This is a genomic window from Paracoccus sigandri (assembly GCF_003709565.1).
Classification (GTDB): domain Bacteria; phylum Pseudomonadota; class Alphaproteobacteria; order Rhodobacterales; family Rhodobacteraceae; genus Paracoccus; species Paracoccus siganidrum.
The window spans coordinates 112,871-153,482 of record NZ_QNRC01000011.1; the positions used below are offsets into that span (position 1 = coordinate 112,871).

At 69.4% G+C, this 40,612-nt stretch carries 39 protein-coding genes and 1 riboswitch (1 of these 40 only partly in view); of the genes, 24 read left to right on the forward strand and 15 right to left on the reverse strand.

All coding sequences use genetic code 11. The features are described from left to right. On the reverse strand, positions 1 to 433 hold the 5' portion of the coding sequence (locus C9E82_RS12060; protein ID WP_119900212.1) for an invasion associated locus B family protein. It extends 89 nt beyond the left edge of the window; the window shows 433 of its 522 coding nt (coding positions 1-433); it begins with the start codon at positions 431 to 433; the stop codon falls past the left edge of the window. 152 nt (positions 434 to 585) lie between these two features. On the opposite strand from C9E82_RS12060, the gene C9E82_RS12065 reads away from it, so the two are divergent. Beyond that, positions 586 to 1,572: an asparaginase gene (locus C9E82_RS12065; protein ID WP_119900213.1), complete on the forward strand. Its 987-nt coding sequence runs from the start codon at positions 586 to 588 to the stop codon at positions 1,570 to 1,572. A gap of 159 nt (positions 1,573 to 1,731) precedes the next feature. Here the strand turns inward: C9E82_RS12065 and C9E82_RS12070 are convergent, their stop codons facing one another. Further along, on the reverse strand, positions 1,732 to 2,490 hold the full coding sequence (locus C9E82_RS12070) for a TSUP family transporter (protein ID WP_119900214.1): 759 nt from the start codon (positions 2,488 to 2,490) through the stop codon (positions 1,732 to 1,734). A gap of 156 nt (positions 2,491 to 2,646) precedes the next feature. Here C9E82_RS12070 and C9E82_RS12075 point away from each other — a divergent pair, with 156 nt between their 5' ends. From C9E82_RS12075 to C9E82_RS12090, 4 genes are all read left to right on the forward strand, one after another. Beyond that, on the forward strand, positions 2,647 to 3,351 hold the full coding sequence (locus tag C9E82_RS12075) for a fumarylacetoacetate hydrolase family protein (protein ID WP_119900215.1): 705 nt from the start codon (positions 2,647 to 2,649) through the stop codon (positions 3,349 to 3,351). Between the two features lie 103 nt (positions 3,352 to 3,454). Then, the gene (locus C9E82_RS12080; RefSeq protein WP_119900669.1) at positions 3,455 to 4,138 is read left to right on the forward strand and encodes a lysophospholipid acyltransferase family protein; all 684 of its coding nucleotides are present in this window, start codon (positions 3,455 to 3,457) and stop codon (positions 4,136 to 4,138) included. Further along, entirely contained in the window at positions 4,135 to 5,085 is a 951-nt protein-coding gene (locus C9E82_RS12085) for a phosphatidate cytidylyltransferase (RefSeq protein ID WP_119900670.1), read from the forward strand. The genes C9E82_RS12080 and C9E82_RS12085 overlap by 4 nt, the downstream gene beginning before the upstream one ends. Next, positions 5,082 to 5,723, forward strand: a complete 642-nt coding sequence (locus tag C9E82_RS12090; RefSeq protein ID WP_119900671.1) for a CDP-alcohol phosphatidyltransferase family protein — start codon at positions 5,082 to 5,084, stop codon at positions 5,721 to 5,723. Before C9E82_RS12085 ends, C9E82_RS12090 begins: the two co-directional genes overlap by 4 nt. Here the strand turns inward: C9E82_RS12090 and C9E82_RS12095 are convergent. Continuing rightward, complete coding sequence (locus C9E82_RS12095; protein WP_119900672.1) at positions 5,671 to 6,627, reverse strand: LysR family transcriptional regulator; 957 nt, start codon at positions 6,625 to 6,627, stop codon at positions 5,671 to 5,673. The two genes, C9E82_RS12090 and C9E82_RS12095, sit on opposite strands and share 53 nt — an antisense overlap. Before the next feature lie 196 nt (positions 6,628 to 6,823). Between C9E82_RS12095 and C9E82_RS12100 the strand changes: the two genes are divergently transcribed. The 6 genes from C9E82_RS12100 (at position 6,824) to C9E82_RS12125 (ending at position 13,099) form a co-directional block, all read left to right on the forward strand. Then, a complete protein-coding gene (locus C9E82_RS12100) occupies positions 6,824 to 8,026 on the forward strand; it encodes an ABC transporter substrate-binding protein (RefSeq protein WP_119900673.1) in 1,203 nt (400 codons plus the stop codon). Continuing rightward, positions 8,023 to 8,799 (forward strand): ABC transporter ATP-binding protein, encoded by a 777-nt coding sequence (locus C9E82_RS12105; protein ID WP_119900674.1) that lies wholly within the window; start codon positions 8,023 to 8,025, stop codon positions 8,797 to 8,799. Before C9E82_RS12100 ends, C9E82_RS12105 begins: the two co-directional genes overlap by 4 nt. Further along, positions 8,796 to 9,500, forward strand: coding sequence for an ABC transporter ATP-binding protein (locus C9E82_RS12110; protein ID WP_119900675.1), 705 nt, complete (start codon positions 8,796 to 8,798; stop codon positions 9,498 to 9,500). Before C9E82_RS12105 ends, C9E82_RS12110 begins: the two co-directional genes overlap by 4 nt. A 1-nt stretch (position 9,501) precedes the next feature. After that, positions 9,502 to 10,389: a branched-chain amino acid ABC transporter permease gene (locus C9E82_RS12115; protein WP_119900676.1), complete on the forward strand. Its 888-nt coding sequence runs from the start codon at positions 9,502 to 9,504 to the stop codon at positions 10,387 to 10,389. 1 nt (position 10,390) lies between these two features. After that, positions 10,391 to 11,389: a branched-chain amino acid ABC transporter permease gene (locus tag C9E82_RS12120; RefSeq protein ID WP_119900677.1), complete on the forward strand. Its 999-nt coding sequence runs from the start codon at positions 10,391 to 10,393 to the stop codon at positions 11,387 to 11,389. Between the two features lie 111 nt (positions 11,390 to 11,500). After that, positions 11,501 to 13,099 (forward strand): GMC family oxidoreductase, encoded by a 1,599-nt coding sequence (locus C9E82_RS12125; protein ID WP_119900678.1) that lies wholly within the window; start codon positions 11,501 to 11,503, stop codon positions 13,097 to 13,099. Positions 13,100 to 13,129: 30 nt separating this feature from the next. Here C9E82_RS12125 and C9E82_RS12130 read toward each other — a convergent pair whose 3' ends face one another. The 7 genes from C9E82_RS12130 to C9E82_RS24505 form a co-directional block, all read right to left on the reverse strand. After that, a complete protein-coding gene (locus C9E82_RS12130; RefSeq protein ID WP_170162167.1) occupies positions 13,130 to 14,527 on the reverse strand; it encodes a calcium-binding protein in 1,398 nt (465 codons plus the stop codon). Between the two features lie 531 nt (positions 14,528 to 15,058). Beyond that, positions 15,059 to 16,030: a class 1b ribonucleoside-diphosphate reductase subunit beta gene (nrdF, locus tag C9E82_RS12135; RefSeq protein ID WP_119900680.1), complete on the reverse strand. Its 972-nt coding sequence runs from the start codon at positions 16,028 to 16,030 to the stop codon at positions 15,059 to 15,061. A gap of 77 nt (positions 16,031 to 16,107) precedes the next feature. Next, entirely contained in the window at positions 16,108 to 18,183 is a 2,076-nt protein-coding gene (gene nrdE / locus C9E82_RS12140; RefSeq protein WP_244936022.1) for a class 1b ribonucleoside-diphosphate reductase subunit alpha, read from the reverse strand. A 92-nt stretch (positions 18,184 to 18,275) separates the two neighbouring features. Then, the gene (gene nrdI, locus C9E82_RS12145; protein ID WP_119899669.1) at positions 18,276 to 18,692 is read right to left on the reverse strand and encodes a class Ib ribonucleoside-diphosphate reductase assembly flavoprotein NrdI; all 417 of its coding nucleotides are present in this window, start codon (positions 18,690 to 18,692) and stop codon (positions 18,276 to 18,278) included. 21 nt (positions 18,693 to 18,713) lie between these two features. Next, positions 18,714 to 18,935 carry a glutaredoxin-like protein NrdH gene (gene nrdH, locus C9E82_RS12150; protein ID WP_119899667.1) on the reverse strand — a complete coding sequence of 74 codons (222 nt, stop codon included), beginning with the start codon at positions 18,933 to 18,935 and terminating at the stop codon, positions 18,714 to 18,716. A 96-nt stretch (positions 18,936 to 19,031) separates the two neighbouring features. Then, positions 19,032 to 19,216, reverse strand: a riboswitch (cobalamin riboswitch). Positions 19,217 to 19,414: 198 nt separating this feature from the next. Further along, on the reverse strand, positions 19,415 to 20,188 hold the full coding sequence (locus C9E82_RS12155) for a 2-dehydro-3-deoxygalactonokinase (protein WP_119899665.1): 774 nt from the start codon (positions 20,186 to 20,188) through the stop codon (positions 19,415 to 19,417). Next, positions 20,185 to 20,472: a DUF2218 domain-containing protein gene (locus C9E82_RS24505; protein ID WP_170162133.1), complete on the reverse strand. Its 288-nt coding sequence runs from the start codon at positions 20,470 to 20,472 to the stop codon at positions 20,185 to 20,187. The genes C9E82_RS12155 and C9E82_RS24505 overlap by 4 nt, the downstream gene beginning before the upstream one ends. 160 nt (positions 20,473 to 20,632) lie before the next feature. Here C9E82_RS24505 and C9E82_RS12165 point away from each other — a divergent pair, with 160 nt between their 5' ends. The 4 genes from C9E82_RS12165 to C9E82_RS12180 are packed head-to-tail and all read left to right on the forward strand — an operon-like array spanning position 20,633 to position 24,201. Beyond that, the gene (locus C9E82_RS12165; protein ID WP_119899659.1) at positions 20,633 to 21,520 is read left to right on the forward strand and encodes a siderophore ABC transporter substrate-binding protein; all 888 of its coding nucleotides are present in this window, start codon (positions 20,633 to 20,635) and stop codon (positions 21,518 to 21,520) included. After that, positions 21,520 to 22,497 carry an ABC transporter permease gene (locus C9E82_RS12170; RefSeq protein ID WP_119899657.1) on the forward strand — a complete coding sequence of 326 codons (978 nt, stop codon included), beginning with the start codon at positions 21,520 to 21,522 and terminating at the stop codon, positions 22,495 to 22,497. The genes C9E82_RS12165 and C9E82_RS12170 overlap by 1 nt, the downstream gene beginning before the upstream one ends. Next, the gene (locus C9E82_RS12175; RefSeq protein WP_119899655.1) at positions 22,490 to 23,446 is read left to right on the forward strand and encodes an iron chelate uptake ABC transporter family permease subunit; all 957 of its coding nucleotides are present in this window, start codon (positions 22,490 to 22,492) and stop codon (positions 23,444 to 23,446) included. Before C9E82_RS12170 ends, C9E82_RS12175 begins: the two co-directional genes overlap by 8 nt. After that, positions 23,443 to 24,201, forward strand: coding sequence for an iron ABC transporter ATP-binding protein (locus tag C9E82_RS12180; RefSeq protein ID WP_119899653.1), 759 nt, complete (start codon positions 23,443 to 23,445; stop codon positions 24,199 to 24,201). The genes C9E82_RS12175 and C9E82_RS12180 overlap by 4 nt, the downstream gene beginning before the upstream one ends. Before the next feature lie 17 nt (positions 24,202 to 24,218). Here C9E82_RS12180 and C9E82_RS24510 read toward each other — a convergent pair whose 3' ends face one another. The 4 genes from C9E82_RS24510 to C9E82_RS12195 form a co-directional block, all read right to left on the reverse strand. Continuing rightward, complete coding sequence (locus tag C9E82_RS24510) at positions 24,219 to 24,374, reverse strand: hypothetical protein (protein ID WP_170162132.1); 156 nt, start codon at positions 24,372 to 24,374, stop codon at positions 24,219 to 24,221. Between the two features lie 234 nt (positions 24,375 to 24,608). After that, complete coding sequence (locus C9E82_RS12185; protein WP_119899651.1) at positions 24,609 to 25,640, reverse strand: siderophore-interacting protein; 1,032 nt, start codon at positions 25,638 to 25,640, stop codon at positions 24,609 to 24,611. A gap of 15 nt (positions 25,641 to 25,655) precedes the next feature. After that, positions 25,656 to 26,870 carry an MFS transporter gene (locus C9E82_RS24100; RefSeq protein ID WP_147393120.1) on the reverse strand — a complete coding sequence of 405 codons (1,215 nt, stop codon included), beginning with the start codon at positions 26,868 to 26,870 and terminating at the stop codon, positions 25,656 to 25,658. A gap of 2 nt (positions 26,871 to 26,872) precedes the next feature. Then, on the reverse strand, positions 26,873 to 28,945 hold the full coding sequence (locus tag C9E82_RS12195; RefSeq protein ID WP_119899649.1) for a TonB-dependent siderophore receptor: 2,073 nt from the start codon (positions 28,943 to 28,945) through the stop codon (positions 26,873 to 26,875). A gap of 284 nt (positions 28,946 to 29,229) precedes the next feature. Between C9E82_RS12195 and C9E82_RS12200 the strand changes: the two genes are divergently transcribed. From C9E82_RS12200 to mobA, 5 genes are all read left to right on the forward strand, one after another. Then, entirely contained in the window at positions 29,230 to 30,264 is a 1,035-nt protein-coding gene (locus tag C9E82_RS12200) for a hemin-degrading factor (RefSeq protein WP_119899647.1), read from the forward strand. Further along, entirely contained in the window at positions 30,261 to 31,139 is an 879-nt protein-coding gene (locus tag C9E82_RS12205) for an ABC transporter substrate-binding protein (RefSeq protein ID WP_205962203.1), read from the forward strand. The genes C9E82_RS12200 and C9E82_RS12205 overlap by 4 nt, the downstream gene beginning before the upstream one ends. After that, on the forward strand, positions 31,139 to 32,224 hold the full coding sequence (locus tag C9E82_RS12210) for a FecCD family ABC transporter permease (protein WP_119899645.1): 1,086 nt from the start codon (positions 31,139 to 31,141) through the stop codon (positions 32,222 to 32,224). Before C9E82_RS12205 ends, C9E82_RS12210 begins: the two co-directional genes overlap by 1 nt. Continuing rightward, on the forward strand, positions 32,221 to 33,015 hold the full coding sequence (locus C9E82_RS12215) for a heme ABC transporter ATP-binding protein (protein WP_119899643.1): 795 nt from the start codon (positions 32,221 to 32,223) through the stop codon (positions 33,013 to 33,015). The genes C9E82_RS12210 and C9E82_RS12215 overlap by 4 nt, the downstream gene beginning before the upstream one ends. A gap of 121 nt (positions 33,016 to 33,136) precedes the next feature. Then, positions 33,137 to 33,784 carry a molybdenum cofactor guanylyltransferase MobA gene (gene mobA, locus C9E82_RS12220; RefSeq protein WP_240643618.1) on the forward strand — a complete coding sequence of 216 codons (648 nt, stop codon included), beginning with the start codon at positions 33,137 to 33,139 and terminating at the stop codon, positions 33,782 to 33,784. Between the two features lie 88 nt (positions 33,785 to 33,872). Here the strand turns inward: mobA and C9E82_RS12225 are convergent, their stop codons facing one another. After that, positions 33,873 to 34,934 carry a LacI family DNA-binding transcriptional regulator gene (locus C9E82_RS12225; protein ID WP_280524947.1) on the reverse strand — a complete coding sequence of 354 codons (1,062 nt, stop codon included), beginning with the start codon at positions 34,932 to 34,934 and terminating at the stop codon, positions 33,873 to 33,875. 158 nt (positions 34,935 to 35,092) lie between these two features. Between C9E82_RS12225 and C9E82_RS12230 the strand changes: the two genes are divergently transcribed. The 4 genes from C9E82_RS12230 (at position 35,093) to C9E82_RS25270 (ending at position 40,424) form a co-directional block, all read left to right on the forward strand. Further along, complete coding sequence (locus C9E82_RS12230) at positions 35,093 to 35,818, forward strand: TspO/MBR family protein (protein ID WP_119899637.1); 726 nt, start codon at positions 35,093 to 35,095, stop codon at positions 35,816 to 35,818. Beyond that, complete coding sequence (locus C9E82_RS12235; RefSeq protein ID WP_119899635.1) at positions 35,815 to 36,372, forward strand: glutathione peroxidase; 558 nt, start codon at positions 35,815 to 35,817, stop codon at positions 36,370 to 36,372. The genes C9E82_RS12230 and C9E82_RS12235 overlap by 4 nt, the downstream gene beginning before the upstream one ends. A 189-nt stretch (positions 36,373 to 36,561) precedes the next feature. Then, entirely contained in the window at positions 36,562 to 37,317 is a 756-nt protein-coding gene (cobA, locus tag C9E82_RS12240; protein ID WP_119899633.1) for a uroporphyrinogen-III C-methyltransferase, read from the forward strand. Positions 37,318 to 37,436: 119 nt separating this feature from the next. Continuing rightward, entirely contained in the window at positions 37,437 to 40,424 is a 2,988-nt protein-coding gene (locus tag C9E82_RS25270) for a M10 family metallopeptidase C-terminal domain-containing protein (protein WP_183154071.1), read from the forward strand. Positions 40,425 to 40,612: the final 188 nt, after the last annotated feature.

Here is a 40,612-nt window from a genome sequence, read left to right on the forward strand (position 1 = left end):
GCCCGGTGACGACCACGTTCGATCCCGCGCGCAGCGCCGTGATCAGCCGCTCGTCATCCGAGGGGCTGCCGGTCCAGGCGCTTTCGCCCTCGGTGAACAGGTTGAACTTCTGCCCGCCCACATCGACCTCGACCGTCGAATCGGGGGCGAAGGGATAGCCGCCGGTGAACGAGACCTCGCCGTTCTGGCCGGGGCGATAGGCGACATAGAGCCGGATATCGCCGCGGGTCACCTCGACCGTGTTGCCATCGCGGGTGTTGACCGTCGACTTGGGCGGCGACACCGCCCAGCATTCCTGGGGATTGTCGGCCGCGAAGACGGTCCAGTCGCCTTCCGTCGCCACGACATTGGTCGATTCCTGTGCGCCGGCTGTCCCCAGCCCGGCGATCAGAACTGCGATGGCGCTCATGCCGCGCAGCGTGGTGGTCTTCATGCTCTGGCCTCCTGCCATGTTTCGCCGCTTCGGCCGGCGTTGTTCCCGATTGCTGTGGTCTTTTCAACCATCTGCGGACACGATAGCGAAAATCATCCCGTGCAAAAGAGCACAAGCGGTAAAATCGCGCAATTGTCAGGGAAAAATTTGCGATGCGGGCAGCGGAATTGATCGAATTGTGGCGCGGGGACCTGCGCGAGAGCCTCCATTGCGGCCATGCGGTGGTCTGCGACGCGCGCGGCGTGGTCGAGGCCTGGGGCCAGCCGGCGGCGGTGATCTTCCCCCGCTCCTCGTGCAAGATGATCCAGGCGCTGCCCCTGGTCGAAAGCGGCGCGGCCGATGCGGCGGGGCTGGGCAGCCGCCAGCTGGCGCTGGCCTGCGCCAGCCACAGCGGCGGCAGGATCCATGTCGAAGGCGTGGGTCGGTGGCTGCAGGCGCTGGACCTGGCCGAATCCGACCTGCGCTGCGGCTGCCACATGCCGCGCGACCGGGACGAGAACCGCCGGCTGACCTGCTCGGGCGAAAGCCCCTGCCAGCTGCACAACAACTGCTCGGGCAAGCACGCGGGTTTCCTGACCCTGGGCCGGCATCTGGGGGCGGGGCCGGACTATGTCGATCCCGACCATCCCGTGCAGCAGGCGGTGAAGGCCGCCTTCGAGGAGGTCACGGCCGAGACCAGCCCCGGCTTCGGCATCGACGGCTGCTCGGCCCCGAACCATGCCTGCACGCTGGAGGGGCTGGGCCGGGCGATGGCGGCCTTCGCCGATCCGGGCGCGGACCGGCGCGGGCAGGCGATGCGGCGCCTGGTCGATGCCATGCGCGCCCATCCCGAGCTGGTCGCGGGCGAGGGGCGGGCCTGCACCATCCTGATGCGCGCCACGGGCGGCCGGGTGGCGGCCAAGACCGGGGCCGAGGCGGTCTTCGTGGCCATCCTGCCCGAACGGGGCCTGGGCGTCGCGCTGAAGATCCGCGACGGCGCCACCCGCGCCGCCGAGGCCGCGATCACCGCGCTTCTGGTCCATCTGGGCGCGCTGGCGCCGGACGATCCCGCCGTTTCGCGCCATCTGCCGCAGCCGATCCGCAACTGGCGCGGCATCGCCACCGGCGAGATGCGCACCGCCCCCGGCTTTCCAGCCTGAACTCCGTCACGCGGCTGTTTCAATCCCGTGCTTCCATGGCGCCGCGCGCGGGCGTCCCCATCGCCCCTGTCCAGTCCCAAGGTCCGGCCGGTGCCTCTTGGCAGAGCGGGCACCGGCCATTCCTGGCGTTCCCATCGCCATCCCCATCGTCTCGGGCGGTCAGATCATCTGCCAGATCAGCCGCAGCGCCAGCGCGGTCGAGGTGACGACCAGCAGCGGCTTGATCAGCCGCGCCCCGGTCCGCGCCGCCAGTCGCGATCCCAGCACCGCGCCCAGGATCTGGACCGCGCCCATCGCCAGCCCCAGCAGCCACATCGGCTGGCCGACCAGCGCGAAGGCCGCCAGCCCGCCGATATTCGAGGCGAAGTTCAGCAGCTTGGTATGGGCGGTCGCCTTCAGCACCCCGTATCCGGCCAGCGTCACGAAGGCGATCATGTAGAAGGACCCCGCGCCGGGACCGACCAGCCCGTCATAGAAGCCGATCAGCGGCACGGCGGTCAGCGCAAACAGCGCGGGCGTCAGCCGCTGCGTCCGGTCCAGGTCGTTCAGCCCCGGCTTCAGCGCGAAGAAGATGGCGATGCCGATCAGGATCACCGGCAGGACGATGCGCAGCCCCTCGGTCGGGATGTTGCTGATCAGCACCGCCCCCGCCGCGCCCGCCAGCCCGGCCAGCAGCGCCGGCCGCCACTGGCTGCGCAGGTCCACCAGCCCGCTGGCGGCATAGCTGGCCGCCGCCGTGGCCGCCCCGAAGGCGCCCTGCACCTTGTTCGTGGCCAGCGCCTGCGCGGGGCTCAGCCCGGCCAGCATCAGCACCGGCAGGGTGATCAGCCCGCCGCCCCCGGCGATGGCATCGACGAAGCCGGCGGCGAAGGCCGCGGCCAGAAGCAACAGGATCAGGTCGAGCGAGATTTCCAGCATGGCGCGCCGATGCGCCTTTCGGCGGCGATTGTAAAGACCGCCCCCGCGCCCCGCCCCGCTGCCGCGCGGGCGGCCGGGGTTTCCGCCTTGACCCCGGCGGCGCTTGCCGGAACACTCGGCCCCGCATCCGCCGTTTTCCAGGGGCCGCCCGATCCGATGACCAGCTATGTCCTTCCCGTCCCGCCGCAGCCCTCGCTGCCCGTCAGCGGATCCGAGGCCCGCTTTCCCGTGCGCCGGATCTGGTGCGTGGGCCGGAACTATGCCGACCATGCGCGCGAGATGGGCCATGACCCCGACCGCGAGCCGCCCTTCTTCTTCGCCAAGCCCTCGGATGCGCTGCTGTCGGACGGCGCGGCGCTGCCCTATCCGCCGATGACCGCCGACCTGCATTACGAGGCCGAACTGGTCGTGGCCATCGGCAAGGGCGGCGCGGCGATCGCGGCCGAGGATGCGGCGGCGCATGTCTGGGGCTTTGCGGCGGGCAACGACTTCACCCGCCGCGACCTGCAGAGCGTGGCCAAGAAGATGTCGCGGCCCTGGGACATGGCCAAGGGCTTCGACCATTCCGCCGCCTGCGGCCCGCTGCGCCCCGTCGCAGCCACCGGCCCGATGCAGTCGGGCGCGATCCGGCTGCTGGTCGATGACGAGCCCCGCCAGCAGGGCGACCTGTCGCAGATGATTTGGTCGGTGCCCGAGGTGATCGCGCATCTGTCGCGCTTCGTGGCGCTGGCGCCGGGCGACCTGATCTTTACCGGCACGCCCTCCGGCGTGGGCCCGGTCCTGGCCGGCAGCCGCGTCACCGTCCAGATCGACGGGCTGGAGCCGCTGGTGACCGAGATCACCGATCCCCGCGCGGGCTAGGCCGCCGCCGCAGGTTCCCGCCCCCACGTTCCCGCCCCACGTTCCCGATTGCATCCCGGCGCGGGCGAAGACACTGTGGCGGCATTGTAATGCGGGGATTTCAATGACCAGGGGACGCGGGATCGGGGCGTTGCGACGCGGCGCCGCCCGGCTGACGGGGCGGGCGATCAGTCTTTTCGCGCGGCTGGTGACGGCGGTGCAGGCGGTCTGGCAGGGGCTGGACCCCGATGCCGACCCGGCCGGGCGCCGCCCGCGCGTCTATTTCGCCAACCATGCCAGCCATGGCGACTTCATCCTGGTCTCGTCGGCCCTGCCGCCGCGGCTGCGCGACCGCACCCGGCCGGTGGCCGGGGCCGATTACTGGGGCGGCGGGGGCCTGCGCGGCTTCATCGGCGGCGACGTGTTCAACGCGCTGCTGATCGACCGCCAGCGCAGCGATCCCGGCAGCGACCCCGTCGCGCTGATGGCCGGGGCGCTGGATCAGGGCGCCTCGCTGATCCTGTTCCCCGAGGGCACCCGCAACCTGACCGACGAGGCCCTGCTGCCCTTCCGAAGCGGGCTCTACCACCTTGCCGCCGCGCGTCCCGAGGTGGACCTGGTGCCGGTCTGGATCGAGAACCTGAACCGCGTGCTGCCCAAGGGCAGCTTCATCCCGGTGCCGCTGATGTGCCGCACCATCTTCGGCGCGCCGCTGCACCTGGCGCAGGGCGAGGCGAAGGACGCCTTCCTGGCCCGCGCCCAGGGCGCCCTGCTGGCCCTGCGCCCGAACCCGGAGAACGGCCGATGATCGCCCCTCATTCCGACCTTCTGGCCGTCATCGCCGGGATCGGCGCGGTGCTGCTTCTGGCATCCGCCATCGGCTGGGTGTTGCAGCGCCGCCTGTCCCCGAATGGCGAGAATGCCGCCATCGAGAACCTGAACGCCCGCATCCGCGCCTGGTGGATCATGGTCATCGCCATGTCGCTGGCCTTCCTGGGCGGGCGGACCGGGGTGCTGTTGCTGTTCGCCTTCTGCTCTTTCGCGGCGCTGCGCGAGTTCATGACCCTGACCAATGCCACCCGCGCCGATCACTGGACGCTGGTCGGGGCCTTCTTCGTCGTGCTGCCGGTGCAGTATTACCTGATCTGGATCGGCTGGTACGGGCTGTTCTCGATCTTCATCCCGGTCTGGGTGTTCCTTCTGCTGCCGATCGTCTCGGCCATGCGCGGAGAGACGCGCAACTACCTGGTCCGGGTGGCGGAAATGCAATGGGCGCTGATGATCTGCGTCTTCTGCGCCTCGCATGTGCCGGCGCTCTTGAACCTGAACATTCCAGGATTCGAGGGGCGCAACGTGCTGCTGATCGCCTTCCTGGTGGTCGTGGTGCAGCTGTCGGACGTGCTGCAATATGTCTGGGGCAAGCTGATCGGGCGGCACAGGATCGCGCCGAAGCTGTCGCCCTCGAAGACGGTCGAGGGCTTCGTCGGCGGCAGCCTGTCGGCCACGCTGATCGCGGCCGGGCTGTGGTGGATGACGCCGTTTTCACCGCTGGAGGCCGGGCTGATGGGGCTGGTCATCACCATGATGGGCTTCTTCGGCGGGCTGGTCATGTCGGCGATCAAGCGCGACCGGGGCGTCAAGGACTGGGGCCATTCCATCGCCGGGCATGGCGGCTTCATCGACCGGCTGGATTCGGTGGTCTTTTCCGCCCCGATCTTCTTCCACCTGACCCGCTATTTCTGGAGCATGGGATGACCGGAACGGAAAACCGCCGCCCCCTGGCCAGCCGCCAGACCGGCTGGGCAGCCTCTGTGACCCGCTGGCTGACGGGCACAAGCGTCACGCCCAACCAGATCTCGCAGGCGGGCATGGTGGCGGCGCTGCTGGCCGGCGCGGCATTCTGGGGCGCAGGCAGCGCGGGGGGCGCGACCCGCGTCGCGCTGCTGGTCGCGGCGGGGCTGTTCGTGCAGCTGCGCCTGCTGTGCAACCTGTTCGACGGCATGGTCGCGGTCGAGGCCGGGCGCGGCGCCCCCGATGGCGGCTTCTGGAACGAATTTCCCGACCGGGTGTCGGACCTGCTGATCCTGATGGGCGCGGCGCTGGCCGTGGGCGATCCCGCGCTCGGCTGGGCCGCCGCCGGCATGGCCTTCCTGACCGCCTACCTGCGCGAGCTGGGCGTCAATTGCGGCGCCGGGGCGGATTTCAGCGGCCCGATGGCCAAGCAGCACCGCATGGCGGTGATGACCGGCGCCGCGGGCCTGTCGCTGTTCGAGCCGCTGCTGGGCTGGCACGGCCAGGTGCTGAATGCCGCGCTGTGGATCGTGGCGCTGGGGGCGGGGCTTACGGTGCTGCGCCGGGCCTGGCGGCTGGTGGCACGGCTTCGGGCGGGCTGAGGCCGCCCTCGCGGTTCAGCACCGTTCCCTCGCGGGCCCGCAGGCTGTCGGTCAGGAACTCGATCACCGCCCGTTCGCGGCGCATGTGGCGCACGTCGCGGTGGCAGGTCATCCAGTAGGTGCGGGTCAGCCGCACCTCGTCGGGCAGCACGATCTGCAGATCGGGATGGCGGCTGGCGATGTAATGGGGCAGCACGCACAGCCCCAGCCCGTTCCGCGCCGCCGCCAGCTGGTTGAAGATGCTGGAGCTTTTGATCGAGGGCCGGATCGCCGGGTGCAATTCGCCCAGATAGTCCAGGCCCGGGGCGAAGATCATCTCCTCGATATAGCCGATGAAGCGGTGGTCGGGCAGGTCGTCGCGGCTGCGGATCGGCGGATTGGCCGCCAGGTAGCTGCGCGCGCCGAAGATGTGCAGCGTATAGTTCACCATCCGCTCGGACCGGTAGGGGCCGTTGGTCAGCGGGTCCAGCGTCACCGACAGTTCCGCCTCGCGCCGCGACAGCGACAGCACCTGGGTCATGGTGATCAGCTCCAACGAGATCAGCGGGAAACGGCGGGTGAATTCGGGCAGCAGATGGGTGGAAAAGAAGCTGCCGAACCCCTCGGGCACCGCCAGCCGCAGCGGCCGCGCCTGGCCCCATGCGGTGCCCTGGTCGATCGGGATGCGCTGCGCGGCCTCCTCCATCCGCTCGGCCGTCTCGATCAGGCGGCGGCCGGCGGCGGTGGGCTCGTAGCCGCGCGGGTTGCGTTCGAACAGGCGCAGCTTCATCGCCTGTTCAAGCCGGTCGATCCGGCGCGAGACCGTGACATGCGAGGTCCCCAGCCGCCGCGCCGCGCGCGACAGCTGGCCGTCCCGCGCGACGGCCAGGAAGAACTGCAGATCGTCCCAGCTGAAATCCGCCATGCCTGTTCATAAATGTTCAGAACCTGTATGAAATTAATCAGATCTGCACACTTGTGTCAAAGCCGGAATGGCGTCATCCTTTCGTCGGTCCGGGCGGAGCGAGGAGCCGTCCGCGTCATTGCTGAACATGTGTTTTACCTGCAACCGGCGCGGCAGATGCCGGGCGCGGGTGCAGATCCCAGGGAGGGAACCCCAAATGCGCAAGCTGCTTCTTTCGTCGGTCTCGCTCGGCCTTCTGGCCGCCCCGGCTCTGGCCGAGATCTCCGACGGCAAGGTCAGGATCGGCATCCTGAACGACCAGTCGGGCGTCTATGCCGATTTCGGCGGCAAGTTTTCCTACGAGGCGGCGCGGATGGCAGTCGAGGATTTCGGCGGCACCGTCCTGGACGCGCCCATCGAGGTCGTCACCGCCGACCACCAGAACAAGCCCGACATCGCCTCGAACATCGCCCGGCAATGGTACGACACCGAGCAGGTGGACACGATCATGGAACTGACCACCTCGTCGGTGGCGCTGGCCGTCCAGGCGCTGAGCGTGGATGCCAAGAAGATCACCATGACTACCGGCGCGGCCACGACCGAGCTGACCGGCGCGCAATGTTCGCCCTATGGCTTCCACTGGGCCTATGACACCCATGCGCTGGCCGTGGGCACCGGCGGCGCGCTGGTGAAGGAAGGCGGCGACAGCTGGTATTTCCTGACCGCCGACTATGCCTTCGGCTATTCGCTGGAGGAAAATACCGGCGAATTCGTCAAGTCGCAGGGCGGCGAGGTTCTGGGCGCGGTGCGCCATCCGCTGGCGATCACCGATTATTCGTCCTTCCTGCTGCAGGCGCAGGCCTCGGGCGCGAAGGTGATCGGGCTGGCCAATGCCGGGGCGGATACGCAGAACAGCATCAAGCAGGCGGCCGAATTCGGCATCACCGCCGGCGGCCAGCGCCTTGCCGCGCTGCTGTTCACGCTGGCCGAGGTGCATGGCATCGGCGCCGATTCCGCGCAGGGCCTGACCCTGACCGAAAGCTTCTACTGGAACCGCACCCCGGAATCGCGCGAATTCGCCGAGCGTTTCAAGGAACGCACCGGCGCGATGCCGAACATGGTCCATGCCGGCACCTATTCCGCCGTGACCTCCTATCTGAAGGCGATCGAGGCCGCCGGCACCGACGAGACCGAGGCCGTCGCCGCCAAGCTGCACGAGATGCCGGTCGAGGATTTCTTCGCCGAGAGCGGCAAGGTCGCGCCGAACGGGCGGATGATCTCGGACGTCTATCTGCTGGAAGTGAAGGCGCCGGGCGACATCACCGAGGAATGGGACTATTTCAACGTGCTGGCGACGATTCCGGGCGACGAGGCCTATATGGACCCGGCCGAAAGCGGCTGCCCGCTGGTTCAGGGATGAGTGCAGTGGCCGCAGAAGTGGCCGATCCGCGGGTGGTTTTGTCCGCCCGCGGACTGGGCAAGGATTTCGCGGGTTTCACGGCGGTGAACGATGTCGACCTGGATGTGCATCACGCGCGCATCCATGCGCTGATCGGGCCCAATGGCGCGGGCAAGACCACGGTGTTCAACCTGCTGACGAAGTTCCTGCAGCCGACGCGGGGCCGGATCGAGCTGTTGGGCACCGACATCACCCAGACCAAGCCCGACAAGGTGGCGCGGATGGGGCTGGTGCGGTCCTTCCAGATCTCGGCCGTCTTCCCGCATCTGACGGTGCTGGAAAACGTCCGCGTCGCGCTGCAGCGGCCGAACGGGCTCTCGACGCAGTTCTGGCTGCCGCTGTCGTCGCTGGACCGGCTGAACGCGCGGGCCGAGGCGCTGCTGGCCGACCTGGGCCTGACGCCCTATCGCGACAGCCGCGCCGCCGACCTGTCCTATGGCAGGAAGCGCGTGCTGGAGATCGCGACCACCCTGGCCTTGGACCCCGAGGTCCTGCTGCTGGACGAGCCGATGGCCGGCATGGGCCAGGAGGACGTGGCCATGGTCGCGGGCATCATCCGCGAGGTGGCGACGCAGCGCGCGGTGCTGATGGTGGAACACAATCTCAGCGTCGTGGCCGACATCTGCCACCACGTCACCGTGCTGCAACGCGGAGAGATCATCGCGGCGGGCGACTATGCCACCGTCTCGGCCGATCCGCGGGTGCGCACCGCCTATATGGGGAACGAGGAATGAGCGCCCCGCTTCTGGAAGTGGCCGGGCTGCATGCCTGGTACGGGGAAAGCCATGTGCTGCATGGCGTGGACCTGCATGTCGACGAAGGCGAGATGATCTGCATCCTGGGCCGCAACGGCATGGGCAAGACCACGACGCTGCGCACCATCATGGGCATCTTGCGCAAGCGCCAGGGGGCGATCCGCTTCGCCGGCCGCGACATGATGTCGGTGCCCCTGCACCGGACCGCGCGGGCCGGGCTTGGCTTCGTCCCCGAGGAACGCGGCATCTTCGCGACGCTCTCGGTCGAGGAGAACCTGCTGCTGCCGCCGAAGGTCGCCGAGGGCGGCATGTCGGTCGAGGAGATCTATGCGCTGTTCCCGAACCTGAAGGAACGCCGCAATTCGCAGGGCACCAAGCTGTCGGGGGGCGAGCAGCAGATGCTGGCCATGGCGCGGATCCTGCGCACCGGCGCGCGCTGCCTTCTGCTGGACGAGCCGACCGAGGGGCTGGCCCCGGTGATCATCAACGCCATCGGCGAGGTGCTGCGCAAGCTGAAGGCGCGGGGCATGACCGTGGTGCTGGTGGAACAGAACTTCCGCTTTGCGTCCAAGGTCGCGGACCGCTTCTACCTGATGGATCACGGCCGGATGGCGGCCGAGTTCCCGGTGGCCGAGTTGGAGGCGCAGATGGACATGCTGCATCGGGAACTGGGGGTGTGAGATGACGATGATTTTCGGCGTACCCGTCCAGGCCCTGATGGGGCAATTGCTGGTCGGGCTGATCAACGGGTCCTTCTATGCGCTGCTGAGCCTTGGCCTGGCGGTGATCTTCGGCCTGCTTCGGGTGATCAACTTCGCCCATGGCGCGCAATACATGCTGGGCGCCTTCGTGGCGCTGCTGCTCTTGACGGTGGGGGGCGTGAACTACTGGTTCGCGCTGATCCTGGCGCCGCTGTTCGTGGGCCTGTTCGGCGCCATCGTCGAACGCACGATGCTGTCGCGGCTGTATAAACTGGACCATCTCTATGGCCTCCTGTTCACCTTCGGGCTGGCGCTGGCGATCGAGGGAACCTTCCGCTATTTCTTCGGCGCCTCGGGCAAGCCCTATGCGGCGCCGGCGCAGCTGACCGGCGCGGTCAACCTGGGCTTCATGTTCCTGCCGATCTATCGCGGCTGGGTGGTGATCGCCTCGCTGATCGTCTGCTTCGCGGTCTGGTTCATGATCGAGAAGACCCGGCTGGGCGCCTACTTGCGCGCCGCGACCGAAAACCCGGTCCTGGTCCAGAGCTTCGGCATCAACGTGCCCCTGCTTTTGACGCTGACCTATGCGCTTGGCGCGGGGCTTGCGGCCTTCGCGGGCGTGCTGGCGGCGCCGGTCTACCAGGTCAGCCCGCTGATGGGGACGAACCTGATCATCATCGTCTTCGCGGTGGTGGTGGTCGGCGGCATGGGCTCGATCCTGGGCGCGATCGTCACCGGCTACATGCTGGGCGTGGTCGAGGGGCTGACCAAGGTCTTCTATCCCGAGGCCTCGAACATCGTGATCTTCGTCATCATGGCGATCGTCCTGATCCTGCGTCCCGCGGGTCTGTTTGGAAAGGATGCGTGACATGGCAGGCAAATCCGAACCCGCCGCGACCGAGACCGTGGCCATCCACGCGAAGGCCGGGCAGATCAAGATCGCCTTCCTGGCCATCGCGCTGGTGGCGCTGATCCTGGCGCCGCAGTTCCTCTATCCGATCTTCCTGATGAAGCTTCTGTGCTTCGCGCTCTTCGCGGCGGCCTTCAACCTGCTTCTGGGCTATACCGGGCTGCTGTCCTTCGGCCACGCCACCTTCTTCGGCGGCGCGGCCTATTTCACCGCCCATGCGGTGAAGGTCTGGGGCTGGTCGCCCGAGGCGGGGATCCTGCTGGGCGTCCTGGGCGCGGCGGCGCTGGGGCTGGTGATGGGCGCCATCGCCATCCGCCGCCAGGGGATCTATTTCGCGATGATCACGCTGGCACTGTCGCAGATGTTCTATTTCTTCTGCCTGCAGGCCCGCTTCACCCATGGCGAGGACGGCATCCAGTCGGTGCCGCGCGGCCGGCTGTTCGGGATCATCAATCTCGGCGACACGATGACCATGTATTTCTTCGTGCTGACGGTCTTCGTCATCGGGCTGCTGATCATCTGGCGCTTCGTGAACTCGCCCTTCGGGATGATCCTGAAATCGATCCGCGAAAACGAGCAGCGCGCGATCTCGCTCGGCTATTCGGTCAGCCGCTACAAGCTGGGCGCCTTCGTGATGTCGGCGGCGCTGACCGGGCTTGCGGGGGGTGTGAAGGCGCTGGTCTTCCAGTTCGCGACCCTGACCGACGTGACCTGGCAGATGTCGGGCGAGGTGATCCTGATGACGCTGCTGGGCGGCATCGGCACCCTGGCCGGCCCGGTCTTCGGCGCCGGCCTGGTGGTGACGCTGCAGAACTTCCTGGCCACATCCGACGTCCCCGTCACCATCATCACCGGCCTCGTCTTCATGGTCTGCGTCCTGCTGTTCCGTCGCGGCCTGGTGGGCGAGTTCTTCGCAACGAAACTGGGCAGAAAGCTCGGGTTCCGCTCCGAGTCCTGAGCTCTGGCCGGGGGGCGCTGCGCTTCCCGGCCATCCCGACAGGCGGATCACATGACGGATCACGACGGCCAGCCCCTGCGGAAGGCGGGTCGACCCTGCATGGAGTGTGCAATGGAAAGCTATGATTACATCGTGATCGGCGCCGGCAGCGCGGGCTGCGTGCTGGCCAACCGGCTCTCGGCCGATCCCCGGACCCGCGTGCTGCTGCTGGAGGCGGGCGGGCGCGACAATTACCACTGGATCCACATCCCGGTCGGCTATCTCTATTGCATCGGCAATCCGCGCACCGACTGGGGCTTTAGGACCGAGCCCGAGCCGGGGCTGAACGGCCGGGTGCTTGGCTATCCGCGCGGGCGGGTGCTGGGCGGCTGTTCCTCGATCAACGGCATGATCTACATGCGCGGGCAGGCGGCGGATTACGACCATTGGCGGCAGCTGGGCTGCACCGGCTGGGGCTGGGACGACGTGCTGCCGCTGTTCAAGGCGCAAGAGGATCACTATCGCGGCGCCTCCGACGCCCATGGCGCGGGCGGCGAATGGCGGGTGGAAAAGGCCCGCGTGCGATGGGCGGTGCTGGACGCCTTCCTGGACGCGGCCGAACAGGCCGGCATCCCGCGCACCGATGACTTCAACACCGGCGACAACGAAGGCGGCGGCTATTTCGACGTGAACCAGCGCTCGGGCATCCGCTGGAACACCGCCAAGGCCTTCCTGCGCCCGGCGCGCGCCCGGCCCAACCTGCGCATCCTGACCGGCGCCCAGGCCGAGCGGCTGATCGTCGAGGAGGGCGAGGTCCGCGGCGTCACCTTCCATCACGAGGGAAGCCGCAAGGAGGCCCGCGCCACCCGAGAGACCGTCCTGTCGGCCGGCGCCATCGGCTCTCCGCATCTGCTGGAGCTGTCGGGGATCGGCCGGGGCGAGGCCTTGCAGGCGGCGGGCATCGCCCCGCAGGTCGAGGTCGCCGGCCTGGGCGAGAACCTGCAGGACCACCTGCAATTGCGGCTGGTCTTCAAGGTCACCGGGGTGCCGACGCTGAACGAGAAGGCCTCGCGGCTCTGGGGCAAGGCCTCGATCGGGCTGGAATACCTGCTGAAACGCTCGGGCCCGATGTCGATGGCGCCCAGCCAGGTCGGGATCTTCACCCGCTCGGGCCCGGACAAGGCGACGGCGGATCTGGAATTCCACGTCCAGCCGGTCAGCCTGGACAAGTTCGGCGACCCGGTCCATCCCTTCCCGGCCATGACCGCCTCGGTCTGCAACCTGCGGCCGGAAAGCCGCGGCTCGGTCCATGCGAAGGGGCCGGATTTCCGCGCCCATCCGGCGATCCGGCCGAACTATCTCTCGACGCCGGGCGACCGGCAGGTGGCGGCCAGCGCCATCCGTCTGGCGCGCCGGATCGCCGCCCAGCCCGCCTTCGCGCGGTTTTCCCCCGAGGAATACCTGCCCGGCCCCGCCTTCCAGACCGAGGACGAGCTGGTCACGGCGGCGGGCAATATCGGCACCACGATCTTCCACCCGGTCGGCACCTGCCGGATGGGCGCGGATGACGGCGCGGTGGTCGATCCGCGGCTGCGCTTCCGCGCGCTGGGGCGGCTGCGCATCGCCGACGCCTCGGTCATGCCGACAATCACCAGCGGCAACACCAACTCGCCCACGATCATGATCGCGGAAAAGGCCGCGCGCATGATGCTGGAGGATGCGAAGGGCTGATGCGGCGCCGGGGTCGTCCCGGCGCCGGCCTCACAGGATGAAATCGTCGGCGGTCAGGCGGTCCAGGTCGCGGAGCCAGAAGGCGAAATCGGCCTGGCCGTCGCCGGTGCGGTCACCCTGCACCAGCAGGTCGTCGCCCTGCCGGCTGTACCAGACCGAGTTGGCCTGCGCGCTGGTGCCGCTGAAGGCGAAATCCTGGTTTCCCGCGCGGCGGCTGTTCGCATCCAGCGCGCTGACATCGATCACGTCGATCCCCGAGACGAAGTCGAAGATCTGGTCCAGCGCATCGCCGCGCCCGAAATCCGCCAACTGGTTGAAGACGAACACGTCGCGCACCCGATCCGCGCCGCCATACAGCATGTCGGCCCCGGTGCCGCCGATCAGCGTGTCGCGCCCGGCGCCGCCCAGCAGCGTGTCATCGCCCGCGCCGCCGTTCAGCAGGTCGTGCCCGGCGCCGCCATCCAGGCGGTCATGCCCCGCGCGACCCAGCAGCCGGTCCGCCCCCGCGCCGCCTTGCAGGCTGTCATTGCCCGCCCCGCCATCCAGGAGGTCATGGCCGGCCCCGCCATTCAGCAGGTCATGCCCCGCACCGCCGACCAGGCTGTCGGCCCCCGCGCCGCCGTTCAAGGTATCGTTCCCGGCCCCGCCGATCAGCGTGTCGTTCCCGCCATCCCCGTTCAGGAGGTCATGCCCGTTGCCGCCATTCAGGTGGTCATTGCCCGCCCCGCCATTCAGCAGGTCGTCGCCGGCTCCGCCGATCAGGCGGTCATTGCCGCCATGTCCGATCAGCGTGTCATTGCCGATGCCGCCCTCCAGCAGGTCGTTCCCGGCGCCGCCCCAAAGCCGGTCGTCGCCGCCCCCGCCGCGCAGCGTGTCATTGCCCGCATCGCCCTGCAGCAGGTCGTTGCCATTGCCGCCCAGCAGCAGGTCATGCCCGGCCCCGCCGACCAGGGTGTCGTTGCCGGCGAAGCCCTCCAGCCGGTTGTTGCCGGCATTGCCGGTCAGCAGGTTGTCCAGCGCATTGCCCCGCCCGGCAAGATCGGCGCTGCCGGTCAGGGTCAGGTTCTCGACATGGTTCCCCAGCGTCCAGTCGATGCCGGCGACCACGCGGTCGATCCCCTCGCCGGCAAGTTCCAGGATGCTGTCGCCCGCGGTGACGTGATAGGTGTCGTTGCCCGCACCGCCCGCGAACTCGTCCGCGCCCGAGGTGCCGTAGAGAATGTCGTTTCGAGCGGTACCGATCGTCCGGTTGTCGTCGATGATCGCGATTTCGATCCGCTTGGAATATGTCCCATCGACGAAGGGCATGTTTCCGCCAAGACTGATGTTCAGGTAGGCGGTTTCAGTTTCTTCCGCCTGTCCGTCGCGATTTGCGGTGATCTGGAACTGGGTGCTGCGGCTGGTCGGGCTGGTTGACCAGATTGACATCGACCCGCTGCCCGACGCTGGCGCCAGATCGTTCGGCGACGCGGTCCCGCCGACGGTTGAAATCCCATAATTGTAGCTGACCGAATTCATGGTCATATTGTTGAAGCCAAGCGTCACCAGGACTGACTGACCCTCTCGCAACTCGATCCGATCCGGGATCGAAACCGACACATGCGCATAAGCCGGTGCCCTGAGAGTAGCGGTTGCAGGGCCGGCGAATGAGGGAGTGCCAAGCATCAGCAGATCGCCATCGTTATAGGTGATCGCATCATGCGGCATGGAAGGGTTCGACATGCGTAACTCCGAAAAAGGTCAATCTGTGAATGAAGCGCCGTTTTGGCCCCGTTAGCCGGTAAGCGGCCGGACACGAGCCACTTATAGGTTGTCGTCAGTACGGGTCAAAGCGGAAATCCGCCGATCCCCCTGTCCTTTTGGCCAATTCGCCTGCGCCGCCACATAACCCCACCGCACGCATAAAAAAAACGGGGCGCGATCAGCCGCACCCCGCTCCTGTTCCCACCTTTGACCGGATCAGAAATCCCAGTCCTCGTCCTCGGTCGCGACCGCCTTGCCGATGACATAGCTCGACCCCGAGCCCGAGAAGAAGTCGTGGTTCTCGCTGTCCGGGGACAGGGCGGCCATGATCGCCGGATTGACCTCGCAGACCTGCGGCGGGAACAAGGCCTCATAGCCCAGGTTCTGCAGCGCCTTGTTGGCGTTGTAATGCAGGAAGGCCTTCACGTCCTCGGTCAGCCCGATGCCGTCATAAAGTTCCGCGGTATAGCGCTGCTCGATGTCATAGAGATCGAAGATCAGCGCGAAGGTGAAATCCTTCAGCTCGGCCTGCCGCGCCGCATCCAGCTTCTCCAGGGCGCGCTGGTACTTGTAGCCGATGTAATAGCCATGCACCGCCTCGTCGCGGATGATCAGCCGGATCAGGTCGGCGGTATTGGTCAGCTTCGCGCGCGAGGACCAGTACATCGGCAGATAGAAGCCCGAATAGAACAGGAAGCTCTCCAGAAAGACGCTGGCGATCTTGCGCTTCAGTGGATCGCTGCCCGCCTTGTATTCCTCCAGGATCAGCCGCGCCTTGGCCTGCAGATGCGGGTTCTCCTCGGACCAGCGGAAGGCCTCGTCCACCTCCTTGGTCAGGCACAGGGTGGAAAAGATCGAGGAATAGGACCGCGCATGGACCGCCTCCATGAAGGCGATGTTGGACAGCACCGCCTCCTCATGCGGAGTGATCGCATCGGGCATCATCGAAGGCGCGCCGACGGTATTCTGGATCGTGTCCAAGAGCGTCAGCCCGGTGAACACCCGGATGGTCAGCTCGCGCTCCTCGGGGCGCAGCGTCGCCCAGCTCTGGACGTCGTTGGACAGCGGCACCTTCTCGGGCAGCCAGAAATTCACCGTCAGCCGGTTCCAGACCTCCAGGTCCTTCTCGTCCTCCAGCCGGTTCCAGTTCACCGCCCGCGCCACGGTCCGCATCACCTGATCCTTCATCGCCGAAGAACCCCCTCTTTCATCTTGGTTCAAATATCCTCGGGGGGTCCGGGGGGCAGACAGCCCCCCGGCCTTGCCTACAATGTGCAGGACACGCAGCCCTGCACCTCGGTCCCTTCCAGCGCGGTCTGCCGCAGCCGGATGTAGTAGATCGTCTTGATGCCCTTCTTCCAGGCATGGATCTGGGCGCGGTTGATGTCGCGCGTGGTGGCCTCGGCCGGGAAGAACAGCGTCAGCGACAGCCCCTGGTCGACATGTTCGGTCGCCGCCGCATAGGTGTCGATGATCGCCTCGGGGCCGATCTCGTAGGCGTCGCGGTAATATTCCAGGTTCTCGTTCGACATGAACGCCGCCGGATAATAGACCCGGCCGATCTTGCCTTCCTTGCGGATCTCGATCTTCGAGACGATCGGATGGATCGAGCTGGTCGAGTTGTTGATATAGCTGATCGAGCCCGTCGGCGGCACCGCCTGCAGGTTGCGGTTGTAAAGCCCATGCGTCATCACATCGGCCTTCAGCGCCGCCCAGTCCTCGCGCGTCGGCAGGGCGACATCCCCGAAGACGCGGGCGACATCGGGCAGGGTGGGCAGCCAGTCGCGGTCGGTATACTTGTCGAAGAAGGTCCCGTCGGCATATTTCGACTTGTCGAAATCCTTGAAGACCTGGCCCTTTTCCCGCGCCAGCAGGTTCGAGGCGCGGATCGCGTGATAGGCCACCGCGGCGAAATAGACCGAGGTGAACTCGATCCCCTCGGGGCTGCCGTAATGGATATGCTCGCGCGCCAGGAAGCCGTGCAGGTTCATCTGGCCAAGGCCCACGGCATGGGCCTCGTCATTGCCGCGCCGGATCGAGGGCACGGAATCGATGGCCGACATTTCCGACACGGCGGTCAGGGCGCGGATCGCGGCCTCGACCGTGGCGCCGAAATCCGGGCCGTCCATGGTCGCGGCGATGTTCAGGCTGCCCAGGTTGCAGGAAATATCCGTGCCCAGATGTGCATAGGACAGGTCCTCGTTGAATTCCGACGCCTCGTTGACCTGCAGGATCTCGGAACACAGGTTCGACATGGTGATCCGGCCATGGACGGGATTGGCGCGGTTCACCGTGTCCTCGAACATGATATAGGGATAGCCGCTCTCGAACTGGATCTCGGCCAGGGTCTGGAAGAAGGCGCGGGCGTTGATCTTCTTCTTCTTGATGCGCTTGTCGTCGACCATCTCGGCATATTTCTCGGTGACGGAAATCTCCGAGAAGGGCACGCCATAGATCCGCTGCACGTCATGGGGCGAGAACAGGTACATGTCCTCGTTCTTCTTGGCCAGTTCGAAGGTGATGTCGGGGATCACCACGCCAAGCGACAGGGTCTTGATGCGGATCTTCTCGTCCGCGTTCTCGCGCTTGGTGTCCAGGAAGCGCAGGATGTCGGGGTGATGCGCGTTCAGATAGACCGCGCCCGCCCCCTGTCGCGCGCCCAGCTGGTTGGCATAGCTGAACGAATCCTCCAGCAGCTTCATCACCGGGATGACGCCCGAGGACTGGTTCTCGATCCCCTTGATCGGCGCGCCGGCCTCGCGCAGGTTGGTCAGCATCAAGGCGACGCCGCCGCCGCGCTTGGACAGCTGCAGGGCCGAGTTGATGGACCGCCCGATCGATTCCATGTTGTCTTCCAGCCGCAGCAGGAAGCAGGAGATCAGCTCGCCCCGCGACTGCTTGCCCGCGTTCAGGAAGGTCGGCGTGGCGGGCTGGAAGCGGCCCGACAGGATCTCCTCCATGAAGCGCATGGCCAGCGCCTCGTCGCCGCGCGCCAGGGTCAGCGCGACCATGACCACCCGGTCCTCGTAGCGTTCCAGGAAGCGCTGCCCGTCGCGGGTCTTCAGCGTATAGCTGGTGTAATACTTGAAGGCGCCCAGGAAGGTCGGGAAGCGGAACTTCCTCGCATAGGCGGCGTCCCAGATCGCGCGCTGGAAATTCTTGGAATACTGGTCCAGGACCTCGGGCTCGTAATAGCCCTCGTCGACCAGATAGCGCAGCTTCTCGTCCAGGTTGTGGAAGAAGACGGTGTTCTGGTTGACATGCTGCAGGAAATACTGCCGCGCGGCCATGCGGTCGGCGTCGAAGCGGATGCGGCCGTCCGCGTCATACAGGTTCAGCATCGCGTTCAGCGCGTGATAATCCAGCGTTTCCTTGACGCCGTCCGCCTGCGCCCCGCCAGCCTTCACGCCGCCAGCCTTGACGCTGCCCGTCTTCACGCCGTTATCAAGCATTCCGTCCCCCAGAATTCATTCAGCCCCGCAGCGATGCGGTCAATATCGGTCTCGGTCCCGGCCAGTTCGAATCGATACAGGACCGGGACGTTGCATTTGTCGGAAATGACCCGGCCTGCCAAGGCATAGGTCGCGCCGAAATTTCGGTTTCCCCCGGCAATGATGCCGCGCAATCCGGCGCGGCGTTCGGGGTCGTTCAGGAAGCGGATGACCTGCTTGGGCACCGCGCCCCGGCCCTGGCCATCGGCATAGGTCGGGCAGATCAGCACATAGCGTTCCGGCGCCGCGGGCATCGGGTCCGAGGGCGAGATAGGGATCCGCCGGGCGGGCAGGCCAAGGCGCGCGACCAGGCGCGCCGTGTTGCCCGAGGCCGATGAGAAATAGACGATCCCGCCCATGGCCCAGATCCCCCTTCGGGGTCAGGCCAGTGCGCCGATCATGTCGGGCCGGAATCCGGCCCAATGCGCGTCGCCGGCGATCACGACCGGCGCCTGGCGATAGCCCAGGGCGGTCACGCGCTCCATCGCGGCGTCGTCCTCGGTCAGGTCGATGATGTCATAGGACAGGCCGCGCGCATCCAGCGCGCGGGTGGTGGCGGTGCATTGAACGCAGGCGGGTTTGGAATAGACGGTGATGCTCATGCCTCTGGTCCCAGTCGTGTGGCGGCGGTGGTGAAAGGCTGCCCTTCCGGCCAAGGCCGGTCAGAACATCACAGCCCCGCGCCCGCCGCGCGGTTTCGTGTTTTCGTCGTCCAGGCAGGTCTCCTGGCTTGCGGCCTTGCTTGGCTGGCCTTCCCGGATCGCTCCAGTGGCATCGTCAGCCTTGCCTACCACTTACAGTTGCGGGGGCAGCGTCGGCATTTCACCGATCTTCCCTCTTGCTCGCCGGCCGAAGCCGATGAACCTGGACCCCCCTAATAGGCCCCCAATTCACGCCGCTGTCAACTATATCTGGTAGGTGAAAACGGATTTGGCCCCAGCCGGTAGTGGTGAGAACAAAAAGGGAAATGCCCAGCCGGTGCTGGCCGGGCAGCCTGTCAAGCCCGCCGGAAATAAATTTCGCCCGGTTGCAGGAACACCAGATCTGGTGATGGGCGCGTCGAATCGCGCCGGCGATTTCCTTACCCCGCCGCCGCGAGGCCCTTCCATGCGGCGTGCAGCCCCGCCAGCAGCGCGGATTCGGGATCGGGCTGCAGGGTGGCGACGCCCTGCGCGGCCAGCGCGCGGGCATAGAGGTCCCGCAGCGGCGCCTCGCCCAGGATCGCGACCTGCTGGCCCAGCCAATAGGGCTTGGCCGCCGCCAGTTCCAGCCCGACCAGCAGCCCGGCCAGCCGCGCCCCGTCCCCCGTATCACGCAGCGCCGCCAGCCGGCCATAGGCGCGATGCGGGCACGACAAAGCCTCGTCCAGCGTCTCGTCGAAACCCGCGCCATCGGGCGCGGCGGCAGAGAGCAGCGCCAGCAATTCGCCGGTCAGGAAGCTGTGGAAATGGCAGATCTCGCCGGCCGAGAGGCGCAGCCAATGGCTGCGCGGCCCGGTCAGCAGGGCGACGCCGTCGAAATGCGGCTGCGCTTCCAGCAGCCCGGCGACCTGAGCCGCGCCGCCCGCCAGCCGGTCGGGCGGGTCCTGCTGGGCAAGCGGGCCGACCAGCCACACACGCTCGGCATCCGGCGCGGGATGCAGGATCAGTCCGGTGGCGGGCACCGGGCGCGGCTCCGGCAGGCCCGGCCAGTCCTCGGGCGCGGCCAGCAGCAGCGGCAGGCCGGGCCAGGCCGCGCGCGCCGCCGCCAGGTCGGCGACGTCCTGGCGGGCCGCGACCTCGGCCCCGCGCATCGCCCACAGGCGCAGCCCGCCGGGACCGGCCTCGGCCGCGATCCAGTCGGGCGCGGCATTCATGCGGGCTCGGCCCAGACCAGCGGCCGGGGATCCTCGCGATGGGCGAAGCGCAGCAGGTGGCTTTCGACGACCTCGCGGACCCGCGCCACACCCTCGGGCGTGTCCGAGCGGACGGTCAGCCGCAGCCCCTCGGGCACGATCTCGGCCCATGCGTCGCCCGGCTGGAACCGCATCAGGGCGCGGGTCTCGGTGATCTCGACCTCGATCTTGTGGCCGAAATGCTTGGCCATGGTCTGCATCAGCTGCGCGCCGCGCGCGGTGGGGAAATCTGCCGTGGATTGCATCAAATCGCCTTTCTGAACCTTGCGCGGCAACGGGCCGCCTTGCCCCCCAGATAGTCCCGCCGCAGCCGGGCCGCAATTCCCGACGGTTTTATTCAGCCAATCTTTACCTCGGACGGGGCGCTGGCTAAGGGAGGGGGACCGCCACGGGAAGGATGATATCATGCGCCGTTTTGCCCTGTCCGGCCTTCTGGCCGTTTCGCTGTGTTCCGCCGCCGTCGCCGATGAGGTGACGATCGCCACGGTCCAGGGCGAGGCGACGCTGCCCGCCAATCCGGGCCGGGTGGCGGTGATGGACGTGGCCGCGCTGGACACGCTGGCGGCGCTGGGGGTGCAGCCGGTCGGGCGGCCCGACCAGCTCTATGTCGATTACCTGCCGCAGGTGATGGAGGCCGCGCCCGCCGGCACCCTGCACGAACCCGACCTGGAGGCGCTGGCCGGGCTTGCCCCCGACCTGATCGTCGTCGGCGGCCGCTCGGCGACGCAGCTGGCCTCGGTGTCCCGCGTGGCGCCGGCCATCGACATGACCATCGGCACCGACCTGCTGGCGGATGCGAAGGCCCGGCTGGAAGCCTATGGCACGCTGTTCGGCAAGGAGGCCGAGGCCGAGGCCCTGGCCGGCGCGCTGGATCGCAATCTGGCGGCCCTGCAGGCGGCGGGCGAGGGGCAGACGGCGCTGGTGGTGATGACCAACGGGCCGAAGATGTCCTCTTATGGCAGGGGGTCGCGCTTCGGCTGGGTCTTCGACGCGACCGGGCTGGCCGAGGCCGTGAAGGGGCTGGACGCCGCCACCCATGGCGATGCGATCAGCCATGAATTCATCGCCGAGGCCAATCCCGACTGGCTGATCGTGATCGACCGCGGCGCCGCCATCGGCGAGGAGGGCCAGACCGCCGAGGCCACGCTGAGGAATGCGCTGATCGAGGGCACGACCGCCTGGCAGCGGGGGCAGGTGGTCTATCTGGACCCCTCCGAGACCTATATCTCGGCCGGCGGCCATACCTCGCTCAGCGACAGCCTGGACCGGCTGGCCGAGGCGCTTCTGGACTGATGCGGCTGCTGCCCGCCCTGGCCTTGCTGCTGCCGCCGCTGATGGCGGCCAGCCTGATGACCGGCGCCTCCAGCGTCGACATCCTGCGGGCCGGCGGCGATCCGCAGGCGCTGCTGGTGCTGATGGAATCGCGGCTGCCGCGCACGCTGGCGGTGGTGCTGACCGGGGCGGCGCTGGCCGTCGCGGGGGTGGTGATCCAGTCGCTGGTGCGCAACCGCTTCGTCGGCCCGGAAACCGCGGGCACGGCCGAGGGCGCGGCGCTTGGGCTGCTGCTGGTCGCGATCCTGTGGCCGGCCAGCCCGGTCTGGCTGCGGATGGCTGCCGCCAGCCTCTGCGCGATGGCCACGACCGCGCTGTTCCTGGCGATCATCCGCCGCCTGCCGGTGCGCGAGGTGATGCTGGTCCCCATCGCCGGGCTGGTGCTGTCGGGCGTGCTGGGCTCGGTCGTGACCTTCATCGGCTGGCAGACCGACCTGCTGCAATATGTGAACGCCTGGGTGATGGCGGGGGATTTCTCGGGCGTGCTGGCGGGGCGCTACGAGCTTTTATGGGTCGCGGGCGCGGCGGCGGCGCTGGCCTGGTTCGCGGCGGATCGTTTCGCGATCCTGGGGCTTGGCGACCAGGTGGCGACGGGGCTGGGCCTGTCGGGCCGGGCGGTGATGCGGCTGGGGCTGGTCGTGGTCGCGGTGGTGACGTCGATGGTGGTGACCACCGTGGGCATGATCCCCTTCGTCGGGCTGGTCGTGCCCAACCTGGTCTCGCGCGTGATGGGCGACAACCTGCGCGCCTCGCTGCCGGTGGTGGCGCTGTCCGGGGCGGCTCTGGTGCTGGCCTGCGACATCCTGGGACGGCTGGTCCGCCACCCCTACGAGCTGCCGGTCGGGCTGGTCCTCGGCGTCATCGGGGCCGGGCTGTTCCTGTGGATCCTGCATCGCCGGCCCGCCAATGGACAGGCGCGCGGACAGGCCCATGGATAGGCGCGCGGGCCTGGTGCTGGCCGGGCTGACGGGGCTGCTGCTGGCGCTGTCGGGCCTGTGGCTGTTCCAGGGGCTGGGCACCGGCAATCGCGGCTTCATCCTGGAGCTGCGGGCGGTCAAGCTGGGCGGGCTGGTCACCGTGGCGGCCTCGGTCTCGGTGGCGACGGTGCTGTTCCAGACCGTCTCGGCCAACCGGGTGCTGACCCCCTCGATCATGGGATTCGACGCGCTTTACGTGCTGCTGCAGACGCTGCTGGTCGCGGGCCTTGGCGTCGCGGGCTTCGCCGCCCTGCCCACGGGGACGAAATTCGCGGCCGAGGTGGCGCTGATGACGCTGCTGGCCTGCCTGCTGTTCGGGCTGCTGCTGGGACGCGGCGCGCGCGACATCCCGCGCACCATCCTGACCGGGGTGATCCTGGGCGTCATGTTCCGCGCCATGTCCGAATTCGTGGCCCGGATCCTGGACCCCAACGAATTCGCCGTGGTGCAGGGGGCCAGTTTCGCCAGCTTCTCGCGCGTGGATGCGGCGCTGCTGCCCTTCGCCGCCGCGCTGACCCTGGCGGGGATCGCGGTCGCGCTGGCCCTGGCGGCGCGGCTGGACGTGCTGGCGCTGGGGCGCGATCCCGCCGTCTCGCTGGGGCTGCGCTTCGACGGGATGGTGATCGGCGTCCTGGCGCTGGTGGCGGTGCTGGTCTCGGTCTCGACGGCGCTGGTCGGGCCTGTGACCTTCTTCGGGCTGATCGTCGCCGGCATGGCGCATGGCGTCATGCGCAGCGCCCGCCATGCCGCGCTGCTGCCCGCCGCCGCGCTGATCGCCGCCAATATCCTGGTCGGCGGCCAGCTGCTGTTCGAGCGCGCGATGGGCCAGGCCGCGACGCTGTCCGTGGTGGTCGAATTCGCGGGCGGGCTGTTCTTCCTCTATCTTCTGCTGAAAGGCCGCATCCGATGATCCAGATCACCGGCGTCAGCCACCGCATCGGCACCGCCCCGATCCTGCACGACATCACCGCCGCCATGCCCGCCGGCCGCCTGACCGCGCTGATCGGGCCGAACGGGGCGGGGAAATCGACGCTGCTGCGGCTGATCGGGCGGCTGGAGCCCTGCCAGGCGGGCCGGATCGAGGTCGACGGGCTGGACGTCGGCCGGACGCCCACCGAGCGGCTGGCGCTGAAGCTGGCGATCCTTGGCCAGCAGACCCATATCGCCAGCCGCCTGCGCCTGCGCGAGCTGGTGGGCTTCGGCCGCTGGCCGCATCATCGCGGCCGTCCCGGCCCCGCCGACCAGGCCGCCGTCGAGGCCGCGCTGGACGCCTTCGGCCTGGCGGGCATCGCCGGGCGCTTCCTGGACGAGGTCTCGGGCGGGCAGCGCCAGCGCGCCCATATCGCGATGAGCTTCGCCCAGGCCACCGACTGGCTGCTGCTGGACGAGCCGCTGAACAACCTGGACATGGCCCATGCCCGCGCGCTGATGGCGCGGCTGCGCGGCCTGGTGCGCGACGGCGGCCGCAGCGCGGTCATGGTCGTGCACGAGATCAACTATGCCGCCGCATGGGCCGACCACATCATCGCCATGAAGGACGGCCGCATCGCCGCCGAGGGCCCGCCCGAGGCGGTGCTGACCGAAGCCGTGCTGAGCGGGCTTTACGACACGCCGGTCAGCATCGGCAGCCATCTGGGCCGACCGCTGGTCCTGCACCATGCCTGACGCCGCGGGGCGAGAGGTCAGAAGGGGCGGCTGACCGCGACCAGCGCCACCACGACCCACAGCCAGACGGCGGTGGCCAGCGTGCCGAAGCCGAAGGCCAGCGTGCGCGCCTTGCCGGTGCGGTCCAGACCGACGAGGAATGCGGCAAGCGCGGTCAGGGGAAGGAACAGCATGATACCCATGCGGCAAGTCTAGCGCAGCCGGCCGGATGGTGGCAGATGGCCGGGCGGGGCATGGCCGAACCCTGCTGAAACCGCCCGGCGGGGTGGGCGAAGTCCCGCTCGGGCCCGCGGGCCGGCCCGGACCGGCGGTTTCCCGCGCCCCGCTGCCCGGAATGCCCGCCGACGTGCCGGACCAGTCGCGCCAGACCGGTCGTGCCAGATCGGGGGCAGACCAAGGGGGCCGGGTCAGGCCGTCCAGTAGGCGGCCAGATGGGTGCGCTTGCGGTCGATGCCCGGATCCTGGGCGATCGCCTGTTTCAGCGGCTCCAGCCGGTTGCGCTCGGTGGCGATCCAGATCTGCTGCGCCGGGCAGCCCTCGCGGCGCAGGCGGTCGGCCAGCGCGGCTTCGCCCCGCGGCGCATGGGTCACGCGAATGCCCGGATGGGCGGGCAGGGGATAGTCGTCGCGCGCGCCCAGCAGCAGGCATTCGCCGCTTGCCTGGGGCGCCTGCGCGGCAAGGATCCGGGCCAGCGCGGGATAGGCGGTCTCGTCCCCCGCGATCAGCAGGCTTTGCGCGACGGGGATGCCGCCGCCGCCGGGGCCGGTCAGCCCGACCTGGCTGCCCGGCGCGGCCTCGGCGGCCCAGGCGCAGGCCCGCCCGCCCGCGTGGACGAAGATGTCGGTCTCCATCCAGCCCGCCTCCGCGTCGATGGCGCGCACGGTATAGGCCGGACGGTGCAGCGCGGCCCGGCCCTGCGGCCAGAGGGTCTGGCCGTTCTCGCCGATCACCGGCCATTGCGGCCTGGCCGCGTCCGGGGGTTGCAGGATCAGCCGGAAATGGATGATCTGCCGCGCGAAGCGGTGCAGGTCTGGCGCTTCCAGCCGCAGCCGCAGGAAATCGGCGCTGATGGGCCTGATGCCCGCCACGCGGGCCAGGCTGAAATTCGGCGGATGCGCCCCCGGCCGGTCGATCGAGGACCAGCGCAGCGCCGCCGCCGCCTCGGGCAGGGCTTCCGCCAGATGCGCGACGATCGCCTCCTGCAGGGAAAACAGCATCTCGCGGCTGTGGGCGCGGGCATAGAGGATGCTGCCCTCGGGTCCCATCCGGGCGCCGAACTCGCCGCCCTCGACCTTGCACCAGGTCGAGCGGCCGTGGCCCGAATGCAGCTCCAGCCCGTGTTCGGCGGCCTCGGCGCGCAGCAGGGCATCCGCCGCCGCGAAGGGCAACAGCGCCAGCTGCGCTTCGGATTGATAGGGGGGCAGCGGGTCGTGTCTCATGCGGGATGTCGGGTCTTAAGCGGGTTGTCCGGGGGCCAGCGCGGCAAGGCGCGACAGCCGCGCTGCCACGATCAGCGGAAGTAAAGCACAGATGGCGAAGAAGGCGCCATAGCCGGCATGTTCGGCGATCAGGCCCGCGACCAGGCCGATCGCCATGCTCAGCGCGCCGTCGAGGCATTGGAACAGGGTGAAATCCACCCCGCCCTGCGCGCTGTCGGACCAGCGCATGAACTGCGCGTAAAGCGCGGTGAAGCCAAGCGCCATCAGCGCCGAGCCCGACAGCAGCGCCGCCGCCACCAGCAGCACCGGCGGCAGCGGCAGCCCCAGCGCCCCCAGCGCCAGCAGCCCGACCATCAGCGCCTGGGCCAGCAGTGCGCCGGTCAGCACGGCGCGCACGCCCCAGCGCCGCACCGCCGCGCCCCCGGCCAGCGCGCCCAGCAGCCCCAGCCCCAGGCTGGCGATGCCATTGAGCAGCCCGACCGTCCCCAGCGGCAGGCCCAGGTCGATCAGGAACGGCCCCAGCATCCCCATCGCCGCCTTCTGCGCCAGAACGAACAGCGCGGTCAGGACCAGGCCGCGCCGGATCTCGGGGCGGCGCAGGGCGCGTTTCAGGCTGGGCGCGGCGGCCCCGGCCGAGGGCGCGGCCTCGGCCCCGCGCGCCGAGACCGCGAAGCCCGCCAGCAGCGCCGCGACCAGCGCCGCCATCAGCCAGGTGCCCGCGCTCCAGCCCCAGCGGTCGACCGCGACCAGGAAGGCGCCGCCGCCGATCGCCGCGCCGACATAGGCGCCGCCCACCTGCGCGGCATTGCCCCAGCCATGCTGCGCCCGGCTGAGCGCGCCGACGGCATGGCCATCGACCGCGATGTCGACGGTGGCGGTGGCGAAGGCCACCACCATCAGGCAGGCCAGCACCGGCAGCAGCGGCTGCAGCCCCAGCGCCCCGGCCGCTGCCAGCCCGGCCACCGCCACGGCGCCGAAGGCCAGCGCCAGCGCGCCGCTGCGGGGGGCGCGGCCGCCGGGCAGGCGCCAGCCCTCGATCCAGGGCGACCACAGCACCTTCAGCGCCCAGGGCGCGACCAGCAGCGACAGCAGGCCGATCTGGTCCAGCGGCAGCCCCTGCGCGCGCAGCACCGCGGGCAGCCCGCCCCAGGTCAGCCCGCCGATCACGCTCTGCGCGACATAGGCCGCCCAGAGCCCCGACAGAACCGCGACCTGTCCCCCGGCGCGCATGATCAGAACCGCTTGCGCAGGCTGGCCGTCCAGGTCCGGCCCTCGTCGCGATAGCAATAGCCGGCGGTGCAGGTGGTCTTCTGTTCGTCCAGCAGGTTCTTGACGTTCAGCTGCAGCTGCACCCCCGGCGCCTGCGGGATGTCATAGGCCAGGGCCATGTCGACATAGCCGCGCGCCTCGTTGGTGATCGTATTGGCATCGTCGCCATAGCTTTCGCCGACCAGCCGCAGGCCCAGCCCCAGGCTCAGCCCGTCCAGCCTGCCCGCCTGCAGCTGATACTTGCCCCAGACCGACAGCGTGTCGTTCGGCGTCGCGGACAGTTCGTTGCCCGAGGTGTCGGCGCCGGTGCCGCCGTCGCGGCCCCGCTCGATCTTGACCCGCTGATGGGCATAGGCGGCGATCAGGCTGAAGCCGTTGTCCCAGTTCGCCTGGGCCTCAAGCTCGAAGCCGCGGCTGTTCAGGTCCAGCTGGCGCTGGCGGTTCTCGCGGGTCGAGGCATCCAGCACCACCCCGTCGCGCTGGTCGATGTCGAACAGCGCGGCCGAGATCAGCAGGTTGCTGTGCTCGGGCGCGTATTTCAGGCCGATCTCGCGCTGGGTCGATTGCGTGGGATCTGCCGCGCGGCCGGGATCGTCGGGGCCGCCGTCATACACCATCCCCAGGTTGGGCGAGAACGAGGTGGACAGGCTGCCATAGGCCATCACCCCGTTGTCCCATTCATGGCTGACCGCCAGCCGCCCCGAGCGCCCGGTATCGGTCTGCCGGGTCTGGCTGCCGTCCCAGGCGGTCTCGGTCGTGCGCACATGGTCGTAGCGGGCGCTGGCGAAGACCTGCCAGCTGCCGAAGCGCATCTGGTCATGCAGGTAGATGCCCGCCTGCCGGGTCTTCTGGCCGCCCGCGAAGGGGGGCTCGATCGCCGCGGTGTCCTCGGCCGAGACATAGCCGATCGCGCTGTGGCTGTCGTAATCGGCACGGGTCAGGTCGATGCCGGCAAGGATCTCGTGCTCGACGGCCCCGGTCGCGACGTTCCAGCGCAGCCCGCTGTCCAGCACCAGCGTGTCCACCTCTTCCAGGTAATGGCCCCAATAGCGGTTCAGCATGCCGCCCGCGTCATCGTGGCCGCTGTATTCCAGGTCGATATCGACATGGGCGGCGCGGAAGTTCTGGCGCAGGGTCAGCGTATCGGTCAGCGCATGTTCCAGCTCATAGCCGATCCGCCACTGGTTCTGTTCGAAATCGTTGTAGTCGGGGTCGCCCTCATAGAGATCCGAGACCTCGCCATGGGCCGGGTTGTAGAAGGCCGCCGTGCCGCCGGTCAGCGAATGCGTGCTTTCCGCCAGCACCGTCAGCCGCGTCACGCCGTCGTCCCAGGTCAGCGCCGGGGCGACATAGACCTTGTCGTCGGCATAGCCGGGCAGGTCGCTGTTCGACTGCCGCAGCAGGCTGGTCAGGCGATAGGACAGGTGGCCGCCCTCCCCCAGCGGCCCCGAGATGTCGGCCGCGATCTGCGCGCGGTCATTGGCGCCGGTGGTGAATTCCAGCTCGTGATAGGGTTCGTCCTTGGGCCGCTTGGTGATCAGGTTGACGATGCCGCCCGGCCCGCTGACGCCATAGAGCGACGAGGCCGGGCCCTTCAGCACCGCCGCGCCCTCGATCCCATAGGGTTCGGACTTGAACCAGGCCGTGGGCGCGCTCAGCTGCCGCAGCCCGTCGCGGAACCAGCCGTTGTAATAGGCCGGGAAGCCGCGCAGGAAGAAGGCGTCGAAACGGGTGTCGAAGCCGAAATTGTTGGGATTGGCCCCGGCGGAATAGCCAAGCGCCTCGTTGAGGTTGCGCGGGGCCTGGTCCTCGATCTGGTCCTGGGTGACGACGCTGATCGCCTGCGGGATCTTCGCGATGGGCGTCTGCAGCCTGGTCGCCTCGCGGCTGGCGATGGGGACATAGCCCTGCTGTTCCAGCGTGGTGTTGCTTTCCGCCTGGATGGTGATCTCGGGCAGCATATAGGGATCCTCCTGCGCCAGCGCGGGCAGGGCGGCGGCGCTGGCCAGAAGGGCGGCGATCAGGGGGTGGCGCATCTGTCGATCCTTGGTCTGCTTAGGGCGCATCGGCCCGCAATGGCGTCCGATGCGCGGCGTGACGTCATGGTCGCGGTCCCGATCCTTCCCCCACCCGGCCCGTCCAGGGCGGGCCGCAGGGCGGGTCGGATCGCCCGGCGCACAAGGATCCATCGCAACATGCCGGGTGCCGCGCCGCATCGCATGGCCGCGCATCTTGCAGCGGCTACTGATTCTGACTAAACCTGTCAAGTATAGGCCCGGCTGCCGCAGGGTCATCCACACAGGCCTCAGCGAGGGCATCCATGAACGATCTCACCCCGTCGCGGCTGCGCGAAATCAAGCGCGAAGCAACCGTCCGCCCCTTCGATCTTGCCGCCCAGCTTGGCCTGCCCGAGGCCGCGCTGGCCGAGGCCGAACTGGGTTTCGGCACGGTCAGGATCGACGCCGTGCCCGGCCGCCTGATCCCGGCGGTCGAAACCCTGGGCGAGGTGATGGCGCTGACCCGCAACCGGTCCTGCGTGATCGAGAAACTCGGCACCTATCGCGACTTCCACGACGGCGACCACGCCGCGATGACCCTGGATGCCGAGATCGACCTGCGCATCTTTCCGCGCCACTGGGTCCATGCCTTCGCCGTCGAGGTCGAGGCGGAGGGCGGCCCCCGCCGCTCGATCCAGGTCTTCGACGCGGCGGGCGATGCGGTCCACAAGATCCACCTGCGCGCGGGCTCGGACCTTCAGGCCTGGTCGGCGCTGATCCGCGACCTGGCGCTGCCCGACCAGACCGGCCTGTCCGATTACGCCCCCCGCCCCGCGCCCGAAGGCGCCCGCATCGCCGCGGACCGGGCGGAAACGCTGCGCCAGGAATGGCTGCGGATGACCGACACGCATCAGTTCAACACCCTGGTGCGGCGGCTGAAGATGAACCGGCTGGGCGCCTATCGCCTGGCCGGCGCGCCCTTGGCGCGGCAGCTGGAGGTGTCCGCCGTGCCGCTGCTGCTGGAGCGGGTGCGCGACAGCGGCCAGCAGGTGATGTTCTTCGTCGGCAATGCGGGCTGCATCGAGATCCATTCCGGCCCGATCGCGACGCTGAAGCCGATGGGCCCCTGGCTGAACGTGATGGACCCGCGCTTCAACCTGCATCTGCGCGGCGACCATGTGGCCGAGGTCTGGCTGGTCGACAAGCCGACGAAACGCGGCCCGGCGATCTCGGTCGAGGCCTTCGACGAGGCGGGCGAGCTGATCTTCCAGTGCTTCGGGATGCGCCCCGAGAAGGGCGGCGATGCCGAGGGCTGGGCCGCGCTGGTTGCCGGGCTGCCCGCGAAGGCGGAGGCATGACCATGCCGCGCCTGATCCGCCTTGCCGCCGCCGCCGCGCTTGCCTGCGCCAGCCCCGCGCTGGCCGATCCGCATCCCGATGCCAGCCGCGTGCTGTCGCTTGGCGGCGCGGTGACCGAGATCGTCCACGCGCTGGGGCAGCAGGACCGGCTGGTCGGCCGCGACACGACCTCCAGCTTCCCGCCCGAGGTGCTGGCGCTGCCCGATGTCGGCTATGTGCGCGCGCTCAGCTCCGAAGGGGTGCTGTCGGTGCAGCCCGACCTGATCCTGTCCGAGGAAGGCGCCGGCCCGCCCGAGACCATCGCCCTGCTGCAAGAGGCGGGCATCCCCTTCGAGACCATCCCCGAGGGCCATGACGCCGAGGGGCTGGCCCGCAAGGTCGAGGCCGTGGCCGAGGCGCTTGGCGTTCCCGACGCGGCCGGCCCGGTGATCGAGGAGATCCGTGCCGACCTGGCCCGCGTCGAGCAAGCGAATGCCGGGGGTGGCCAGAAGAAGCGCGTGCTGTTCATCCTGTCCCTGCAGGGCGGCCGGGTGATGGCCGGGGGCGAGGGCTCGGGCGCGGATGCGATCATCCGCCTGGCGGGGGCCGAGAACGCGGTCAGCGGTTTCCAGGGCTACAAGCCGATGACCGACGAGGCTGTCACCGCCGCCGCGCCCGATGTCATCCTGATGATGCAGCGCGGCGACGCCCAGGCCGATTCCGACCACAATGCCAGCCTTGCCGAACTGGCTGCCATGCCGGCGCTGGCCGTGACCCCGGCGGTGCGCGACGGCGCGGTCGTCACCATGGACGGTCTGCTGCTGCTGGGCTTCGGCCCGCGCACCGGCGCGGCGGCGCTGGAGCTGCACGACGCCATCTATGGCGCGGGCAGCTGATGGTCGCCGTGGACGCCCCCCGCGACCGGCCGGAGGGCGACCGGCTGGAGGGCGACCGGCGCCATGTCGGGCGGGTGCTGTGCCTGCTGCTGGTCCTGCTGCTGGCGCTGGTCGCGATCCTGTCGCTGGGGCATGGCGCCTCGGGCGTCTCGGCGCCGCGGGTGCTGGCCGACTGGCTGGCCGGTCGGCAGATCGCGCCGACCGACCGCATCGTGCTGGTGGACATCCGCCTGCCGCGCCTGCTGACCGGGATCCTGGTCGGCGCCGGGCTGGCGGTGTCGGGGGCGGTGATGCAGGGGCTGTTTCGCAACCCGCTGGCCGATCCGGGCCTGCTGGGGGTCAGCGCCGGGGCCTCGCTGGGGGCGATCTCGGGGATCGTGCTGGGCGGGATGCTGCCGGCCGCGATCCTGTCCTTCACCGGCTGGCATCTGGTGCCGCTGGCGGCTTTCGGCGGCGGCTGGCTGGCGATGCTGCTGCTCTACGGCATCTCGACCCGGCGCGGGCGCACCTCGGTCGCGACCATGCTGCTGGCGGGGATCGCGCTGGCGGCGATGATCGGCGCGCTGTCGGGGCTGATCGTCTATTACGCCAATGACAGCCAGCTGCGCGACCTGACCTTCTGGGGCCTCGGCTCGCTGGCCGGGGCAAGCTGGACCAAGATCCTGGCCGCCGGCCCGCTGATCGCCGCCGCGCTGCTGGCGGCGCCCTTCCTGGCGCGCGGGTTGAACGGCCTGGCGCTGGGAGAGGCGGCGGCCGCCCATGTCGGCATCCGCGTGCAGCGGGTCAAGGCGGTGGCGATCCTGACGGCGGCGGCGGCGACCGGCGCCTCGGTCGCGATCTCGGGCGGGATCGGCTTCGTGGGCATCGTCGTGCCGCATCTGCTGCGGCTTCTGACCGGGCCGGACCATCGCTGGCTGCTGGTCAATTCCGCGCTGCTGGGCGCCTCGGTCCTGGTCTGCGCCGACATGGTCAGCCGCACGGTCATCGCCCCGGCCGAGCTGCCCATCGGCATCATCACCGCGATGATCGGCGGGCCGTTCTTCATGTGGGTGCTGCTGTCGAACCGCCGGGTGATCGACCTATGAGCGTCTGCGCCCGCGACCTGCGCCTGCGCCTTGGTCGCGCGCCGATCCTGCACGGGGTCGACCTGACCGCGCAGGCGGGGCGGCTGACGGCGATCATCGGGCCGAACGGCTCGGGCAAGACCAGCCTGATGCGGGTGCTGACCGGAGAGCTTGCCCCCCATGCCGGCGAGGCGCTGCTGAACGGCGCGCCCATCGCCCGCCAGCGGCCCGAGATGCTGGCCCGCCGCCGCGCCGTGCTGCCGCAGCAGAGCGCGCTGTCCTTTCCCTTCACCGTGGCCGAGATCGTCCGCATCGGGCTGCATTCGCTGGCGGCGGGCGAGGCCGAGCGCGGCGCGCTGATCCGCGCGGCGCTGGCGCAGGTCGGGCTGCCGGGCCATGCCGGGCGGCTCTATCAGGAACTGTCGGGGGGCGAGCAGCAGCGCGTGCAGCTGGCCCGCGCGCTGGTGCAGGTCTGGCATCCGGTGGGCGAGGACGGGCCGTGCTGGCTGTTCCTGGATGAACCCGTCAGCAGCCTGGACATCGCCCATCAGCTGGCGGTGATGCGGCTGGCCGAGGATTACGCCCGCCGCGGCGGCGGGGTGATCGCGGTGATGCACGACCTGAACCTGACGGCGATGTTCGCCGATCACGTGCTGCTGATGAAGGACGGGCGCGCGCGGGCCGAGGGCAGCCCGGCCGAGGTCATGACCGACCGCCTGCTGTCCGAGGCCTATGGCTGCGAGCTGCGCGTCAGCCACACCCCGCGCGAGGGCGTCTGGCTGCTGCCGCAGGGCGCCAGGCTGGCCGGGTGACCGGTGGCGGAGGAAGCCCTGCAGGCCCCCTCGAAGGGCCGGCAGGGCTGGGGGCAAAGCCCCCGCGCGCCCTTGCCCCGAAGCCCTTGCGTCGCGCACGTCGCGGCGGCACAGTCGCGCGATGACCATGCCGCGCGCGCCCCTGGACGATCCGCTTCCCGCCGTCATCCTGGCCGGCGGCCTGTCCAGCCGCATGGGCGGCGGCGACAAGGGGCTGCTGCGGATTTGCGGCCGCAGCCTGATCGCGCATCTGCTGGACCGGCTGGCGCCGCAATGCGCGCCCGTCGCGCTGAACGCCAATGGCGATCCGGCGCGTTTCGCCGATCTGGGGCTGCCGGTCCTGCCGGACGGGATGCCCGACCGGCCCGGTCCCCTGGCCGGGGTGCTGGCGGCGATGGACTGGGCGGCGGGGCTGGGCGCGCCCTCGGTGCTGACCGCCGCCGGCGACACGCCCTTTCCGCCCGCCGACCTGGCGCGGCGGCTGGCCGAGGCGGCGGGGCCGTCCGGCCTGGCCATCGCCGCCAGCCCCGATCCGCAGGGCGCGATGCGCGATCATCCGACCTTCGCGCTGTGGCCGGTGGCCCTGCGCGACGACCTGCGCGCCACGCTTGCGGCGGGCCAGCGCCGCGTGCTGGCCTTCGCCGCCCGCCACCAGCCCGGCCGCGCCATCTGGGACAGCAGGCCCCATGACCCGTTCTTCAACGTGAACCGGCCCGAGGACCTGGCCCGCGCCGAGGTCATCGCCGAAACCATCCCGCGCACCGGCTGAAGCATTTCCAGCAAGAGCGGATGCCGGTTTTGCGCCCGGAAATGCGCAAGAACAATGACCTGCGGCCTTTCGACGAGTCTTCGAAAGGCTAGCAGCGCGGCGGCGCGGTCGAGCGGCCGACGACCAGTTCCGCCTCCAGAAGCTCGGTCACGGCCTTGCCCTCGGGCGCGTCGATCAGGCCGATCAGCATCTCGGCGGTGCGCCGCCCGGCCTCGCGCACCGGAGAGCGCATGGCGGTGAAGACCGGCACCGCGCCGCGATTGCTGTAATAGGACAGGTCGTCGTCGAAGGTGACGATGGACAGGTCGCGCCCCGGCTGCAGCCCGCGTTCCTCCAGCGCCTGCTTCACCCCCATCGCGATCATGATGGACGAGGTCAGCACCGCCGTCGGCGGATTGTCCGAGGACAGCAGCGCCACCGCCCCGGCATAGCCGTAGCTTGCCGACATCTCGCCGCTCAGCATCCGGTCGGGGGCGGGCGCGGGCAGCCCGGCGGCAGCAAGCGCGCGCAGGAAGCCCTCGCGGCGGCGCAGGGCGAAGTCATGCGCCTCGTCGCCGTTCAGCAGCGCGATCTGGCGGTGGCCCAGCTGCAGCAGGAACTGGGTGCCGCGCTCGAAGGCGCGCAGGTTGTTCACGTCGACCCATGAATAGGGCTCGGGATGGTCGCCGACCCGGCCATGGACGACGAAGGGCAGGCCGATCCGCTTCAGCAGCGCCAGGCGCGGGTCGCCCCGGCGCGGGAACTGCACGATCAGCCCGCCGACCAGCCCCTTGGACTTCAGCGCGCGATAGGCCTCGGCCTGTTCGTCCTGGGGCACGACGGTCAGGTTGATCTCGAACTTGCGGCGGGCGCAGACCTCGCCCACGCCGGCCAGAAAATCGGCATAGATCGGGTTCACCAGCTCGTTCCGGCCGCCGATCGGGATGACGCAGCCGATGGTCGAGGCATGGCCCGTGGCCAGCATCCGTGCATGGGCATTGGGCGCATAGCCCAGGCGGTGCGCCGCCTCGATCAGCCGGGCGCGGGTGGCCTCGCTGACCTCGGGATGGCCGTTCAGCGCCCGGCTGACGGTGGTCTGCGACATGCCGACCGCCTTGGCGAATTCCTTGAGCTTCATCTTGTCCTTGTCGCGCTGCCGGATGCCGTTCACACCGGCCGGAGCCCATGCTTGCCCGCATCGGGGGCGCAAGGCAACCATCGGGGAGACCGTCCGGTTCGGGAAAGGAACGCGGCGGGCCGGAGCTGCGTTCCGGTCAGCGTGGCCCGACCCGAACCCCGACCCTGGCGGCGCAAGCGCGGAGCGTGACGATGCACAGATACCTTGCCCATGCGGTGCTGCTGGCGGCCATCGGCTTCGCCGCGTCTCCGCTGCTGTTTCCGGGCTTCGGCGGCTATCGGGCCGACCTGTTCCCGATCCCGCAGCACGACCCGCCCGTCCAGCCGGCGGGCTGGACCTTCGCGATCTGGACGCTGATCTATGGCTGGCTGATCCTGGGATCGGCCTATGGGCTGTGGAGGGCCTCTGACGCGCCGGGCTGGCAGGGCGCGCGCCCGCCGCTGCTGGCCAGCCTGATCATCGGCATCTTCTGGATCCCGGTCGCCAACCGCTCGCCCGGCTGGGCCACGGCGATGATCCTGGCGATGCTGGCCTTCGCGGTGGCGGCCTTCCTGCGCGCGGGCGGGCGGGACCGGCCGTGGCTGCTGCGGCCGCTGGCGATCTATGCGGGCTGGCTGACGGCGGCCTCGGGGGCCTCGGTCGGGATCCTCATAGGCGGCCACGGGATCCTGCCCGCGCAGGCGGCAGCGGTGCTGAGCCTGCTGGGCGTGACGGCGCTGGCCGCGGCGATACATGCTGCGCGCCCCGAGGAATGGGGCTATCCTGTGGCGGTGATCTGGGCGCTGGCGGGGATCTTCGCGGCCAACCTGTCGCCGCCCAACTGGCTGCTGCTGCTGGTTTCGGCCACCGGGGCCGCGCTGCTGGCCTTCCGCGCCTTTTCCGGTGCCGCCGATGCGAAGAAGGAGACCGCCCGATGAAACGCCGCCTGTTCTTGTCGCTCGCCACCGCCGTCTCGGCCATCTTCGCCGGGCTGATCCACCGCCGCCCGGCCATGGCCGGGGGCGAGGCGCCCAGCTTCACCTTCCCCTCGATCGACGGCGGCCAGCTGGACAGCGCCGAATGGCGCGGCCGGCCGGTGCTGGTGGTCAACACCGCCTCGCTCTGCGGCTTCACCGGCCAGCTGCGCGACATGCAGGCGCTGCACGAGGAGCTGGGGCCGCAGGGGCTGGTGGTGCTGGCGGTCCCCTCGGACGATTTCAACCAGGAGCTGGAGAACGCGCAGAAGGTGCAGGAATTCTGCACGCTGGAATATGGCATCACCCTGCCGATGACCGACATCCTGCATGTGGCGCGGGGCGAGGTGCATCCGCTCTATGCCTGGGCGCGCGAGCAGACCGGCTTCGTGCCGAAATGGAACTTCAACAAGCTGGTGCTGGGGCCGGACGGGCGGATCCTGGGCCATTGGGGATCGATGACCAGGCCCGGCGACGCGAAGATCCGCGCCGCGATCGCGCCCTATCTGTCGTCCTGAGCCCCTGGCGCGATTTCGGCGGCAGGCGGCGAAACCGGCAGATCGCGGCCGCCATTCGCCGCTTCCGCGCCAGGGCCTTGCGCATATTTCGCGCGCGGCGGGTTTCTTCGCCGCGCGCCGGGGCTGCGGCATTGTCAGCGCCGGTCCGGGTGGTATAGCTGTCCCTTGCCCCAGCCCGGAAGTCCTCGCGTGTCCGATACCAATCCCGATGCCGGTTTCGTCTCTCTGGTTTCCGCCGGTCCCGGCGATCCCGAACTGCTGACGCTGAAGGCCGCGCGCCGCCTGGCCGAGGCCGATGTGGTGCTGTTCGACGACCTGGCCTCGGGTCCGGTGCTGGACCAGGCGGGTCCGCAGGCGGAACTGATCGCGGTGGGCAAGCGGGCGGGGCGGCCCTCGGCCCGGCAGGAACATGTGAACCAGCTGCTGGTGCAATATGCGCAGGCGGGCTGCCGCGTCGTGCGGCTGAAATCGGGCGATGCGGGGATCTTCGGGCGGCTGGAAGAGGAGCTGATCGCCCTGACCGAGGCCGGCATCCCCTTCGAGATCGTGCCCGGCGTCACCTCGGCCAGCGCGGCGGCGGCGGCGGCGGGCGTGCCGCTGACCCGCAGGCTGACCGCGCGGCGGGTGCAGTTCATCACCGGCGCCGACGTGACCGGAACCCTGCCCCAGGACATCAACTGGGCCGCCATCGCCGATCCGGCGGTGACGACCGTGGTCTTCATGGGCCAGCGCAGCTTTCCGCAACTGGCCGAGGGGCTGCGCGCCCATGGCCTGCCCGGCGACACGCCGGCGCTGTTCGCCGAGGCCGTCGGCCATCCCGGCCAGCGCCTGCTGCGCACCACCATCGACGGGCTGGCGCGAGAGTTGCGCGGCGCCGCCGTTACCAATCCCGGCCTGATCATGTTCGGCCCGCTGGCCTTCCACCACCAGGTCCCGCAGGACTGACCCGCCCCGAAAATGCCGGGTTTTCGCATAAAATGCCGGGCATTCGGGGGCTTTCCCGCGCCGCCGGTTCAATGGCCTGTTAAGCGGGACCGCCTAGTCTGGCGGTTCACGGAAACCGGATGCGCGGACAGGACATGGTTGCCTATCGGCTGGTGGCCACCTATGGGGCCGCCCCCACACGCTGGACGACGAACATCACCGACCTGACGCTGGCACTGGTGGACGGGCGGGTGATCCTGACCGTCACCACCCAGCCCGGCGGCGGGCTGTCAAGCTTCGCGATCAGCGATCCCGGCCAGCCGCTGCAACTGGTCGACAACCTGCCCTATCTGTCCGGCCTGACCTATCGCGCCACGCCCCGGACCTCGGTCCTGGCGCTGGAGGGCGGCACGCAGCTCTACCAGCTGGGGCTGGGCGGGGCCGAGCCCTTCGCCAGCCCGCTGGACGGCAGCGGCGACCTGGGCGGTTTCGCGCGGCTGTTCAACCCCGCCCAGATCGGCACGCGGTTGACCGAGCTGGGCCATTTCAGCACGCCGTCGGGCGATTTCATCTATTCCGCCCGGATCGGCGAGGCGGCGATCTCCGTGCGCAAGCTGCTGGGCGACGGCCAGCTGGGCAATGTCTCGACCCTGCGGCTGAACAGCACGCTGGTGCCCGAGGGCGCCTCGCTGGACCGGATCATCGCGGTGGATCTGGGCAGCCAGAAGATCCTCGTGGCGATCTCGGGGTTGGGGAACTTCATCTCGACCCATCTGGTCGGCGCCGATGGCAGCCTGGGCGCGGGGGCGCTGCATGGCGGCGCGATCGGCACCGGCTTCAACACGCCCACCGCGGTCGAGGCGGTGCGGACCGCCGGCGCGACCTTCCTGGTGATGGCGGCGCAGGGCTCTTCCTCGCTGAGCGTGTTCCAGCTGCAGGCCGATGGCCGGCTGATCGCGCGCGACCATGTCATCGACGAACTGACGACGCGTTTCCAGTCGGTCACGGCGCTGGCCACGGCCGAGATCGACGGCCGCGCCTTCGTCTTCGCGGGCGGGCGCGACGGCGGGATCAGCGTCTTCACGCTGCAGCCCGACGGCCGGCTGCTGCACCTGACGACCATCGCCGACAGCCACGACATGACCCTGGCCCATGTCACCGCGATCGAGGCGCGGGCGATGGACGGCCGGATCGCGCTTTTCGTCGCCAGCGGGACCGAGCCGGGGATCACCCAGCTGGTCTTCGATCCCGGCGCCATCGGTTTCACCGGCATCGCGGCGGCGGGGTCTCCGACCGGGACCGACGGCAACGACCTGATGATGTCGCGCCCCGGCACGATCTGGATGGGGGGCGGGCCGGGCGACGACATCCTGATCGCGACCAGCGAATCGATCGCGCTGCTGGGCGGGCCGGGGGCGGATGTCTTCGTGGCGGCGAATTTCAAGGGCCGCATCGCCATCCGCGACTACGAGGTGGGGATCGACCGGCTGGACCTGTCGCAACTGGGCATGGTGCGCAGCACCTGGCAGCTGCGCTTCGTGCCGCAGAGCTATGGCGTCAAGATCTTCTATGGCGAGGCGGTGATCGACATCTTCTCGAAGGGCGGCCGCACGCTGGGTCCGGCGGATTTCGGCAACGACCTGTTCGCGATCACCCATTACAACCTGCCGCCGCTGGACCCCGCGAAGATCGCGCCCTCGGACACGCCCAGCACCATCGGCCGCTATCATTTCGGCGGCACGGGCCATGACGTGATCCAGGGCGGGCAGGGGTCGGACTTCATCTCGGGCGGGCCGGGCAACGACCGCATCTTCGGCTTCGCGGGCCATGACACGATCAATGGCGACCAGGGCAACGACATGCTGCGCGGCCATGCCGGCAATGATTCGCTGTCGGGCGGTCCGGGCCGCGATACGCTGTTCGGCGACCAGGGCAACGACACGCTGCGCGGCGGCGCCGGGCCGGACCTGCTCTATGGCGGCCCCGGCGACGACCTGCTGATGGGAGAGGAGGGCAACGACACGCTCTATGGCGGCGCGGGGCACGACACGCTGATCGGCGGCCGGGGCAACGACACGCTGCATGGCCAGGCCGGCAACGACCTGCTGCAGGACATGCAGGGCAACAATGTGCTGATCGGCGGCGGCGGCCATGACACGCTGATCGCCGGGCCAGGCAATGACAAGCTGCACGGCGGGGCGGGGCGCGACAGCCTGGTCGGCGGCAATGGCAACGACCTGCTGGAGGGGGGCGCCGGCAATGACCGGCTGTTCGGCGGCGGCGGGCGCGACACGCTGCTGGGCGGCGGCGGCAACGACTATATGGACGGCGGCCCCGGCAACGACCGGATGCTGGGCGGCGCGGGCAATGACCGGATGTTCGGGGGCCAGGGGAACGACTCGCTCTGGGGCGGTGCCGGCAACGACCGGCTGAACGGCGGCCCCGGCGACGATCTGCTCTACGGAGAGGCCGGCAACGACTGGCTGGCCGGCGGCCCCGGCAATGACCGGCTGTGGGGCGGGGCGGGGAACGACACCCTGCAGGGCGGCGCCGGCAACGACCTGCTGGATGGGGGGGGCGGCAATGACCGGCTGCTGGGCGGGATGGGCAACGATACGCTGCGCGGCGGCCCCGGCGACGATCTTCTGCAGGGCGGCGCGGGCAAGGATACGCTGCGCGGCGGCGCCGGCAACGACCGGCTGCTGGGCGGCGGCGGGGACGACCTGCTCTACGGCGATGGCGGCGACGACACGCTGCTGGGCGGGGCGGGCAATGACCGGCTGTTCGGCGGCGCCGGGCGCGACCTGCTGCGGGGCGGCGCGGGCCGCGACACCATGACCGGCGGCGCCGGCAGGGATGTCTTCGCCTGGGGCGCGGCCAGCGAAAGCCGCCCCGCCGCGCCGGACCTGGTCACCGATTTCCAGCCCGGCGCGGACCGGCTGGACCTGTCGGCGCTGGACCTGGTCTTCATCGGCCGCGCCGGCTTCTCGGGCCCCGCCCAGCTTCGCTGGGACATCGTCGGCCAGCGCACCCATATCCTCATCGACCTGAACGGCGACGGCCAGGCCGACATGCTGATCCACCTGACCGGCAGGCTGCAGCTGGATGCCGACGATTTCCTGCTCTAGGTTCTGTGGACACTTACTTGATCCACAGGACGATGGCAGCGATGGTGATGACGGCGAGGTGGTTTCTGGCGGTTTTCTCGTATCGCGTGGCGACCCTTCGGAACTGCTTGAGCTTGGAGAGTGAGCCTGTGAACGCCACTGGTTCGAGAGAACAGGCGCACGCATTCGATCAGATGTCTCTGGGCGTA

Bases quoted from the DNA above. Each gene is read 5' to 3' on its own strand.
- C9E82_RS12065 (WP_119900213.1), top strand. From the start codon at position 586: ATGCGGGCAGCGGAATTGATCGAATTGTGGCGCGGGGACCTGCGCGAG.
- C9E82_RS12070 (WP_119900214.1), bottom strand. From the start codon at position 2,490: ATGCTGGAAATCTCGCTCGACCTGATCCTGTTGCTTCTGGCCGCGGCC.
- C9E82_RS12075 (WP_119900215.1), top strand. From the start codon at position 2,647: ATGACCAGCTATGTCCTTCCCGTCCCGCCGCAGCCCTCGCTGCCCGTC.
- C9E82_RS12080 (WP_119900669.1), top strand. From the start codon at position 3,455: ATGACCAGGGGACGCGGGATCGGGGCGTTGCGACGCGGCGCCGCCCGG.
- C9E82_RS12085 (WP_119900670.1), top strand. From the start codon at position 4,135: ATGATCGCCCCTCATTCCGACCTTCTGGCCGTCATCGCCGGGATCGGC.
- C9E82_RS12090 (WP_119900671.1), top strand. From the start codon at position 5,082: ATGACCGGAACGGAAAACCGCCGCCCCCTGGCCAGCCGCCAGACCGGC.
- C9E82_RS12095 (WP_119900672.1), bottom strand. From the start codon at position 6,627: ATGGCGGATTTCAGCTGGGACGATCTGCAGTTCTTCCTGGCCGTCGCG.
- C9E82_RS12100 (WP_119900673.1), top strand. From the start codon at position 6,824: ATGCGCAAGCTGCTTCTTTCGTCGGTCTCGCTCGGCCTTCTGGCCGCC.
- C9E82_RS12105 (WP_119900674.1), top strand. From the start codon at position 8,023: ATGAGTGCAGTGGCCGCAGAAGTGGCCGATCCGCGGGTGGTTTTGTCC.
- C9E82_RS12110 (WP_119900675.1), top strand. From the start codon at position 8,796: ATGAGCGCCCCGCTTCTGGAAGTGGCCGGGCTGCATGCCTGGTACGGG.
- C9E82_RS12115 (WP_119900676.1), top strand. From the start codon at position 9,502: ATGACGATGATTTTCGGCGTACCCGTCCAGGCCCTGATGGGGCAATTG.
- C9E82_RS12120 (WP_119900677.1), top strand. From the start codon at position 10,391: ATGGCAGGCAAATCCGAACCCGCCGCGACCGAGACCGTGGCCATCCAC.
- C9E82_RS12125 (WP_119900678.1), top strand. From the start codon at position 11,501: ATGGAAAGCTATGATTACATCGTGATCGGCGCCGGCAGCGCGGGCTGC.
- C9E82_RS12130 (WP_170162167.1), bottom strand. From the start codon at position 14,527: ATGTCAATCTGGTCAACCAGCCCGACCAGCCGCAGCACCCAGTTCCAG.
- nrdF (WP_119900680.1), bottom strand. From the start codon at position 16,030: ATGAAGGATCAGGTGATGCGGACCGTGGCGCGGGCGGTGAACTGGAAC.
- nrdE (WP_244936022.1), bottom strand. From the start codon at position 18,183: ATGCTGAACCTGTATGACGCGGACGGCCGCATCCGCTTCGACGCCGAC.
- nrdI (WP_119899669.1), bottom strand. From the start codon at position 18,692: ATGGGCGGGATCGTCTATTTCTCATCGGCCTCGGGCAACACGGCGCGC.
- nrdH (WP_119899667.1), bottom strand. From the start codon at position 18,935: ATGAGCATCACCGTCTATTCCAAACCCGCCTGCGTTCAATGCACCGCC.
- C9E82_RS12155 (WP_119899665.1), bottom strand. From the start codon at position 20,188: ATGAATGCCGCGCCCGACTGGATCGCGGCCGAGGCCGGTCCCGGCGGG.
- C9E82_RS24505 (WP_170162133.1), bottom strand. From the start codon at position 20,472: ATGCAATCCACGGCAGATTTCCCCACCGCGCGCGGCGCGCAGCTGATG.
- C9E82_RS12165 (WP_119899659.1), top strand. From the start codon at position 20,633: ATGCGCCGTTTTGCCCTGTCCGGCCTTCTGGCCGTTTCGCTGTGTTCC.
- C9E82_RS12170 (WP_119899657.1), top strand. From the start codon at position 21,520: ATGCGGCTGCTGCCCGCCCTGGCCTTGCTGCTGCCGCCGCTGATGGCG.
- C9E82_RS12175 (WP_119899655.1), top strand. From the start codon at position 22,490: ATGGATAGGCGCGCGGGCCTGGTGCTGGCCGGGCTGACGGGGCTGCTG.
- C9E82_RS12180 (WP_119899653.1), top strand. From the start codon at position 23,443: ATGATCCAGATCACCGGCGTCAGCCACCGCATCGGCACCGCCCCGATC.
- C9E82_RS24510 (WP_170162132.1), bottom strand. From the start codon at position 24,374: ATGCTGTTCCTTCCCCTGACCGCGCTTGCCGCATTCCTCGTCGGTCTG.
- C9E82_RS12185 (WP_119899651.1), bottom strand. From the start codon at position 25,640: ATGAGACACGACCCGCTGCCCCCCTATCAATCCGAAGCGCAGCTGGCG.
- C9E82_RS24100 (WP_147393120.1), bottom strand. From the start codon at position 26,870: ATGCGCGCCGGGGGACAGGTCGCGGTTCTGTCGGGGCTCTGGGCGGCC.
- C9E82_RS12195 (WP_119899649.1), bottom strand. From the start codon at position 28,945: ATGCGCCACCCCCTGATCGCCGCCCTTCTGGCCAGCGCCGCCGCCCTG.
- C9E82_RS12200 (WP_119899647.1), top strand. From the start codon at position 29,230: ATGAACGATCTCACCCCGTCGCGGCTGCGCGAAATCAAGCGCGAAGCA.
- C9E82_RS12205 (WP_205962203.1), top strand. From the start codon at position 30,261: ATGACCATGCCGCGCCTGATCCGCCTTGCCGCCGCCGCCGCGCTTGCC.
- C9E82_RS12210 (WP_119899645.1), top strand. From the start codon at position 31,139: ATGGTCGCCGTGGACGCCCCCCGCGACCGGCCGGAGGGCGACCGGCTG.
- C9E82_RS12215 (WP_119899643.1), top strand. From the start codon at position 32,221: ATGAGCGTCTGCGCCCGCGACCTGCGCCTGCGCCTTGGTCGCGCGCCG.
- mobA (WP_240643618.1), top strand. From the start codon at position 33,137: ATGACCATGCCGCGCGCGCCCCTGGACGATCCGCTTCCCGCCGTCATC.
- C9E82_RS12230 (WP_119899637.1), top strand. From the start codon at position 35,093: ATGCACAGATACCTTGCCCATGCGGTGCTGCTGGCGGCCATCGGCTTC.
- C9E82_RS12235 (WP_119899635.1), top strand. From the start codon at position 35,815: ATGAAACGCCGCCTGTTCTTGTCGCTCGCCACCGCCGTCTCGGCCATC.
- C9E82_RS25270 (WP_183154071.1), top strand. From the start codon at position 37,437: ATGCGCGGACAGGACATGGTTGCCTATCGGCTGGTGGCCACCTATGGG.